Origin of the sequence: Eoetvoesiella caeni (genome assembly GCF_003315175.1) — a bacterium.
GTDB classification, from domain to species: domain Bacteria; phylum Pseudomonadota; class Gammaproteobacteria; order Burkholderiales; family Burkholderiaceae_B; genus Eoetvoesia; species Eoetvoesia caeni.
Genome location: NZ_QNRQ01000007.1, coordinates 1 through 55,474 on the forward strand (window position 1 = coordinate 1; position 55,474 = coordinate 55,474).

Here is a 55,474-nt window from a genome sequence, read left to right on the forward strand (position 1 = left end):
ATCCCTGAAAAGGATGGCATCAACTCAGTAAATTGCCCAGCGTCAACCGGCCAAGATAATTGACGCGCACCGGCCAAGATAGTTGACGCGCGACATCGATTACGAGAAATCCCAGCGAGACAGCGGTTGCTACGTGATTCATTAGTGCCACCATGGGCGCTATTTGATGCACAGATCTGGCTTGCCTAACGTAGTTCGTGCCGAGGGCCTTATCGATTTCTTCGAAAAATTGCACACATAAGCTTCGCAGGGTGGCATCGTGAGGAACGCGAAGAACAACGAAGACTACTTGGTGGCATACAAGGTTTGAGCCTTGATAACAGGTATGAGCAATAACTTGGGGATAGCGCATTAGAAAAGTCGTTGCAAAGGTCGTTTTGCCCATGCCGCTAATGCCCATGATGAGATGGCCCCTTGCGGATGAAGTCCAGTCTCTAGGAAAAGGCACGCCACTGCCCGTGGCGCCTTGATGGGACGCCATGGCATGGCGCCGTTGTCGATCGATAACAGTAAGCGGATTACGGCCAATATAGCTTTGGCGAATAATAGTGGCCAATGCTAACCCAGCCTTTTGGAACTCAGGGAAGGGATGGACTATGTCGTTCAAAATGGATAGTTCCATGATGCGGCTCACGTCACCGGCTTGCCTGTCTTTTATGGTCGGTCTGGGAGGGTAATGACTTAGCTCTGTTAAGAATTGTTCTTTTCGTTCTTCGAGCACAGGCAGCGCTTCGATGAAAGGATTGCCTTTAAAGGAACGAACGCCTGTCTCTTGGTAATGTGCCGCCATAATGTCGCTCACTGTCTACCCCTATTTTTGCGGATAATTTCCAAGTTTCGCAGCCGCTCTTGTTCTTCGAGCGCTTCCCACGTTGGTTCAAGTGTTGCTGGTACATGATCTCTTGCCGCTGATTTACCGAACAGAGCCTCTTTCATTTTGGTTGTTTCGTGTTGTCTCGCCAGGGAAAGATCAATTTGGCTGAGCTTATCGCGATTTACCGTCGGCATTGCGTTGAGGTTCTTTTTGGGAGCCTTTGCCACGTCGGCGACCTTTTTCCGGATACGCTTTATTTTGCTTTCGTGGTCAGCTCTTGCAAAGGCAAGCGCTGTTTGGTCGGCTAAGGCAGCTTCTTCATCTAGAGTGAGCGACATCAATTCTCCTGCCCCGCCAACGCCAAGAGAGAAATGAGCCCATTCTGGTTTCGATGTTTCGATGAACAGTTCAGAGGGGTCTGTTCGGTCGATTCGCACTTCTACGCGTTTTGGACGAGCGGCTGATCTAAACGCCAGCTCTTGGGCGGGCTCATTAACAGGATAATAGAGCCGACTACAATAGCGAATAACGCCTTTAGCGATGCTCGCATCATCTATTCCGAGCAGTAATCGCCGATAGTCACCCTCTGCTAAAGGCGGAGTGCGTAATCCCGTAATATTTTTGAGTCCCCATAGGTATGCTTCTTTGGGAGTTGGCGGCACGCCTGCCCGGGCTAGAGTGCGCCTTCTGCGTAGAGCCGAATGTGGGCGGTTATTGTGGTCGTCAATAATTTCGATAACAGCTCTATATGCATCAGCAAGGGAGTTGACAGCGGTAGCTTGTGCTTTTTTTGCTTCTCTTTTGGTAGGTGGGTCGAGCGGCCTATCGGCGTATGTGCCTTTTAGCTTCGACATAAACATACGGCGCTTTATTTCCCGAATCGTGCGTTCGACGATCGCTTTCCCATCTGGGCATAGCGGAGGCAGTGGCGTAAGCTCAATCCGTAAATCGTCGGTGACGACTTTTTCCATGGATCGACTCATGAAGTCCGATCCACGATCAGGGCAAAGTGTGGAAGGGAATCGCCCGATGGGCCAGCGCTCGTCGTCGATATCCACTCCCATTGAGGCAAAGCGCTTTGTGCGTGATGTAAACGCGATAAGTAAAGCGTACTGAACTTCGCTCCATGACGGTGGACGCAAGGATAAATACACGGACACAACGAAACGGCTCCAGCGATCAATGATCAGGTAAATAATCGGCTTACCGACAGTGACGGGATTTTCTTCATCGGTTACTAAGAATATCCGCCCGCCCGTTGCATCGATTTCATAAACCTCGCCTGGGCCGGCGGCCCTAACAGAACCTGTTCGTCCGGGATTACGTTCATACTTTCGAAGGTTTCGTGCCAGATCGTCAGTGAGTTGTAGATTTTCATTTACGTAGTATCGAAACTGACGCAGCGTTATGGGTTCCGGGTGCCTGTTATCAATATATTGACTAAAAGTGTCCGGATGCCTACGTCGAAAATAAGTAGAAAGATATTCTTGATGTACCTCCGTGAAAAACGCCGGTCCCTTGCGTAGGCTTCCTTTAAGGCAGGCCAGCATGTCAGATATGTCGTCGTCATCAATGATGAAATTGTTACGTCCTAGTTCTGATGCCAGTGCCGGTTGTCGCCCTCGACGCATACTTGGTTGGGTTGGCGTCGATTCGTTTTTCTCGCCTAGTGAGTATGCGCGTGCTGCAGGCTTAGCCCCAGGTGGCAATGGAATTAACGCAAGTCTTGTTCCGCCGAAATAGTAGTAGCGCAGCACAAGTCGATAAAGGGTTAGGAAATTGACTCCCAACGTTTCGGAGCGATTGCGTATAAGCGAAGTGAAATGAGCCGACGAAAGATTTTCTTCATTTTTAAACGCATAGACCAACGGTTCGATGAGATTCCAGGCCGCTTCGATCGCTTCGGTGTGGTCATTTTTACGAAATTTGCCAATTCCTATGAATTGGTACGGCAGGCGTAGTTTCCCCCATTGGCCACCGTTATTTTCAATAAGATGGGTAACTTCGTTTGAAGAGATTCGTTTTGGCCGACGAGCGCTCCGCGCTTGTTGGGGTGTAGTCACCCATATTCCATATATGCAGCTGGTAAACACATGCGTGACTCTTAAATATTTGGGTTGCTGATTCCCCACGCGCAGTACCAGGCCTTCTGTGGGCGTTATGTTTCCTACCTTTTCGAACTCAATGGGTATTTTGGACATTGCGAAGCACCAATGGCAAATTAAGAGCCAACCCATGGCTTAAGGAAATGGGTATGAGTCCGCTCCATGCACAGAAACGGAAAGTGTCGTGTCCCGAATTAATTGGTAGGTGTAATCGTTGGCATACATCGTGGACGATTTCATCTAGTAGGGTGTTCCGTCGGTAGATATCGAGGAAGCATGCCGCAAACCGTATCGCTTGAGGATAGTCGGGTATATGTCGATGTAGAAACCAGGCCCGCATGAACCTGAGGTTTTTAAGCAATGTATCGTCGAATGCGGATGTGTCTACGAGCGTCCAAGGAATATTGTGTTCGGCACACCAACGATGCTCGACGGCCAAGCGGTTCAGTACAGAAGGATTGGTTGCATCATTTGGGGTTTTGATGCTTGCGGCACGAAAATAAGGTTTTCCGTCTATAAGTTCGGTAACCATGAAATCGATGGTGAACGGCTCGGGATAAAAGCCCTTATGAGGATGGCGGACACCTAATTCTTCACATAACTCGAGCGTGCGCGTTATCTCGAGGATTGGGAATTGCTCGCGACAGTCCTGGGTAGTGCGTCTACGTTCTAGCAGAAAGAAGTAGGTGGTTTCGATCTTTGAAAGTAAATGGACAGATCGGGACGTTCGAATTCCTCTAACTATGCTGGAGGTCCCACGAGAGGGGACATCCCGGACTCTAAGCCATGGCTTGTACGCGGCATGTACTCCCAGCCCTTGACCACGGCGGAGCCTATTCCGAAAGTGCGGCATGTAAAGAGAGACGTCTGTATCCCATTCCATGGCACATAATGGCAAAACTCCATATTAATTGCAATAAATATCCGCAATATTAGGGAGTTAAAGGGAGTTTATGCAGCCAGGAACGAAACATAAACTTCCGGGACGTTAGCGCCGCCTCAATAATTGCTGAGGCGATACGCCATGCACTGCCTTAAAAGAGCGGCTGAAATGAGACAGGTTACGAAAGCCAAAGGCAAAAGCTACATCGGTTACACGCTCGAAACGATGGTGTTCCAGCGCTTGGTGGCTAGCGCGTAGGCGTTCTTGCATCAGCCAGCGCATGGGAGTCGTGCCCTCTTCGGCAAATAGACGAAGCAGCGTCCTGCTTGATAAGTTAACCGCTCTGGCGATCACATCATTGTCCAAATCGGGATCATCCAGGTTTGCACGCAAGAAGCTTTGTGCCTGTTGCAGTTTCTGACGGTATGGCCGGGCCTTCGTACTGTCGCCTGCCAAAGCCAAGTCCAGGATTTCTGCCCACATGTCGAGGGCCATTATCTCCATCCTGGCAGTTGAGATTCTATTTGGGGTCTGTGTGGCGGATACGACGCTATCCACTAACGACACAAAGAGCCGCGACCACGGCATGTCTGCGGGGATAGCCCTGGCTGCGGCCGCCTCGATCCATGGAACCCTACTCGTCAATTGGGGCCGATCCACTATGATTAACGTGGTAGCAGAAATTTCGCCAAAAACCAGCTTGAATGGCTTTGTTTGATCCATCAGCATGATTTGGCCCGGCAAAAGCGTAGCCACCCGGCCGTGCTGCTCAAGCATGGTCTTGCCTTCTCGGCCTACCCACAAAAAGAACTCCTCCCTGCCGTCCTTGCGGATGTGCGCGGGCTCTCGCCAAAGGCCTAGTTCATTCCCGCTACGAATGCGGGAACTGATGTTGCTGAGGATCAGTTTTCCGAAAGATTGGGTCGTGACCGTTGCCGAAAAACATTCGTCGGGAATCGCACGGCATTCGGTATGGGAATAATTGCGACATGTCACCTGATGCCAATGATCAAACCCGTCTTCTGGACCTACGCTAGCAAAGGGAATCATTGAACATCTCCTGGCCGTTAGAGAACAGCAATTGGCGTCGACAGGCAAGCAAGGCTTTGCTGCAGGCTTCACAATAACAAGTGATTACTCTAAAAAGGAGACTAACATGCCCTATCGCTGTGATGTAATTGACCCAAAAACGACCGCTGTCATTGTCGTCGACATGCAAAACGATTTTGTTGCACCTGGCGCCCCACTACTGGCGCAAATGGCGCAAGATCTGGTTCCCCGCCTTGCCAAGACCCTGGACGCATGCCGCGAGCGTGGCATGCGCGTGATTTTTACCGCCCATGCTCATCGTAGCGATGGGTCGGATATGGGGTTGTTCGATGACTTGTATCCTCCCATCGCTGAACGCAGTGCACTGATAGCTGGCACGGAAGGCGCTGAGATTTACCCGCCACTGGCCCCGAAAACAGGTGAGCATGTCATCAAGAAGCCACGTTACAGTGCCTTTTTTGGCACCACGCTGGATATGATGTTGCGGGAATGGGGGATAAAGACCGTTGTCATCTCCGGTACCACCACGGAAAACTGCTGCCATGCCACGGCACGGGACGCCATGTTCAACAACTATCGCGTTGTATTCTTGTCCGATGGCACTGGCACCTTCGATTACCCGGATGTTGGCTTTGGTGCCATGCCCGCCGAGGAAGTTCACCAAGCTACATTGCGTATTCTGGCGTTTTCAACCGCGCACGTGATGAGCTGCGACGAACTCTTGGAACGATCTGCATCAGGCAAATAAACCATAGCAGATGCGTCAAGCAGTGCCAAGAACGTCGGTGGGGAGGATTGGACATAGAGTCTTCTGTCCAGAAGCTCCGGCGGATCTTTTTCGACTCTCGATTCCAAGCCGACGCGCGCATCCGTCAAGTCTTGCCGATCCTGCCCGCGTACAGTACCGTACCTGTGGGCTGACCCGTCGGCGATCCACCGGCGGGTTCCAGGCTCACAGCGAGAGTGACTTCAGGCGCCAAACGGGTCCTATTCAGACTGATCATCGTGCTGGCTTGAGGCTTGAGTAACCCCAGCGACTCAGGCTTTTGGCCCTTCGCAATCAGCCACAACTCCAGGCTATGTCCTGTTTCGGGCGCCTCTAAGTCAAACGGCGTCACAATAAGCTTCTGATTGTTAGAATCAAAGCTTACGACCATTTGCTGGGGTTGGCCGGCTTGGGTGGCAGCCAATACCGCCACAGGAACATACATTGAACCAGTGTTGTCGGGAACGAAAAGGCGGGACGAAACTGTTATCGTTACCAGCGCCACAGCCAAAGCAAAACTGGCAAACTGCCATCGGTACTGAAAGGTGCGGGCTTTCCAGCTCGGCCGCGCGGACATAGTGGACTTCGTAAAAGAGTCGCGACTGGGCGACGGGCTATTCGAATCCCTCGTTGCCTCTTGCCGTTGCGGCAGACGTGACTGGATCGCGCGCCACACTCGAAGCGGAGGCTGGATCGGCGTGTCGGCCGCGTCCAATACGCTCAACGTTTCCTGCCACCGATGGACATGGGAAAGAAGTACGGAGTCCTGTTGCATTAGCGCCTCGAAGCGGCGCCGCGCCGGGCCGCGCAATGTTCCCAGAACATACTCAGCGGCCAGTATGTCATTATGCATATGCTCGCTCATAAGCCCAGGCATCCTTTCAATTGCTTCAAACCACGGCGTATCCAGCTTTTGGTGGTTCCCAGCGGATGCTTAAGTTGTTTCGAAATCTCGTCATGCGACAAGCCGTGGTAGTAGGCCAATACGATACTTTGTCGTTGTTCTGCCGACAGCAGCCCCAGGCAATCGTCCAGACGATGGTTGGAATCGCTCTGTTCCAGTTGTTCCAGTGGATTCGGGTCTGCGCTGGGAAGCTCGTTTAACATGATTTCGTCGAGTTCAACGCAGCGATTGTCCGCGACTCGCAGCCAGTCGATGGCCCTGTTACGTACGATATTGGTCAGCCAGGTCAAGGGCGAACTGCTGATGCCGTCATAACTTTCTGCTTTATTCCAGACCGTGATAAAGGCATCCTGCAATACCTCTTCAGCCCAGCCGGGACGTTTGAGCAAGCGTAGGGCAACCGCGTACAAGCGTGGCGATACGCTCGCATAAAGCGTCTCGAAGGCAGGGCGGTCGCCGCGGGATACCGCGCTTAATAAAGCCCGGTGCTCCTGGTCGGCGAGTTGAACCATGCGTTACGGTACCTTCGAGAGTAAATCGGCCCTGTCGGGTTATCGATTATTTGGGCATCAGCACTTTATCGATTACGTCGATAACGCCATTCTTTTGCATTACGTCGTACGTGCTGATATTGGCGACTGCGCCGGAAGCGTCCTTGATCTGGATGTTTTCCGGACCGTTCATCATGAAAGTGAGCATGCCGCCTGAAGCCGTCTTCAGCATGGCCTTTCCTCCATCTTTCTTAATCAGTTTTTCCAGATCGTGCTTGGTATATTTGCCTGGAACTACATGGTAAGTCAATATTCCCGTCAGTTGGCTTTTATTCTCCGGCTTTAACAAAGTATCGACTGTACCCGCCGGTAATCCGCTAAATGCGGCGTTAGTCGGGGCAAAGACCGTAAAGGGCCCTTTACCCTGCAATGTGTCGACAAGGCCCGCGGCTTTTACCGCCGCGACCAGCGTGGTATGGTCCTTGGAATTCATCGCGTTTTCGATAATGTCCTTTTGCGCAAGCATGGGCGAGCCGCCCACGTTGATACCGGCCGCTCCGGCAGTGCCCGTCGCAAGTATTGAAGTCAAAACGATCGAACGAATTGCTGTTTTCATGATTATTCCTTCCGTATGTGTAGGTGAAATTGCCTCACATAGACATATACGGACGAAACAGGGATATGGATGCACTCAATTGCAAATAAGCTCATAAGTGTCCTGAATCACCTCGCCTTGGTAGGAGTGCTTGGAACCCGACACGGCATCCTGCCAGCCTGGTAATTGGGGACGACGGAAGATACGCCGCTAGCCGAATCCGAAGCGCGTTACTATGTAACTTCAGCTAAACAGCCTCAGCGATTCCGTGTGATCCAGAACGGCAGTTGCTGAGCCTACGCAAAAGAGCTTGAAGGAGATTGCAATGAGTCTGAATAGGATGTTGGCCAGTCTGAGGCCTGCTATTTGGCTTGCTACGCTAAGCCTTTTAAGCGGATGCGCACCGATGATGACGGGAACGATGGCGGAAGGCGGCTTGAACGCGGCCAAATCAGCCTTTGGCGCTTTGAGCCCGACTGCTGCCGGTACCGACGAAAGACAAAAGCGTATTCAGGCAGCGCTTAACGAGGTAAACGTTGGCGGTGAGATCCAGCCGGTACTCGACAAAATAGCTGAGCCTCCGCGGGAAAAGTCGGGAAATGCACAGGGCTATACCTGCTATGAGTTTCCTAGCGTCTACTCCGCTACCGCGGCGGCTGTTCTGGTTGCACTTGACGGCAAAATCGTTTTCTACGGTAATTCCCGGTGTGCTGACGAGATGAATAAAATCAACGTTAAAGGCGGCGCCACAAACCCCAAGCCCGGCGAAATTAGCGGTAAATAGGGGGCCCCGCACGCTGCCCAAAAGGCCGAATGCCACTCGGCCCTTTTTGCGCCTACGACCGGTCAGGAAAGGAAGTCTTCTATGGCTGTGGCCAGAGCTTGGGGCTGATCAAGGTGGATCATATGGCCAGCTTGATTGATAACCCGGCGTTCGACAGACTGCACTTTGCTTAGTCGGTCTTCGAATTCGGAACGAGGATATTTGTCCCCGCTCCAGCGGTCATGGCCGGTGTTTTCCCCTTCAACCCAAAGTACACGTGCCTGAATGTTTGCCCACGTGGAAATGGCTTCATCACTGCGGTAGAGGATGGGATTTACGCGCTTGTGGGCGGCATCGGCCATTATGTGCCAACGCCCGTCCGGCTGAAGTTGCGCCCATTGGCGTGCGAGCCAGGCTCCATATTCTTTGTCGAGCTGCGGGCTTCTGATTCGCAAGTGCTCAACGATATCTTGTTCATTTGCGAAAGTTCGCAAGGATACTGGCGATTTTAGTTCTGAAAGCCATTGGGCAAGTCTGGCTGGGGCCTCGGATGGAGCGGTCTTGGCCAGCCCGAAACCCTCAACGTTGATCAAGCGGCGTATTCGTGCGGGGCAGGTGCCCGCGTACGTCATGACAATATTGCCGCCCATGCTATGGCCAAGCAAATCGATCGGAGAATTCGGCGATATATAGTCGACTATGGCGTCCAGGTCACCGTAGTAGTCATAGAAGCAGTAGCTGTCGACCGGCTGACCGCTTCTGCTTCCTCCGAATCCACGCCAGTCCAAGGCAATGACATCCCGGCCAGCGGAAAGATAATCGACACAGCGTTGAAAAGACGCGCCGACGTCCATCCAGCCATGAGCCAGGAGCAGCGGGGGCGCGTTCAGTGAAGAACCTTTTTCAGCAGCCCATCGGTGAACACGATAGGGCACAGCGCCTCGGATTGTGAGTTGTTCGACAGTGCTGGCTCTGCGAGGCAAATAAGGAGACGTTTGGATGCTCATAAGCCGATTATAAGCTCCATAGCTTCGGCTTTAGAGTGCCTGCGGCACCTGCTGGCAACCGCGTCAAACGTTGCGGCCGCTGGACGGCATGCGACTGTGCGTAAGCCACGGCACCAGCCTTCGGATCGGTGTTGTTTCACGCTTTAGCCCTGGGCAAATCCGCCTAATGTCTTTTCAGAGCAGTTTGTTTTAGATTGCTTGATTGAAAGATTCTGGGGGCAGCGGGCATGGATAACCATTGCACTGAGTGGTATAATTTTTCGCATAAGAGGATATATAAGACTCGGAGCTTTGCTCGGTGGGCGCGGAAGGTGGGCGTGTCAAATGATGCTTTATGCAAAGCTGTTTCCGAGATGAGTCAAGGCCTTATCGACGCTGATTTGGGTGGCTACGTTGTGAAGAAGCGGGTCACTTTGCCTGGTCAGGGCAAGCGCGGTGGGGGGCGAACCATCGTCGCTACAAAATTGTCAGACCGTTGGTTTTTTCTATACGGATTCAGCAAGAGTGAACGGAACAATATCGACAAGGACGAGTTGAAGATGCTCCAGGAAATAGCGCGGGAGCTTTTGAGCTTTGATGGCCGTCAGTTGGCGATTGCCTTGGCTGCCGGTGAGATCCAGGAGGTGGGCTATGACCATGACTAAGTATAAAAGCCGGATTCGGGATGAAATGCACGAGACGGCGCAAGGACTGCACAGTGCTGGCCTTATCAGTAAACGCCGCATGCTCGAGTTCGATGTATTGCGTAATCTTGACATGCATGAAATGCAGCCGCAGCAGATCAAGTCGCTGCGTGAGCAGGCTAATTTCAGTCAGGCGGTGTTTGCAGCCGTACTCAATATCAGCTTGTCCACAGTACAAAAATGGGAAGTAGGCGACAAGAAGCCAAATGGCTCCTCGCTAAAGTTGCTCAATCTGATCGAGCGTAAGGGAATAGAAGCGGTTTTATAAATAAAAGCCTGAGGCAGCGTGATCTGCGGGCATACCGTGAATCAGCGTTCAGGCAGCGGAGCTGATGTGCGAACCGAGCCGGCTTCATTTATCCCTTTCACGTGTATGAAGCTTAACGTGAAGCAGACGAATTTGCGGTGCCAGTTCCTCGTCTGGGCCGTCGACTACCGTATCCGTAATGACTTCGCCGATAGACAAAGGACGGACGCGCGATGGACGAGCGCCCAGTTCTGAAAGCCAGGCGCTTAGCTGTTTAGAAGAACTGGCATAAACAATCCTGCCAAGCCCGGCCCAACCATGGGCTGCCGCACACATTGGGCAATGTTCACCCGATGTATAGACCGTCGCTACAGATCGTTCTTCGGGGCTCATGTTTTGCGCGGCCCATCTTGCGATAGCGAACTCCGGATGCTGGGTGTGATCGCCGCCAGCAACGTGGTTGTGGTCTTCAAACAAAACCTTGCCGTTGGATGACACAAGCACCGATCCAAAAGGTTCATCGCCGGCGGCAAGGGCCGACTCCGCCAACTCCACGCATCGACGCAGGTATATACGATCTTGTTCGTTGATCATAAAGCCATCTCCTGTTTAGTGTGTTTTTCGACCTTGCGCAAGCTAGTAGATCCGCCACGAGAAAAGCTTTGCTGCCAATACGGCTCACACAATAGTAGCGTTGTTGAGCGCCTATATGCCTAACTGTTGCAAACTACTAGCTATGCTGCAAGATAAAAGTTGCATATACAATGGTTGTAGGTACAATGTATGGCATGAAGAACTCAATCAAGCCGCAAGGTTGCACCAACCTGAAGCTTCGCCAGCTTACGCGCATGGTGACGCGTCATTACGACGGCTATATCGCCCAGACGGGGCTCAAGAACACACAATACGCATTGCTGTCTTACGTAGTCCGGCTGGGCCCCATTCAACCGGTCGATTTGGCCAGGCTCATGCGGATGGATGCGTCGACCTTGACGCGCAACCTGCAGCCGCTGGCTGCGCATGGATGGTTGGAGATCGGCGCTGGCAAGGATGCACGCAGCCGCCTGGTCGAGGCAACCGAGGCAGGGCGTGTGAAACAAGCCGAAGGCCAGCGCGCATGGAAAAGGGCACAAACAGCCCTCAACGAGCAGTTGGGCGCGGAGCGGGTGGCCGCGCTGCATGATTTGCTTGATACCTGTATTGCATTCCTTGATGGCCATCCCGAAGGGCAATTGGGTGAATGATCGCCATCTATCTATGCAGCTTATTACGGATTACTGAATGACGCAGAAACTGTTTGTTCCTTTACGCCTCGGCTCCCTGGGTTTGAAGCATCGTGTGGTCATGGCTCCGTTGACCCGCATGCGGGCGACACAGCCGGGGAATGTCCCCCAGGCGTTGAACGTGGAATATTACCGTCAGCGCGCCTCACAGGGCGGGCTGATCATTACAGAGGGCTCGCAGATCTCGCTCACCGGCCAGGGGATGCCGGCGACGCCCGGCATCCACAGCCAGGCGCAGATCGATGGTTGGAAGTCGGTCACGGAAGCGGTCCACTCGCAAGGCGGCTTGATCTTTCTGCAACTCTGGCATGTCGGCCGCATCTCCCATTCGTCGCTCCTGGGTGATCAATTGCCGGTGGCTCCGTCCGCTATTGCCGCGCCCGGCAATGCATACACAGCGTCCTTTGAACGAGCCCCTTTCGAGACGCCGCGGGCATTGGAAACGGCGGAGATTGCCTCGGTAGTCGAGGACTATGCTCAGGCGGCACGTTATGCGCAGCAAGCCGGTTTCGATGGCGTGGAGATCCATGCGGCCAACGGCTACCTGCTGGAGCAGTTTCTGCAAAGCCGCAGCAACCAGCGAACCGACGCCTATGGCGGGTCGATTGAAAATCGCTGCCGCCTTGTGCTGGAGATTGCCGCTGCGGTCTCAACCGTTTTCGGTGCCGACCGTGTCGGCATCCGGCTGTCGCCGTTCGGCGTCGCTAACGGGAGTGGTGAGGACGACCCATTGCCTTTGTATTCCTACCTCATCAAGCAACTGGCGGCGCTTGATCTGGCGTATCTGCATCTGATCGAGCCCCGCGCTAGCGGGGCGGGCCAGGCCGACGTCGATCATCAGAATGTGCCCTTCGCATCGGAGCTGTTCCGCCCGCTTTGGCCGAACGTCCTGATCGCGGCCGGGAACTACAGGCCCGACACGGCGGCCGCAGCAATCGAAGCGGGCCGGGCGGACGCCATTGCATTCGGGCGGCTGTTCATCGCCAATCCGGATCTACCCGAGCGCGCGCGCCAGGGCGCCGACCTTAACGACTACACCCGAGCCACCTTCTATGGCGGCGGAGCCGAAGGCTATGTGGACTATCCAGCGCTTGAGGCGTCATGCCGATGAGCAAACTCACCACAACACCTGCATCGTCGCAAGCACACAGCACGCCTGCCGAGCAAGGGCTCACAGCAGGCGTGCTGTTCTTGCTGGCCGCGCTGGCAGCCCTGGGGGCATTGGCCACCAACATCATCCTTCCCGCGTTTCCCGCCATGGGCGAGGATCTTGGCGTCTCGGTCCGCGAGCTTAGCGCAACGTTGACCAGTTTCTTCCTGGCCTTCGCGCTGGGCCAGCTGTTCGTCGGCCCGCTGTCGGATCGCTTCGGGCGCCAGCGTCTGGTGCTTGCCGGACTGGCCATCTTCGTCGTCGGTAGCCTGGTCTGCGCGGTGGCCAGCACACTGCCGCAACTGATCGGCGGCCGGGTCATCCAGGCGCTGGGTGTTTGCGCTACGTCGGTTCTGTCCCGGGCCATCGCCCGCGACTTGTTCGACGGCCATGAGCTTGCGCGTGCGCTGTCGCTGACCATGATAGCCATGGCTGCGGCACCGGGCTTTTCACCGCTCTTGGGTGGCGCGTTCAATAGTTGGCTGGGCTGGAGAGCAACGTTCGTATTTGTGGGTGTGCTGGCAGTCTTGCTAGCTATTTACTACATTGCCAGGCTGGGAGAAACACATAGGGCTGACAAGCGTTCGGCCCTCTCTGTCCGGGCAACGCTGAAGATCTACCGACAACTTCTGATCGACCGGCGATTTATCGCTCCGACTCTTTCAGTGAGTCTTGTCATCGGTGCACTGTACGCATTCTTTGCTATGGCGCCGGCAATATTGATGACCGGGTTCCATTTCTCGCCGTTCGAGTTAGGACTGTTCTTTGCATCAACCGTTTTTGTCGTGTTTGGCGCCGGCTTCTTGGCACCCCGGTTCGCCCGAAGATGGGGGCAAGTGCAAGTGGCGCGCGCCGGAATCATTATTGCGCTGGCGGCCAGTGTTGCATTGCTGACCGCCAAAGAAGATGTTTTCTTCTTTTCTGCATCCCTGACTGTATTTCTGCTGGGAATGGGCCTTGTCAACCCACTCGGAACTGCCATTGCATTGCAGCCCTTCGGACGGCATGCGGGGGCCGCTTCCGCGCTGCTTGGCTTTTTCCAGATGGGTTTTTCGGCCGTTGCCATAAGCATTGCCGCAGCCCTTCCTGTTCCTGTTTATACATCGCTTGGCATTATCCTGACATTCAACCTTGCGCTGTCCTTTCTCATTTTTCTTGCCATACGCTGATGCCGGTATCCGCCTGCCGCTAGCTCGTTGCAGCCGGTGGACTCAGTGATGCAAGAATTTCAGCGCGGCAAACCTTCAGGATTTCACTTGCCAAAGGGGCGATTGATTTTCCAACAACTTGAGTATCAAACCATGACCAACAGCCATCTCACCGCACGGACTCGCTTCATCGAAGTCGATGGCGACCGATTCGCCTATCGCCGCTGGGGTAACCCCCAGTCCACTCAGCCTGCCCTGTTTTTCGTGCCGCACTTTCGCGCCGGACTGGATCACTGGGATCCGCTGCTGACCGATGGCCTGGCCCAAGGGCGCGAGGTCATTCTGTTCAATGGCCGCGGCATTGCCTCGTCCACCGGCACGCCCCGCAATCGGATGGAGGACATGGCCGATGACATCGCGCTGGTAATCCGGGCACTGGGACTATCGAAGGTTGACCTGCTCGGGTTCTCGATTGGCGGCATGGAGGTTCAGGATGTCGCGCTGCGACACCCTGAACTGGTTCGCAAGCTGCTGTTGCTCGGCACCGGCCCACGGGGCGGCGAGATGATGCGCGACTCCAAAGTAGTTCAAGTCGCGGTGAGTCCAGTACCTGTTGCGGACGATTTCCTTTTTCTTTTTTTCGGGCGTTCGGAGGCTGCGAAGAAAGCAGGGCTGGCATTCTGGGAGCGTCGCCACCAGCGTGTGGAACTCGATCCGCCCAGCTCGCCCGAGGTTGCCAAGGCACAAGGCGAGGCATTGGCGGCTTTCGCTAGGCCGTTGCCGGGCGGCAACCCTTTTGCACACTTGAATGCGATCCAACAGCCGACGTTGGTACTCAATGGGGTCAACGACATCATGGTTCCCTCGATCAACTCCTGGCATCTGGCGCAGAACATTCCGAACGCCCAGTTACTGATCTACCCCGATGCCGGTCACGGCGCGCAGTTCCAGTACCCCGAGCGCTTTCTCAAGCATGCCATCCAGTTCCTGGAGGAGTAGCGCCTGGCGCGCATCACTCGACCCGACCATCCCTTAGCCTGATCATTCCTCAACCCGGAAGATAAAGACATGACTGACAAGACCCTGTTCGAGCCTTACACCCTGGGCTCGTTGACTCTCTCCAATCGCATCATCATGGCCCCGCTGACGCGCAACCGCGCTGGCGCCGGCCTGGTTCCCAGCGAGTTTGCGGCCACCTACTACAGCCAGCGTGCGTCGGCTGGCCTGATCATCGCCGAAGCCACCCAGATCTCGCCACAGGCCCAGGGCTATCAGGACACCCCCGGCATTTACACCCAGGCGCAGATCGACGGCTGGCGCAAGGTCACCGACGCTGTCCACGCCAGAGGCGGCAAGATCTTCCTGCAGATGTGGCACGTAGGGCGCGTCGCCAACGTGGCTGTGCAGCCAGGCGGTGCCATGCCGGTGGCGCCCTCGGCGATTCGCGCCGCGACCAAGACCTTTGTGAACAATGGCTTTGCGGATGTCTCCGAACCGCGCGCCCTGGAACTCGACGAACTGCCGGGCATCGTCAACGATTTCCGGCAGGCTGCGGCCAATGCCATCGCCGCCGGCTTCGACGGTGTCGAGATCCATGGCGCCAACGGCTATCTGCTGGACCAGTTCCTCAAGGATGGTGCCAACATACGCACCGACGCCTACGGCGGCTCGGTCCAGAACCGTGCTCGGCTGACGCTGGAGGTGACGCAGGCCATCATCGAAGAAATCGGCGCCGAGCGCACCGGCATCCGCATCTCGCCGGTGTCGCCGGCCAACGGCGTCTCCAGTAGCGATCCGCAGTCGCAGTTCAACTACCTAGTCGAAAAGCTCGATGCCTTGGGCATCGTTTACCTGCATGTCGTCGAAGGCGCGACCGGCGGCCCGCGTGATGTGGCTCCGTTCGATTTCGACGCGCTGCGCCAACGCTTCAAGAACACCTACATCGCCAATAACGGCTACAACCTGGACCTGGCCACTTCGCGGTTGAACGAGGGCAAGGCCGATCTGTTCGCCTTCGGGCACATGTTCATCGCCAACCCCGACCTGGTGGAGCGACTGAAGAGCGGCGCGCCGTTGGCGACGCTCGACAAGGCTACGCTCTACGGCGGCGGGACGGCCGGGTACATCGACTATCCCGCCCTTGTGGAGCTCAACGCTGATTAAGGTCTTTCGGACTGGCGCGAGCTGCGGTGCGGATCTTCCGGCGTCAGTGCTGCCTTTCAGACTGGATTCGAGCCGTTCGCGGCTACTAAGCCGCAGTCGAGCGCTGGCTGCCAAATATTGGCGACTTATGGGTTATGTATAATTTCGCCCTGCAGCACCTGCAATGGATGCTGCGTCGCTGCGACAGCGGCTTACGTGGACCCGGCAGCGCCGGGTGGCTCGGCCGGGCGCCTATCCCCCGGAAAACTCCAAGCGGATAATGGCTCGCGCCGAGACCAACTTCCAATCAGACCCCTCGGTACGATGGCCACGCTTGCCAGCTTCAGGTCAGTCAAAATCAATGTCTTTTCTTTCCACATTTCGCCGCGCATGGTTGGCCAATCCTCGCGCTGATATTCTCGCGGGCATTCTCGTCGCCCTCGCCCTTATTCCGGAAGCCATCGGCTTCTCTATCATTGCCGGCGTCGATCCCCGCGTGGGCCTTTATGCCTCCTTTTCGATTGCGGTAATTATCTCGTTCGTCGGGGGCCGTCCCGGCATGATTTCCGCGGCAACCGCCGCCGTGGCGGTCATTGTCGTGCCTTTGGTCAAACAGCATGGGGTGGACTACCTCTTTGCGGCGACAATCCTGATGGGCGTTTTTCAGGTGTTGGCAGGCTTGCTGCGGCTGGATCTGCTTATGCAGTATGTCTCGCGGTCGGTGGTCACGGGATTCGTCAATGCGCTGGCGATTCTGATATTCATTGCCCAGCTGCCGCAGCTCATTAACGTCACATGGGTAACATACGCCATGGTCGCGGCGGGCCTGGCAATCATTTATCTCGTTCCCCGCCTGACAAAGGCCGTGCCGTCCGCGCTGATTGCGATCATCGCGCTGACCATGGTCTCGATCTACGGCGGCTTGCACGTCAACACAGTGGGAGACATGGGGCAGTTGCCCTCGTCATTGCCGCAATTCCTGATTCCCAATGTGCCCTTCAGCCTGGAGACGTTACGCATCATCTTGCCCTATTCGCTGACAATGGCCGCCGTGGGCCTGCTGGAATCGATGATGACGGCACAAATTGTCGACGACCTGACCGACACGCCAAGCGATAAGCGCCGTGAATGCAAGGGTCAGGGGATTGCCAACTTTGTAACGGGATTTTTTGGCGGAATGGGCGGTTGCGCCATGATCGGCCAATCGGTCATCAACGTGAAATCAGGCGGTTCCACGCGCTTGTCGACCTTCGTCGCCGGAGCCTTCCTGCTGTTCTTGATCGTGGTGCTGGGCCCGCTGGTGGCAAGGATTCCGATGCCCGCGCTGGTCGCCGTCATGATCATGGTGTCCATCGGCACGTTCAGTTGGGGCTCAATACGGAATCTGCGCTCTCATCCATGGCAATCTTCCGTCGTAATGGTCACGACGGTTGTCGTTGTAGTCTGGACGCACGACCTGGCCCAAGGCGTATTGGCCGGTGTCATCCTCAGCGGCTTGTTCTTTGCCGGCAAAGTAAGGCGACTGCTGACGGTTGAATCGGAACTTTCCGCCGACGCAAGCATACGCACGTACGTCTACTCGGGCCAGGTGTTTTTTGCTTCGTCAGAGCGCTTTGCCGAAACGGTTGACTTCAAGGAGAGGGTGGAGAAGGTAGTGCTGGATGTTTCGGCAGCGCATTTTTGGGACATTTCCGCCGTCGGCGCCCTGGATAAAGTGATAAGCAAGCTTAGGCGCGAAGGCACGGCAGTCGAAGTCGCCGGGCTGAACGAGGCCAGCGCGACGATGATCGGGCAATTTGCCACACATGACAAGCCCGATGCACCGCTTAAGCCCGCCAGCCATTAGGGAAGAGATGCGTGAGCGATCCCCAAGCTAGAACTTGCATTGAGCGCCATAATGGTCTTTGTAATCTTTCGCGACGGTTTCACGCGTGACGAATCCTAGCTTGCCACGTTTTGTTCCTTCAAATATCGGCCCAGCGCTTCGCTGGCTCCGTCGTTCTGTTGACCGACGCTGAAAAAGTTGGGGTTGCATTGTTCTCCGGCCTGCGGGCGAAGATTCTTTTGTCATGGGTCATCCGTACACTTAAGTCATCATCTTAGTGTAACGATAAGTAGTTCAGCAAGTTCTTACCATTCCGCAGCACTATGAACCGCCCCGGGTTTTGTAGAGGCTCCAGTCTCCGAGAATGGAGCTATGAATAAGCAGAACAGATTTACCGCTGAAGTTCGAGGGCGGCCGTGTGCATGGTGCGGGAACACCGTGGCGAGTATTCGTCGTTGTAGGCGCCCCCATTGAGACGATTGGTCCGAAGTTAGGCCGTGTACCGCAGACTTTGAGCGAGTGGGTGCAAGGCAATACCTTGTAGCATTTAGTAGGCTTATTGGATTTGATCGATGCTAAGGTGGTTACATCCAATGCATTGACGGCCCATCAGTTGCCGATAACTTTGGATTTCATCCTTTCTTGAGTAAGAGGGCCATTTTTTAAAGTCCTTTTCTAATAAATGGGGGAAATATTTATGAAAAAATCCGTGATTTTGTCCAGTATTCTAATGACAACTGCATTGAGCTTTGGCTTGCAGGCGAATGTCATGGCAAAAGACAATGGCACAAATGTGGATCATTCTGCCACGGCGGGCGAGGCAGTTAGTGATGCTTGGATCACCACTAAAATTAAGGCGGATCTCGCAAGCACTAAGGATTTGAAAAGTACAGACATTTCAGTCGAGACCAATAACGGCGTCGCGACGTTGACCGGAACGGTACCCAGTGACATTGAACGGAAAAAGGCCATTGCAGCCGCCGAAAGTGTCAAAGGCGTTAACAAGGTCGACTCTGCTGGACTGAAAGTCAAAGCAAATAAGTAATTTCCAGATTCGAAATCAGTCGAATTTTTCAGGCTAAGGAGGTTTGGTATGAACGAAGATATGATCAAAGGGAAATGGAAACAAATGACTGGAAAAATCCAGGCAAAATGGGGAAAGTTGACTAATGACGATCTCGATGTCGCCGAGGGTAATACAGAATATTTGATCGGTAAGGTTCAAGAGCGTTACGGCATCGCGCGTGATGAGGCCGAAAAGCAAGTGCGGGATTTCAGTGATGGCACTGGATACTAATATTTGACCAAAGCTTGTGATTGCCAGGGCGTTCGGTGATGACCGGACGCCTTTTTTTGGTGCGCCCAGCATGGGACCATTCCAGTGTTTCTCGGCCGCGGCTGCATTGGCCGCTCAGACGGACTGGCTATCGGTCCAAAAGGGGGCGCTAGATCTTCACGGTCTCGTAAGTGGCGGGATGAAAAATTTCGTCCATATCCATTAGCCGGGACGACAGGCCCTGTCCGTGATGATGGCGCACGAAAGCTTCGAGCGTGTTGCGGTTTGCCGCCACACCGTATGACCAGTAGTCCTCGCCCATCAAGGCTTTTGCAGCCTTGAGCTGCTCTTCAACAAAGGGTAGGGTGACTTTTGTCGCGGACGTGTCGGCCAGGCTGCTCCGTCGAGCAATGCACGCGTACGGTCGTAGTCTCCCATTGCGACGGACAATTGTAGTTTTGGCATTGTTGTTCCTGTTATACGTTCTGGGCTTGCGGCGTATGCGCCGGTTCGGGCTGGCTTTCGCCAACGGGACTGACTTTGAACGATTTCCAGTCGCTGCCCTTGGGGATCATGCTTTGAAAGGCGCAGACCTCGGCTGGAATGGCATCGGCTCCTGTGCCAATGGCGGCACCGGTTTCCTGGAATGCGCGGACAGCCTTCAGCATCTGCTTGCGGAACTCGGCAACGGCAAGGTCGCTTGCTCCCAAATGGTCGGCTGACCGGTCTGCAATGGCGCCCATAGTGGTCCACATGGCGATGTCCTGGTTGGGAAAGCCAGTAATGCCGGTGAAGTTGCCAGCTTGCATTGCTTCGCGATCCTGCCAGAAATGATTGTCGCGATTGCGCAAGGGCCGGTAATGCTTGTCAAGGTCTTCGCCCAGGGTTTGGCCCAGGAACTTGCGCCATGCGGCCGTGTCCGGTGTTTGCGATGGGTGGCCCCAGGCAATGAAGTAGAACACTGTGTTCGTATCGTCGGCGGGAACATTGATATTGGCCACGTTGTACAGGTTATTGGGCGGTATCAAAGCGGTAGCCGGCGCAACAAACACTGTAGAGCGGACATAATCATTGACGTCCGCGTTGTGTATAGGCTTGCGGATGGCAGCGTAGCGAAAGCCGTAAGCGGTACGCTCCAGCTGCAGACGGGGTGCCTTGTCGTTTGAAGGCCGGAGCCAGACGCTTCCGGTAGCTTGTGCGCCGTTTACTTCTGCGGGAACCATGTCGGAAGAATGCAGGCTGGAACTGTGCGCTGAATCGATCGCGCCTTCTATCACTTGAGCCCAGTTGCAGGGCAACACGGCTTTGGCGATAGTGACTTTCACGTCCGGCGATGGAGCCCAGGCCGGCGGCTGGAATTCAGGCATGGTTTCGGGGGGACCCATGTAGGCCCAGACCATGCCGCCCCATTCTTTGGTGGGGTAGGCGGGGTGCTTGATGCCAGCGGCCATCCGGTTGCCCGCCGGTTCTGACACCATTTCAAGAATATTTCCGCGGACGTCGAACTTCCAGCCATGGTAAAGGCAGCGCAAGCCGCCTTCTTCGTTGCGTCCGAGCACAAGCGAGGCTCCGCGATGCGGGCAGTGTTCTCCGATGACTCCAACCTGGCCGGCCGTGTCGCGAAACACGACCAGTTCCTCTCCGAAGACCTGTGCCCGAACTGGCGGGCCATCGGGATCTTGCACTTCCTCTATAAGGCAGACGGGTGTCCAGTGTCGCCGCATAAGCTGACCCATGGGCGCATCGCCCATTACGCGGCATAGAAGGTCGTTCTCTTCAGAGGTCATTTCTGTCTCCTTGCCAAGGCCAATGCCCGCCGCTCGGTAACCGAGCTTAGCGGCACAATGGCGCCGACTTTGAATTCAACGCGGCGGCGCTGCTGATGGACAGCGCATCGTCGCTAACGTAAAAACAGTTAGAGATCTAACTGTCATTGATGTAATATTATTAGAGATCTAAGTTTAATGCAATATCTTTGCGGGAGTGGCCCGATGGAAAAAGCAATCGGTTTGGGTGTGGTGGGGCTGGGGCGAGCGTTTACGCTGATGCTGCCGACTTTTTTGCAGGACGAAAGAGTGCGGCTGGTTGCGGCAGCGGATCCACGGTCGAACGCCCGGGAAATGTTCAGCCGCGATTTCAACGCCCCGGCGTACGAAGCACTGGAAGATTTATGCGGCAATCCTGATGTCGAAGCTGTTTATATCGCGTCGCCCCATCAGTTTCATGCCGAACATGTGCGTGTGGTTGCCGCAGCCGGCAAGGCAATGCTTATAGAAAAGCCGTTGGCAATTTCCTTGGCGGACTGCACTCGTATCGTGGAGCTTGCCGCTCAGACAAAGGTTCCCGTCATAGTGGGGCACTCACACAGTTTTGATGGGCCGGTGCTGCATGCCGCGGCCATGCTGAATTCCGGGATCTTTGGCGCCGTGCGCATGCTCAACGCGCTTAACTACACAGACTTCTTGTACAGGCCTCGGCGGCCTGAAGAGCTTGATACCCGCCAAGGGGGCGGAGTGGTGTTCAGTCAGGCTGCGCACCAGATCGATATCGTACGCTTGCTGCTGGGAGGGCTTATCGACAAAGTGCGTGCCTGCACCGGAAGCTGGGACAGTAGCCGCCCTACCGAAGGAGCGTACATGGCACTGCTGACGACACATGACGGAGCCTTCGCCTCGGCGACCTATAGCGGCTATGCGCACTTCGATAGCGATGAGCTGATGGGCGACGTAAGCGAAATGGGTTATCGAAAGGACAGCACTGCATATGGCGCGGCGCGGTCAAGAATTCTGCACATGGACGCGGCTCGCGAAGCGCAGTTGAAAATAGCAGGCAACTATGGCGGCAAAGATTATCGCTTCAAGGCTTCGCCCGCCACGCCGTATCACCAGCATTTTGGACCGGTCATCATTTCTGCGGAGCGTGCCGACATCAAGCTGACGCCTGAAGGCCTTGTGATATACAGTGATGCCGAGCGCAAATTCGTGTCCACCCCCAAGCGTCCCGTTCCCCGGGCGGAAGTCGTCGACGAGCTTTGGGACGCGGTTCGCCTTGGCCTTGATCCGCTGCACTGCGCCCGATGGGCGCGAGCGACCACCGAAGTGTGTATTGCAATACTAGAATCGGCACAAACGGGCAAGGATGTCGCGCTACAGTTCCAGGTAGCTCCATCCCGCCCTGTGCCAAACCCCGACGAGCGTGAACTGCGTGACGAATATGACCATTAAAAATAATACCGTGCCCAATAAAGAAGACTGGCGTAACTCCATCCCCGAAGACAGATTGGCCCACCTTATAAAGGATGCACGGCGCGCGATGGAACGTTCGCTGCAAATACGCCTGATCGACCACTCTGTGGCATTTGGCCATTGGTCGTTTCTGCGAATTCTATGGGAGCACGACGGGCTGACCCAGCGCGAACTCAGCGAGCTGGCGGGCATGTCGGCACCTACGACATTCGCTGCCATCAACGCGATGGAATCGCTTGGATATGTGCGTCGCAGTCAAAAAGAAGGGAACAAGAAGAACGTTTATATCCACCTGAGCGAGTCGGGCAAAGCGTTGCGCGAGCACTTGTTGCCTTTGGCCGAAGAGGTCAACGCGGTTGCAATCAGCGGGCTGGACCGGGAAGAAGTCAGAATCGCCCGCAAAGTGCTGACCACGATAATAGAGAACTTGTCGGTCGATGAAAAAGACCTGCACGAATCAAGCAACCGCCGAGTTCCCTCCACAAGAGCGCTGGGGCGATTGCTTCAGCCTGGCCGATAAAGGAGCGGCTTCTTCGATGCTGAGGAGAAGAAGGCTTTCACGAGCTGACGTGGTCCTGAATCGGCGAGATGATGTCTTGCGAATTCGAATTTAGCGGAATAAACTTTAAATAGAAGCAAGCGTCCCCACGTCGCGAAAGCTCTTAGTCGTTGAGTTCTTCCTTCTACATGCCATGTATTTCGGGGCGCCAAGCCCACCGAAGCCAATCGGCAGTTCGCAGTCATTTAGTCGCCCGACTTTCCAGAATCCAGCCCGGCTCGCAGCAACAACAATAATGCAAGATTGAGACTCAAAGGAGGATTGGTTTTGAAGCTAATTAACTATATAGGCGCTGTCGCATGCGCATTGCTGACCATCTCAGGTGCACAGACCGCACAAGCCGCCGACACATACGACATTGACGTTGTCCTGCCCTTGACGGGGGGCGCAGCTTTTCTTGGAAAGGGCGAGCAACGAGCGCTTGAGCTACTTCAAAAGATGGAGAACGAGAAAGGCGGCATTCATGGCCGCCAGATAAATTTTGTTTTCCATGACGACCAGACCCAGCCCCAGACCGCTGTTCCGCTGTTCAATCAGATCAAGGCGGCAAAGCCTGCCGTGGTATTGGGGTCGGCCATTTCTTCTGTGTGCAACGCGATGGCGCCATTGGTCAAGAGCCGCGGGCCGGTCAATTACTGTTTCTCGCCGTCCCTGTACCCGGAAAGCGGCAGCTATGTGTTCAGTTCAAGCATCTCGACCAAAGCGCTCGCCCAAGGCCTGTTGACGTATTTCGGCGATAAAGGCTGGACAAAAATCGGCTTGTTGACATCCACGGACGCCACAGGGCAAGATGCCTATCGAAACATCCAAGAGCTGATGAAGTCGGGCAAGTACGACAAGCTTTCCATTGTTTCAGAACAGCAATTCAACGCCAAGGACATGAGCGCGTCCGCGCAGATACAACGCATCAAGGGCGCCAATCCCGATGTGGTCATTGCCTGGTCTACCGGCGGTCCTATCGGCACGGTCTTCAAGGCAATCAGGGATGCGGGGCTGGATGTTCCGATTGCCACCACAGACGGCAACATGACTTACGAGCAGATGAAGCAGTATGCCGCGTTTCTGCCAAAAGAACTTTATATTCCCTCGCCTGAATGGCCCAAGTCCGACCTCTTGAAGGTCTCCGATGATGTCGCTGCCAGCAAGAAGGCATTCTTCGACGCCTATGACCAGGCAAACGCCAAGCCCGACGGCCCTTCCACCTTTGCGTGGGATCCTGCTTTGCTGATCATCGAGGCCTTGAAGAAACTGCCGGAAAACGCAACGGCTGAAGACCTTCGCAAGTATCTGGCCAGTTTGCAGGGCTTTGCGGGCATCAACGGAGTGTACGATTTCAAGAAGTTCCCGCAACGAGGCCTGGGGTCGGACAACGTCGTGGTTACGCGCTGGGATCCGAAGGCCGATCACTGGGCGGTCGTAAGCAAAGCAGGCGGTGGGGCGCTCTAGCACAGATCCAATTCACAAAACTTTGTGTGCGCACGGTTCTGAACAATGGCCGAATTTATTCAGATTAGCGTCGATGGGCTAGTAATTGGAACAATTTATGGGCTGATTGCACTGGGGTTCTCGATCGTTTATCGGGTCACCGGCGCAATCAATCTCGCCCAGGGCGGCTTTGTCGTCATAAGCGCGCTGATCGGGTTCTCTCTTACCCAAGTTTTCGGCATGCCGGCCTACGCCGGCTTGCCCTTGGCCGTTATCGTGACGACGGTTGTCGGAACAGCGCTCGGAAGTGTCACCTTCGTGCCCGCGCTGGGCCGGCTGTCCAACTCCAATGTCCTGATGATTACCGTTGGCATCCTGACCATGCTGGAGGGGCTGTCATTTGTCGTATGGGGCAGCCAGCCGTATGCGCCGCCTGTGTTCTCCGGCAAAGTACCGGTTTCAATCGGGAATGTGCACATTCCAACCCAGGACTTCTGGGTGCTTGCCACGGTGGCGGTGGTTTTGGTCGGGCTGTGGTATCTCATCGGCCATACCCGGCTAGGCCGCGCTTTAAGGGCCTGTTCCGAAAACCCCATGGCGGCAAGCTTGGTGGGGGTCAATGTTTCCCGTGTCACGGTGTTGAGCTTTATGCTGGCCACCGCGCTGGCCGCCATTGCCGGGGTGGTCGTCGCACCAACTACGACACTGCAGTTCGATACCGGCCGGCTGTTCACTATTTCGGGCTTTATCGCTGTGGTAATCGGCGGGCTTTCCTCGGCCGGGGGGGCGCTTGTCGGAGGCCTGTTGCTTGGGGTGGCCACGCAGTTGGCTACAGCCTATGTGTCTTCGCTCTTTAGCAGCGCCATTGCGGTGCTTATTCTGCTTGCCGTCCTGGTGTGGAGGCCCGGCGGCCTGATTCGCCCGCGGGTCGCCAGGCGCCAGGACGTGCGCGACGAAAAACGTGTGTCGGGACGCATCTTGCGATTTCCACCCAAGACGGCAATATGGATGTCGGTCATAGGCCTGGCCATTGCCGTGACCGTGCCTTTTTTCGTCGTCTCCAACGGAATAATGAGCAGCCTTACGATAGCCGCGATACAGTTCATTGCGCTGATCGGACTTGACCTTCTGATGGGCTATTGCGGCCAGATCAGTCTGGGACATGCGGGCTTCATGGCAATCGGGGGCTATACCGCGGGCTACCTCGTTGTTAACTTCAATACACCGCCGTTGCTGGCCGTTCTTGCCGGCATGGGGTTGTCGCTGGCATGCGCTTTGATCCTGGCTGTGGTGACGCTGCGTTTGCGCGGGCTGTATCTGGCGCTTGCGACGCTTGCCTTTTCTCTTTTGGTCGACTCATTTGCGGTGGGCTTCATCGACATCACCGGCGGGCCGTCGGGTCTTGTCGGCGTGCCGTCGTTCTCTGTGGCCGGCTTTGACTTTGACACGCCCGTTTCAATGTATTACCTGGCACTGGGCGTGAACGTCGTGGTGTTGCTGCTGCTATTCGGCGGGCTCAGGTCTCGCTTCGGCCGTGCGACCATCGCAATCCGTACCGATCAGTTGGCGGCAACCGCCTTGGGCGTCAATGTCGTCCGCCATAAGCTGGTTGTATTCTCCATCAGCGCCTTGCTGGCATCGCTCAGCGGCAGCCTGTACGCCTTCTCATTCAATTTTCTTTCTCCGGACATGGTCGGCGTGGACAAGTCGTTCGAGCTTGTCTCCATGATGGTCATCGGCGGTGAAGGCACGCTGGTCGGCTCGTTGTTCGGCTGCATTTTGCTGACCCTATTGCCCACGATCTTCCAGCCGCTGGCCTATTACAAAACGCTGGTCAGCGGCCTGTTGCTTATCCTGTGTTTCTTGTATTTGCCGCAAGGCATTTATGGCGCGTTTGCCGAGCGCCTGGTTCGTTGGACGTCTCGGTCCAAGCAGCCGGGCCAGTCCTTTGCGTCCTCGGGGGAGAAGAGCGTATGACAAGTACGGCCCGTTCCATTGCTAGCCAAGGTGCTGGCTGCGTTTTGTCGATGCAAGGGCTCTCCAAGTCGTTTGGCGGCGTCCGGGCTGTGTCTGACGTGACATTCGAGGTGCATGCCGGAAAAATCACTGCACTGATCGGACCGAACGGCGCGGGCAAAACCACGGTGTTCAACCTTATATCAAACATTTTTTCATATGAGGGCGAGGTCTATTTCGAAGGACACAGCATCAAAGGGCGGTCGCCCATTCAAATCGCCCAAATGGGGCTCATCCGCACCTTCCAGTCCGCGCGCGTTTTCCCAGGAATGACGGTGCTTGAAAACGTCCTGGCCGGACGGCACCGCCTGTTGACCGGTTCGCCGTTATCGCAGTTTTTTTGGGGGCCCTCTAGCCGACGGCAAGAGGCCGATTTGCGGCACAGGGCTGAAGGCCTGTTGGATCTCGTTGGCCTGCTCAACGAAAAGGACACCCACGCAATCGATCTGCCCATGGGGGCGCAGAAACTGCTTGAAGTCGTTCGCGCCTTGATGAGCCAGCCGCGCCTGCTTTGCCTGGACGAGCCGGCGGCAGGCCTCAACGATCGCGAAACAGAAGATCTTGCTGTGCTGCTGAGGGCCGTTTGCGAAAGCGGCATTCCGATCCTGCTGGTCGAACATAACATGGGGCTGGTCATGAGCGTCGCCGACCATGTGGTCGTGCTGGATGCCGGCGCCATCATCGGAAGCGGGCCGCCCTCTGAAATTCAGCGCAACGAGAAGGTCATCCAAGCCTATCTCGGACGAGAAAATCATGCCCCTGCTTGAACTGCGTAATGTATCTGCCGGCTATGCCCGCGAAAACGTGTTGCGCGATGTCGACCTGGTCCTTGCCAAAGGAGAGATCGTTACCTTGGTTGGCGCCAACGGTGCCGGCAAATCGACGCTGGTCAGAAGCGTCTCGGGCCTGCTGCACGCACGCCAAGGTGAAATTCTATTCGACGGCAAGCCCATTACAAAACTCTCGCCCGCGGACCGGCTTACGCTGGGCATTGCGCACGTACCGGAAGGCCGGCAAATCTTTCTAGGTATGACCGTGGCCGAAAACCTGCGCCTGGGCGGATACGGCGCGGCAAACAGAAGCAAAGAAAACGAAGCCGCCCGGCTCGACCGGGTGTGCGACCTATTCCCCATTCTGCGCGAGCGCTTCGATCACACCGCCGGAAATTTCTCCGGCGGCCAACAGCAACTGCTGGCCATCGCCCGCGGCCTTATGTCGGCGCCGCGCGTCCTTATACTGGACGAGCCATCATTGGGGGTGGCGCCATTGCTGGTGGCCGAGATTTTCCAGATGATTGAAAGGCTCCGGGACGAAGGGCTTACCATTCTGCTTGCTGAACAGAACGCCCGCCAGGCGTTGGCCATCGCAGACCGTGGATATGTTGTAGAGAACGGACGAGTGACGCTGTCCGGGCGGGCAAAAGATCTTCTGGAGTCCCCGGAGATCGTCGAGAAATACCTTGGCGCCGGGGCAGGCGGGATAAAGCAACTGCCCGAGCGGTCCAAGCCGATGGCCCTGAAGCTGAGTGCGTTGATTCGCGATTAGGGGAGTTGGTACTTTGCTAAAGCAGTCAGGGCTTTGCAATCGCCGTGACCTTCAATCCCTGGAAAACGGTTTTCCCGTGAAGTCGACAGTTACCAGATTGCCGTCAAGTTCGCCCATGCCTGGTGCATTCAATGGCATGCCGGGCGCCGAAACGCCCCTCACGGACGAGTCGGCGAGCAGCTTGTGCACTGCACTGGCCGGCACATGGCCCTCTATGACTTGACCGGTAGCCTCGACCACGCCTGTGTGGCATGAGCCAAGCTGCGCCGGCACCCCAAGCTTCTGCTTCACCGAAGCCATGTCGGCCGTTTTGATGGCGGTAACGTCAAAGCTGGACTCGCGCATATGCTGGACCCAGCCGGAGCAGCAGCCGCAATTGGGGTCCTGGTACACCGTAAGCGCTGTGCCTGCTGCATGTGCGAAGGACGATACAAGAGTAAAGGCAGCCGCGGCCGCCAGCCGTAGTTTCATGAAAGCTTGCTCCAGATAAATATGTAAGTGAATCTTGAAGAGTAGATTCTAATTTAGCAATTTAGTTCAGTCGCCGCCAAGATGGTTTATTTCTACGGTGACATGTACGAGTTCTTCAGCAGTGTCCTTCACCGACTGCTGCTCGGCCGCTTATGCCGCTTGCGCCATCCGTCCGCACTCTTGGGCACACTGGCGGCACACCTGGGCGCAATGCTGGCAGTGGTCCACTTGGTGCTTGGCGCATTCCTCGGCGCAGGCTTGGCACACGTCGGCGCACAGGCGACATAGAGCATGGGCGAACTCGCTGCCCCGAGCCATGTAACTGGCTGCCAGGTGGCAAATTTGTGCGCAGTCCATGTCCAGTTTTATGCAGCGCGCCATGCTTTTGACATCCTGCTCTTGCAGGCATGAAACGGCGCAGTGGTCGCACTGAGTGGCGCAAGCATAACAAGCGTCTATGCACGACTGGAATTTTTCATGAGGCATATTGGTCTCCAACGGTTAAGGACTGGTTGTCGATGGCTTGCGAAGCAAGGCCACTTCCGCAGCCAGCAATTCAAATGCCGAAGACCGTCGCTAAAACGCAAACAAATTGCCGAAAAATACGCTTACACCTTTTAGCATCGCAGAAACGTTTGCAATGTTATGGTCTTTAAGGAAAAGGACGGCGCGCTTGCGTCGTGTTCTCACTTTAATTGAAGACGCCTTTCAAAACTGCTCGGCTCCAGGCAATGTAGGAGCTGGCTACTCCATATAGCAATCCCAATAAGCCAAGTCACCTGGCCAGTTCAGGGGCTTTGTTCTGCGAGTGCGTGTGGTTATGGGCGCCTAGGACCAATGATTGCTAAAAAAACTTTACTAACTTGCATTGAGCCGTTTTATCGCAAAGTTCATAACCGAACCTTTTTAATTGCTGCCGCCAGTTGCGTCGCGGGCAGCTTGCTTGCCTCTTCTGGAGCGTGGGCTGACGAACTCGCCGGCGCAGTGGCGGTTGCGGCGCCAGAGCAGATTACCGCGCTCGATCCCGTTTATCGACAGCCGGAACAAACGCAGCCAGCAGCTACTCAACTGGATTCTGCGGCACCAGAGCCTGTCAAGCCAGGGCCTTCGCTTGGAATCGACCTGGAACAAGTACAGGATTTGGCCTCTATCGTTGATGACGCCCGCAAGCAGGCTCAGGCCGAATACCTTGCGGAGAAGTTGCGCCAATCGCCCCAGACAGTGCAGCGGTATGTAGAGCTTGCATGGAAGGAAGCCAGCCGCCGTGTTGGGCTTGACCCGGAACTGCTGATCGCCATCATTCAAAAAGAAAGCGTTTTTCGGCCTAAAGTGCAAAGCAGCTACGGTGCGCAGGGGCTGATGCAAGTGGTTCGACGCTGGCATCGAGAAAAGCTGCATGCATCCGAGTCGCTGTTTGACCCGGTCGTCAATATTCGCGTGGGCACCGACATACTGGAAGAATATCTGGAATCGGCCGACGGCGATTTGTCGCGGGCCCTGGCCAAGTACTCCGGCAATGCTCGCGGTTATGCAAAGACGGTCATTGACGAGTCCCGCAAGTTGGCGCAAGTTGCCGATACTGCCGCAGCCGAAGTGGCTATCAGTCCTGGGCTATTTGACCCGGCATCGGCGCAACACGCAGGGTAAGGCTTCGCTTGGCGGCGCGTTATAGCTTGCCTCGCCCATTTCCTCGCCAATTATCAAGCAACAAGAAACTGGTCCACGCACCAATCCCATACTGCGCGCGCCGCAGTTCTGGGGGACGGCGAACGCTTGCGGACCAGGAAGTACGCGGGTTCGATTATCTTGGTTGCCTCTGTCACCTGCACCAGTCGGCCAGCCGCCAGATCCGAGTCGACAAAAGCCCGGCACGTCAAAGCAATACCTTGGCCTGCCAAGGCAGCGTCAAGGGCCAGAGCCGTTTGATTGAACTGCGCACCCGCAAGATTGCCGGACGTTCCCAGGAACTGCGGCCAGTGGTTATGCGCGTCATGCAAAAGTGGAAACTTCCGGAGCTGTTCAAAGCTTACCGGGCAAGCCTGCTGATTGATCAGGTGCGGGCTCGCCACAGCGACGAGCTCTTGGCGAAATAGCAGCTTTGCTTCCAAGTTGGCGGGAAACGTTGAACGAGTCAGCCGCACGGCTAAGTCGACTTGATCCCGGTCGAAGTCGGATAGGGCTTCGGTGGCCATGGTACGCAGCTCGATGTCTGGAAGCGCGGCGGAGAACTCGGCCAGCCGCGGGATCAATAGCTTGGCGGCGACTGTGGGGGGCACGCTGATAGTTACCAGCTCGGGCCTGGCAAGTAGCTGGGTTGTTGCTTCCCCAAGCGTATCGAAAGCCCGGGTCACGTTTGCAAGGTAGCTTGCACCCGGCGTCGTCAGTGCAAGACCTCGCGAGAGGCGATGAAACAGCGAAATTCCCAGGTGTTCTTCGAGTGCGCGAACCTGTTGCGCCACTGCCCCTTGCGTCACGCCCAGCTCGTCGGCCGCAACGCGAAAATTCAGGCTGCGGCCGGACGCCTCGAAAGCGCGTAGGGCATTCAATGCGGGCAGTTTGCGGCGGGGAAAAAGCATGCTCAAAGCCTATAGTTTTTCTACATTCTCTCACGTTTATTTATAGCGCGAAATAAACGGCGCTGTTTGAGATAATTTATTTTAATCAAGCACTGGAGATTTATATGTCTGTAGAAAAAGTTGCTATTGTCACGGCCGGTGGATCGGGCATGGGAGCGGCCGCGGCAAGAAGGCTGGCGCACGAGGGTTATCGCATTGCAGTTCTATCCTCATCCGGAAAAGGGGAAGCTCTTGCCAGTGAGCTAGGCGGCATAGGTGTAACAGGCTCGAATCAGTCGAATGACGATGTGCGGCGGCTGGTCGACCTGGCGATGGAAAAATGGGGGCGAATAGATGCGTTGGTCAATTCCGCCGGCCACGGTGCCCGCGCACCGATTCTCGATATTACCGACGAGGATTGGCACAATAGTCTGGAGGTTTATTTCTTGAGCGCCGTGCGCTCCGTCCGATTGGTTACGCCCATCATGCAAGCGCAGGGCGGCGGAGCCATAGTCAACATCTCCACAGCGTGGGCTTTCGAGCCGTCCGAACTGTTCCCGACCTCGACGGTGTTCCGCGCCGGGCTGGCGAATTTCACCAAAATTTTCGCCGACTCCTACGCAGCAAAGAATATACGCATCAATAATGTCCTGCCAGGCTGGATCGACAGCCTGCCCGCCACCAACGAGCGCCGTGACAGCGTGCCAATGGGGCGGTACGGCAAGGCAGAAGAAGTGGCCGCCACGATTGCTTTTCTGCTCTCGGCCGACGCAGGCTACATTACTGGCCAGAATATTCGAGTCGACGGAGGCATTTCGCGCGGGCTGTGAGCTGCGGGGCGGCCTTGCCCCCAGAATTTTGTTACTCAATACAAAAATTTGAAGACAAAAGTTACAAGAAGGACTAAAAGGTGTAGAGCGCTCAGCGAACCTGCGCCGCCTTTCCGCGACATGAAGCGTGAGTAGTGAAATTTGTAGTTTTCGATTGTTGGCAACTCGATAGCTCTGCCTCAAGTCGTCAATGATGGTTCGCGCAAGTCCTACTTCATAAGGATGAATCAAGTGAATTTCTCTATTCAGCGGATTGCGGAACGCCCATTTTCCGTGTCGGTATTGCGCGCCGGCGGCGCCATTGTTCTGGCGCTTGGCTTGGTCGCCTGCAACGAGGACAGCCCTTCGGTTGCCGATGTGACTCCGGTGGCGCCGCCTTCTCAGGTCGTTACCTGCAAGGACTACGACGGCAATGCCGTGCAGGTCAAGCCAAAGACGGTCACCGTTTATAACAACTCCGCGGGCGATACGATTTATCCGGTGGTGGCAACTAGTAAAAATTTGGTGAATGAGTGGATTCAAGGATGCCTGCGTACGGCCGAGCCTTATCCGACCAAGCTCGTTTACAAGTTGTATGTAAACGAGGGCAAGGGCATACCGCCAAATTCTTCGGTGACGGTAACACTTCCGCTGTATAGCGAACTGGCGGCGGGCAGCTATATTACCTGGTGGAATGGCGGGCGTGTTGTGTTGGCCGACCGGAACGACCGGCTGCAGGACGACAAAGAGGACACCAAGCTGGCCACGCCGGACGGAGTCACCTGTCAAGGACAAAATACGGCCTGCACATTAAGCACTTATTCCAGCAATATCCAGTTCCCGGAAAATATATATGCACAATTGTCGGAATATACTTTCGGCGATTCCATCATCCCGGCCGGCCAGTCACTGCGGCTCTTGAAGCCGGAGAACGTCGGATACAATATTTCTTATGTAGACCACGTTTATATGCCCGTGGCTATAGGGCCGAAAAACAACCCATACATCGGCTACAGCGGTTCGGCGCAGCCGCTGGTTGAGTTCAGGAACCTGCTGAAAACATTCTTGAATGCTCCCGCCGTTGGCGAAGGATGGCCTGTCTACAACCTGTATCAGACGAAACTGCCGGGCGGCTACAATATTTTTGCCCAGCGTGACGGCGTCTTGCATGCTACCGACGACGTACCCATCAAGCCGACAGGTGCCAATCCGCCGGTATTGACCGTAATGCAATGCATCAATGGCGGGTGTTCCAACGAGCAAATGAAGACTCTGCGCTATGGCCAGGCGGTTCAGCGCATGCAGAACTTATGGGGATATTGCGCCGGGGGCTGGGACGCCGAAGACATTTCCACGTACGTCAACGAGGATGTAAGTGCAATTTGTCCCGCGGCTTTGACGACCAACCTGACGGCCGTCAAGGATTTCTTCAAGCAAAGCCACCAAAATTACCTGGCCATGTACGCCCGGGGCGAATGCGAAGGCACGACACCCAAAGTGCCGGTATTCAACTACTGGCAAGCCATTACCCACATCTATGGCTGGGTTCCATTTAACGAGGGCTGCGGCGCAGCGGCGAACCCCTTGGCCAAAACGACTATTCCAGGCTGGGATCACGCAGCAATCCAGTCCATGTACATCCACCAATTGCAATATAACCATCAACAAGCAGCGGTCAAGGCGAACCCCAAGCTCTTGTTCAATCCTTATGTTGGATTGATTCATGACGACCTGAAAATGAATGCTTACGGGTTTTCTGTTGACGATGCCGTTGGCTTCATGAGCGAGTTGGGCGATGGGCTGATTTTTGCGGTGGGAGGCACGCAAGGCCTTGAAAATTCAAAGCAATTTAGCTACGCGGACGGCTTTACCCTGATGGTCGGGGTGCCCGCGTCCCTGGATGGCCGTGCGAACAAGCCATTGATCAAAAAGTACGGGGTTTGCGTACTGGGTCAGGATGCCGGCGACATGAACTGCGAAAAGGACAAACAAGATGTCGTCTTGCCGGACAATAGCCAGATTGCAGGGTTCAGAGTCGGCACCGTGGCCAAGTATCCCATTAAAGTGCGCTTCACCGATGTGGACGACAACGTGTATTCCCTTCGTGTCAACGAGCAGTTCCAGACATGTCCCGACGGCATACCGCTGAAGGATTGCCCTCCCAATAAGGCAACGCTAGTCGACAAGACAACTTGCCGGGTCGTCAACAGCAAAGGAGACACGCATGCCAATTCGGAAAAATGGTGTGTCGGCGCCAACCCAAATCAACAAAAGGACGTCCTCGAGCAGCAGTTGACCAAGAATTTCCTGAGCTATCCGCAACCTGTCAATTTTATGTAGTGGTTTCAGGATCAAGCCGCCGCCTTTCTGCTGCGGTTTGACTCCTGGTGCTCGCGCTAGCCGGCGGGGCGATCCGTCCACATGGCAGGGTACTTTCCGCCACGCTGAGTTTCAGCGATAAAAGGCTTGGTACGGTTCCGGCGTCGCCTCCAACAAACAATATAAACTGCCGCGCGCGGTGCAAGCCAGCACATGTTGGTGTGGGTGGACATTTCTTTGCTCTTTGCTGTGTTGCGCCTTGCGTGCAGTGGCATTGATGGCTGATAATCTGGCATCTTGCCCGGAGGAGTATCGCTGGCCAGAAGCGACAAAGTTTGGTGTGGTCACTGAGAAACATCGAGAGGGTTCACATAGTGGCAAGTATGCAGAAGTTGGACGAATCACAGATTATTGCGCAGTTGAAGTACTGCAAGCGTCTGCCTACGCTGCCCGCCGTGGCATTGCAGCTTGTCGAGTTGGCCGAAGACAGCTCGGCCGCGCTGGACGAGTTTGCCAAAGTCATTGCATTCGACCCCGCCCTGGTCGGAAAGCTGATGCGAACGGCCAATTCCTCGTTCTATGGGCTTCGGCGCAAAGTATCGAGCTTGTCTGAGGCCATCGGCTTCATGGGTTTGAATGCCACCATCTCGCTGTCGCTTAGTTTTTCATTGCGCGGCCTGTCTTGCGGGCAGGGCGATGGCGATCTTGACGATACCAATTACTGGAGCCGTTCGCTGCTGACGGCCCTGGCTGCCAGAACCATTGCCATAGAGCTGCGCGAACTCCAGCCTGAAGACTTCTTGTTGGCCGGCTTGATGCAAGATATTGGCGTGCTTGCCATGGCCGCCATGCTCGGAAACCCTTACGTCACGCTTTACAAGAACAGCCCCGACCATGCCAGCCTGCTGGAGTACGAGGCCGCGCGCTACGGCTTTGACCACGTGCGGGCAGGCGAACAACTGCTCAAGCATTGGCGGCTTCCCGCGCATATTCATGAAAGTGTATGGCGCAGCCATGCACCCGCCGACTGTGCGCAAGACCGCCGCACAGAGGATTGCAGCGATGGTATCGGGCGCCTTTCCGCTTGCGTAGCTACCGCAGCCTGCATTGCAGATGCATGGATAGAGGGGGCGTCGGCCGACGCGCTCAACGCGGCCTTCAGAACGGCGCAGTCTTTTTTGGACATAAACGCCGAGCAGTACCAGAATATTATTGCCTCAATGAGAGACGAGATGCCCGCCATGGAGGCGTTGTTTGAGTCTGAACTCGTAGATCCCGCGGTTTTGCAGAGCATCGGCGACAGCGCGCTAGAGCTTCTTACCGTGCGCAATTTGCACCTGTTACAAGCTTCCGCGGTTGCGGACGGACACATCCAGGCTCTTGAGCAGCGTATAGCGACGCTAGAGATGCAGACGCAGCGCGATTCGCTTACCGGCCTTTATAACCGTGACTATCTCGAGCGCAAGCTGGCACAGGAGTTCGATCTCGCGTTGCACAGCCAATCGCCTTTTAGTGTGGTGTTCATTGATATCGACTTGTTCAAGTCTTTCAACGATAGCTTCGGTCACGCAGTGGGTGACCAGGTACTGGCTACTGTTGCGCATCGCATCCTGACCATATCGCGGCAAACCGATACCGTGGCGCGCTACGGCGGTGAAGAGTTCGTTGTTCTGCTTCCTCATACGGATGTGGACGCTGCGCGGGCGATTGTGGAACAGATGCTGAAGAGCGTACGCGAGACGCCCTATTTGATAAGAGGCGATGCGCGCGCCCATATTACGTTCTCGGCGGGCATTGCCGCGCTTTTGCCGGGACGTACCGCCTTTAGTACGCCGGCCGCCTTGATAGACGCGGCTGATAGCGCCCTGTACAAGACAAAAGGGGCCGGGCGCGGGCACATTACTGTGCACGACTCGGGCCTCGCATAGCGAACATTATCGGCCGTGCGTGGCCCCGCGACGCCGCTGTTCAGTAAACCGCGTACGAGCGTTCGCAAGCCTTGTTCAGGTTGTTTTGAATAATGGCTTCGTCGATATGGTTGGTAAATCCGTCACGGCCATCGCCCACCACAAAATCATAGACGCTGGATAAGCCCCAGTCATGGGCGATTTTGCGCCAGTTGTTCAAATCCTGCGCATTGACCACGCCATCCTTATTGCCGTCGCCCGGGCAATCGGGCTCGGAGGCCAGGATTTTGTCCAAAGTGGTCCGTAAACTGTCGCGAACTGCCAGTGTTTCCGCGGTGGGATTCTTGGCCAGCAAATTGCGCTCGCTCGTATCAAGCAAAGGCTCGGGTGCTGCCTGGTTGATTTCATACAGCTCTTCCACGGTATCCGTCTGGAAGCCGTTGGTCGCAGGATTGAAGTTGTAGGTGATATTTCGAACCAGTTTGTAGCGGTCGTTGCGAACAGCCATGGTGGGGTCAGGCAATATGTTGAGCAGATCTTTGCCTTGCCTGTGAAGTTCCTGGTTCACTTCGGCGCACATCTTGTAGCCTGCGCCGCCGTCGCCCCACCACGTGCCATGATTGTCTTCGCACACGCTTTTGGAAGGCGCACTTTGGGTGCAACTGGTGCTGATCACGCATGGTCCGTTCCTAGCGCCGTGAGCCTGTATGTTGCTGCCGCCGATCGTGAAGTTGACCATGCGCAGGCTGGTCTGTTCCGGATTGGTCAGGTAGGGCAGAATGCCTACGGAATCGAGGGTGCGCGGCACCTTTTCATGGACGTCCAGGCCGGCGATTTCGCCAAATAACTGGAAGAGGTCCACGGCATTTACCATGTGTTCGACTTCACGCCCGGGTTGAACGACCTGCGGCCCGGCAATGATCAGCGGGTCCCACACTCCGGTTTGATAGGCGGTTCCTTTGGCCTGGCCGGCTACAAACGGCAATTTGACCGCCGTGCCCAGCGAGCCATTGTCGCCAATGATGGCGATGATGGTGTTCGAAGCCTTGGGGTTATAGACCAGGCTGCCATTGCTGTCGCGTGTGGCCAAGCCTGTTTCGACCATCAAGCGTCCGAACTCGGTGTCCATGGCCTCGGTCATTTTGTTTTGTATCAGCCTGGCGGCTTCCGGCGCACTGCAACTCCAGTCGTCCGATGCGGGGCCGTCATGGGCCAGCAGTGCGCCAGGCGGCTGCTGCCACGGCGTGTGGGCGGAGGTGTAGCTGACCGTTGCCATCCACGGTTTGTTGGCGGAGCGCGATTTAATCCAGTCGATGGCCGAATCGGTCTCGATTTGCGTGCGGTAGATTCTGGCTCTAGGGTCGCTTAACGGGACCTCTTCCGTTTTTTTGCCGTCGAAGATGACGAGGGGCGAGACGTAGTAACCGTTAAGACGTGTGAAGTTCAGTGTGGTTGGCCGTTGGCCGCAAGTCATCTCCGGGACAAAGATGCCGCCCGAGGCCAGGCATTGCAAGCCGGCGGCATCCTGAGTCGGTTCGGTGCGTTCAATGACTTTGCAAGCGCCTTCGGCCTGATAGCAGGCCCCAGTGTCGGCGCCGCCCGCTTGTTTGCTGGGTACGAAGCCGCAGGAATACGTGCCGTCGACTGCAATTCCGCCGGCCGAAGTATCGACCGAACCGGGAAGACCGCCGACCCAGCCATAGAAATAGTCCCAGCCGAGGACGTTGGGCCCTTCGATTCCCGCTTCATTGTTCTCGGGGCCGCCCAGATGATACTTGCCGAACAGACCGCTTTCATAGCCTGCCTGCTTGAGCAGTTTGGGCGTGGTCACGTCATACGGGGTAAGGTGCGAATTGGCAAGATCGCTGGGTCCGAGCGCCTGGTAGATGTTCGTGCGAATGGGGTAGCGGCCCACAAAGAAAGCGGCTCGGCTGGGCGAACATTCGGGCATGGTCCAGGTGTTGCGGAATCGTACCCCCGCGTTGGCAACAGCGTTGATGTTCGGCATGCTTGGCGGTGTCTTCCCACCGTAGCCGAAAACTTTCATTTGGTCGATTCCGACGTCGTCCATGATGACAAACAGGATGTTGGGCGGTCCGGAAGGGTCAAGGCTTGATGCGACGTCGCTATCGCTGCAGGACGTCAGGAAAAACGCTGCCGCACTTGCAGCCAGCAATGTTGGAAGCGTATTGTTCACGGCAGTCTCCCCTGGAGGGCGCGGCGCTGGGGCCGCCCCATGCCAGGCATTAGACGCCAAGAGTTGCAATACGCCGTTTAGCCTAGGCTGATGTTATTAGTATTGAAGCTTCTTAATTTAGCCTAATGGATTATTGGCGGGTTGGCAATGCAGAATGCCAAAATTCGCCAACGTCGCCGAAGTCGCCGCGTTCTTGGCGCTTTGCCGCTTTGGTAGGTATTTTCGGCGTCCTGTACAAACGCTTATCCGCGGTCGTACAGATCTTTGATAGCCACCAGCAGGGTAAGGAACACCACAAGAATGACTACGCCAAAGCCGACCATAACGGCGATTGCCCAAGACGATGAGGCGTCCAGCGATGCAAAGGTGGCGGCGGTGATGACCGCGATGCCTATCGAAGTACCGATGCGCTGGCCGGTCTGCATGATGGCGCCCGAGCTGCCTGCATAATTGAGGGGGACATCGGCCAGGGTCAGCGCCTGGTTCGGACTGATGACAGAACCTTGTGCCAGCCCCACGAACGACAAGGTCAATAGCAGCCACCATATGCTGACAAGACCTTTTTCGTGCAAGAATGCGACCAGTATGCTCAATGCCAGGCCCAGCAGCGCCAACAGCAGGCCGTAGATGACTATTCGCCGGCCATAGCGCATGACCCGCTTGCCGGCCCAGGCGGCGGCATAGGCCGAAAGCAGCGCCGCCGGCACGCCGAACAGCCCCGCTTCGAATGCTGTCTTGCCTGTTCCCATTTGCACATAAAGCGCCACCAGCACCCATACGCTGGTCATGCCCAGGAAATACAGCGTCATGATCAGCGTGCCGTTGGTAAAGCTGGAGACCCGGAAAATATCCAGGTCAACCATGGGGCTGCCGCCCAAACGCGCGTAGCGGCGTTCCCAATAGATCCAGATGTAAGTCAGCGCCAGGCCTGCCGGCAGCAATAGCCAAGTCCAGGCCGAGCTGCGGAATTCCATGAAAGGAAAAAGAAAGGCAAGCACCGTCAGGCCCAGCAGCGTGGAGCCAACCGGGTCCAACGCGCGCACGAGACTGCCGGCTTGGCTCGACGATTGCGTCGCGTTTCCGGCAGCAGTAAAAAGAGGGCGTGGAAACCAGAACAAGCCCAGAAAAATCGTTGCGATTCCGATCGGCACATTGACCAGGAAAGTCAGCCGCCACCCGATCTCGGGCCCGCCGAGATGGATCAGCACCCCTCCGAGCACCGGCCCGATCGCGACCGAAAAACCCACGACCGTACCCAGATAGCCGAATGCCCGCCCGCGCTCCGCGCCACGGAAGTACTGCTGGATCATGCCAATGCCCTGCGGGCTTAACAGTCCTGAACCCAGGCCTTGCAGGAAGCGCGCAACGTTAAGCCACGTCGCGTCGGGGGCGAGCCCGGCAGCGATCGAGGACAGTGTGAAAATGCCGGTTCCGATAAGGAAGAGGCCGCCGCGCCCCATGATGTCGCCCGCGCGTCCGGCGCTGACCAGCACCACGCCAAACATCAACGCGTAGCCCGAAAGCACCCACTGGATGTCCGATTGGGTGGCATGCAACGCATTCTGCATGGAAGGAAGAACGACATTGACGATGCTTACGCCAATAAGCGACATGAATAGCGAGGTCAAGAGAACGATAAGAATCCGCCAGCGCGCCGGATCCGGCGTGAAGCGTTCGTTCTTTCTTGGTTTGGCGGCAACAGGGTCTGCACGTCGATTCATCGCTGCGATTCTAACGTAGGATCCATCCCGGCGGGGACTTTACGAGCCTTCATCTGTTTCGGATGTATCCCGCTGGTTGCGACAACGCGAGCCATGGTCGCGCGGACTGCGAAAGAGTCACTATTTGCCTACATAGCGGGACGCATGCCGCAGGTCGTCCAGCCATTTGGCAAATGCCGCCTCCCGCTCTTGCGGAGGGCCTCGTAGCAGGGCGGAGGGATGCAGCGTTATCAATACCCTCAAGCCGTCGGTCCGCTTGATCCAGTTGCCGCGTTCGCGCATTACGCCGACGGGCCTGTCCACCAGTGCCCGCGCGGCTATCGCCCCCAGCGCTACGATTGCCGCGGGTCGCACTACATCGAGTTCTCGATCCAGCCACTGTAAACAGGCTTCGATCTCTTGCTGGGCCGGACTTTTATGCATGCGTCGCTTGCCTCGGAGTTCGAACTTGAAATGTTTCACCGCGTTGGTCACGTAAATGGAATCGCGAGGCCATCCCAGCTCTTGCATTGCCTTGTCCAGCAAGTGGCCGGAAGGGCCGACGAAGGGATGGCCGGCCAGATCCTCGCGGTCGCCCGGCTGCTCGCCCACCAACATAAGCCTGGCCGCGGCCGGGCCTTCCCCGAAGACCGCCTGAGTTGCGTTCTCGCCGATGGGGCAATCGCGGCACAGCTGCGCACCCTCGCGCAGTTGCGCGATGCCGGCGTCGGGCGGAATACGGTCGGATGCACGTTCGGAACTAGCGATGTCAGCCATGAGCTTTCCCTCGAAGAGGAGGGAAGGCAGCAATTTGCGTACCGAGCCAGCGCAGGGTGAATAAAGCGGCTTCAACTCTTGATCGGGTTAAACGACTGGTGTAGTTTCGTGTTCCGTGACTGGCTGTCGGCCCGCAAACCTGTGCCAGCTCGTGGCTGTGGACGCCGCACCGGGCCGAATGGTAATTTGGCCGATGTGTCAGGAAATATAAAGGAGACTAGGCATGAGAATTGGGTTCGTAGGCTTGGGCAGGATGGGCATGGCGATGACAGCCCGATTGCGTGCGGCGGGTTTTGCCTTGACGGCCTGGAATCGCACGGCCCGAGAGGTTCCAGAGGATCTGGCAGTCGTCGATTCGCTGCGGGAGCTGGTAAATGAAAGCGATGTGGTGTTCAGCATGCTGATTGACGATGCGGCCACGATGGAAGTGCACGAGACGATGTTTGGGGGCGAGGTCTCCGGCAAATTATTCGTTGAGATGGGGACCATGCGTCTGGATACTGTGGCGCGCCTGGCGGAAATGGCGAATGCTCGCGCTGCGCGCTTTATCGACGCGCCAGTCGTCGGAACGGTGGCGCCAGCGCTTCAGGGCAAGTTGATGACGCTGGTGGGGGGCGATGCAGACATCGTCGACATGCTGACCCCTATGTTGAGCGCATTTTCGCGTCGTATTGTGCATTGCGGACCGGTCGGCGCCGGCATGGCCATGAAGCACTGCGTCAATACTGTGATGAGTGTTTATTTCGCAGGGCTGGCCGAAGCGGTTGGCGCAGGTGCGGCGGCCGGCCTGTCATTGGATCAAATGCTGGATGTCGTCCTGGATACGCCTGCGGCGCTGCCGGCGTTGGCGCCCAAGGTGGATGTCATCAAAGGGGCGGAGCTGCCGGTCGCGTTCAGCGTTGCGGGGGCATGCAAGGATATGCGCGTCATTGCCGCCAGCGGCCGCACCAATGGCGTTCCCATGCCGGTAACCGAGAGCGCATTGGCCTCGTTCACCGAAGTGGCAAACAACGGCATGGCTGATAGGGACCTGGCCGTAGTGGTGCAACGTTACTTACGTTAGACAAGGCCAGAGCGTTTGCAATGCAAATGCATTGCATTGGTAATTCAATTGCATTATTATGCAAGATGACCTACCTTTTTCCAGAATTCCATGTCCTCCACTTTTGAAATCGAGTCCACCCTAACCGATCGCTATCAGACCACGGTGCCAGAGTCGGTACGCCGCGCCTTGCGGCTGGAAAAGCGTGACAAGATCCACTACACAATCCGCCCTGACGGCGAAGTGGTGCTCACTCGGGCCGAAGCCGTTGATGGCGACGATCTAGTGTTGGGTCAATTCTTGAACTTCCTGGCTCGCGATATTGCCAGCCACCCTGAGCGCTTGCGGGCTATGGATGCCAACTTTGTCCAGCGCCTTCAGTCATTGGCCGGGAGCATAGACGTGGATCTAGATGCTGCGCTGTCGGCTGACGATGAATGAATGCCAAGAAATCGGCTCCTTTAGTCATTCATGGCTGGACGATTTTTGTTCATCCCTTGTTCTTTGCCCAGATTGAAGCGCTGGCCCGGCAGGTCGAGTTTTTCAAGCAAAAGGATCCACACGGATATGTAAAGAAGAACGCAAGTAAGCGATTGGCGGCCATTATGAAATTGGCGTTCGAGGTCATACCGCAAGATCCGGCACGGCCCGAGTACCGCCAAGGAGGCACGCTAGGCGCAGGGCACAAACACTGGTTTCGGGCAAAATTTTTCCAGCAATATCGACTGTTCTTTCGTTATCACGCGGCAAGCCAAGTGATTGTCTTCGCGTGGGTCAATGATGAGGACACCAGGCGCGCATTCGAAAATGGCGATGACGCTTATCGGGTGTTCAGCAAGATGTTGGAAAGCGGCCACCCGCCAGACGACTGGAAGCAATTGCTGGATGAGGCCCGGGCTGAGGGACAACGTCTGCAGCAGTTCATCGCTGGGATCGCGCCATAGCCGCCTGCTGCGCCCGGCTACAACGACGCAGTCGCGGGCGATTGGGGTCAGAGTGTGCGATGCCGTTAGCGACGCAGGCTTTCAAATATCAAGCACAATTTTCCCGAAGTGCTTTCCGCTGGCTTGATACTGAAAGGCAGCAACGATTTCTTCCAACGGAAAATGCCGATCGATCACCGGCCGCAGACCTGTTGTTTCGATGGCGCGAACAAAGTCCTGCTGTTGGCGGCGGCTGCCGACCAGCATGGCTTGCAGGCGCACTTGCCTGGACAGCGCCTGGCCCAGCGGCAACTGGCTGGTCCTGCCGCTAAGCACGCCTATCACGGCAATCTGTCCGCCCACACGAGTGGCGACAATGGATTGCGCCAGCGTTGCGGGACCACCGACTTCGATGACATGGTCGACGCCGCGGTTATCGGTCAAGCGGCGGACCGTCTTTTCCCATTCAGGATCGTCGCGGTAGTTGATGACTGCATCGGCGCCCAGCGTCTTCAGCTTGTCCAGTTTTGCTGTGCTGGATGAGGTGGCAATGACCCGCGCGCCCGCAAGCTTGGCCAGTTGCAGCGCAAAAATGGAGACGCCGCCCGTGCCTTGAACCAGGACGGTTTCGCCGGATTTCAGGCGGCCATATTCGAACAGGGCGCGCCAGGCAGTGAGTCCGGCGGTAGTAAGCGTTGCGGCCTCGGCGTGGCTATAGCCGCGCGGGGTGTGCGTGAACGCTGTGGCGGGCAAGGTCACTTGTTCGCGCGCAAAGCCGTCTATGCCATCCCCTGGTGTGCGGCCAAAGCCGGCCTGCAGCGGCTCGCCGTCCAGCCAGTCGGGGAAGAAGGTGCTGACGACATGGTCGCCGACATTGAATTCTTCGACACCCGCGCCCACGGCGGTTACTTCGCCCGCGCCGTCGGACATGGGAATGCGCTGCTCATTGGGCGGCATGGCCCCGCTTACCACGCCCAGGTCGTGGTAGTTCAGTGAACTGGCACGAATGCGCACGGTGATTTCGCCAGCGCCGGGCGCTTTGGGTTGGCTGGTGCCCACCGTTACGTTATCGAAGCCGCCACCGGCCTGAACGTAAATTGTCTTGATGCTCATTGAAAACTCCATAAAACCCTGACGTGGGCGGGGAGGCAAGTGGCCCAAGCGGCAGAGTGCAAAGGGTTCGGAGTCCCGTCATTTGTGGCCCGGGATAGTGTCAAATATCCGTTAAAGGGAGACAGGATGTCCAAAGGGGGACAGGATATTCTACAGCGCGATCATTGACGATACGCGCATCGAGCGCGCCAAGGCGCCAGGATATCGGCCCGAGCCATTAACCACGCGACGTTTATGGCTTCGATAGTTTAAATCAATCAACTTTTCCGCTAGATAGCTTATATTGTTGTGAGGGCGAAGCCAATGAATTACTGGTCTTCGAAATCTTTACCCAACACGAGGAACACCCATGAGCGATTCAAGCAAAAAGCCGACGACAGGTTCAACCACAGGCGCTGGTGCGCCCGCGGTCAGCGACCGTAATTCCCTTACCGCCGGTGCGAATGGGCCTGTGCTGCTGCACGATGTCCATTTTCTTGAGCAGATGGCTCACTTCAACCGCGAAAAAGTGCCCGAGCGCCAGCCGCACGCCAAGGGCGCGGGCGCTTTCGGCGAATTCGAGACTACCGAGGATGTGTCGGCCTATACCAAGGCAGCACTGTTCCAGAAAGGCTCCAAAACGGAAATGCTGGCGCGGTTTTCCACAGTTGCGGGCGAGTCGGGCAGCCCCGATACCTGGCGCGACGTGCGTGGCTTTTCGTTGAAGTTCTATACCGACGAAGGCAACTACGACTTGGTCGGCAACAACACGCCGGTCTTTTTTGTGCGCGACCCGATGAAGTTTCCGCATTTCATACGCAGCCAGAAGCGCCTGCCCGATTCCGGCCTGCGCGACAACCATATGCAATGGGATTTTTGGACCAATAATCCCGAATCCGCCCACCAAGTTACGTACGTGATGGGCGAGCGCGGCCTGCCGCGCACATGGCGTCATATGAACGGCTACGGTTCCCATACCTATATGTGGATCAACGCGGCCGGTGAAAAATTTTGGGTGAAGTACCACTTTCATACAGCGCAGGGCATGAAGTTCTTCAGTAATGCGGACGCTGCCGAAATGGCGGGGCTGGATGCGGACTTCCACCGCCGGGACCTGTTCGAGGCCATTCAGCGCGGCGAGCATCCCAAGTGGACATTGTCGGTTCAAGTCATGCCTTACGCCCAGGCAAAGAACTATCGCTTCAACCCGTTTGATCTTACCAAGACCTGGTCGCACAAGGATTATCCGCTGATCAAGGTGGGTACCATGACGCTTAACCGCAATCCCGAAAATTTTTTCGCACAGATCGAACAGGCGGCGTTTTCGCCGGGCAACACCGTGCCGGGTATCGGCTTGTCGCCCGACAAGATGCTGCTTGGCCGCGCCTTTGCCTACAACGATGCGCAACGCAATCGCATTGGCACCAATTTCCATCAACTACCGGTGAACCGGCCGAAGGTGCCCGTCAATACCTATATGTTCGACGGCCAAATGGCTTACGAACACAGCGGCAACGCGCCTGTTTATGCCACCAACAGCGGCGGCCGCAGCTGGGCCGACGGTACCGGCAAGGCGGAAGATGGCTGGGAAATGGACGGCGACATGGTGCGCGACGCCTACACGCTGCATCCGGACGATGATGACTTCGGTCAGCCCGGCACACTGGTGCGGGAGGTCTTCAACGACGACCAGCGCGCCAAGCTTGTCGAGCAGGTTGCGGGCAGCTTGCTTGGCGGCGTGCGCAGTCCGGTGCTGGAACGGGCTTTCGACTATTGGAAGAGCATCGACGCCGACGTGGGCCGCCGCATCGAGGAAAAGGTTCGTGCCGGCAAAGGTATGGAGCCGGCCGCGGGCATGGGCGAAGCTTAAGCCTGGTCCAGGGTCGATTTCCGCGAAAATCCTTGCGGGAATCGGCTTGCGGGCCACCTCAGGCGACGACGTCAGCCTGCTCGTTCAAGGACCACACGTTCAGGGCGCGGTCCTTCAGCCTTTCCGGTAATGGGCGGTTGCGGAAGGCTGGCCTGGCCGGGTTCTATCGTGAACCGGCATTCCAGCGAATACCATGGCCCCTGTATATCGGCAGTGGGCGCCGGCTGGCTTTCGTGGCGGACATATTCGCCGACAAGCGCACGGGTGACGCCAAACTGGACATCGGTGTCCAGGTTGGGATCGTCGCTGGAGTAGACCTGGGAAAACTGCGTCTTGTAGCCTTCTTTGTAGATCATGAAATGAATATGGGCGGGCCGCATATTGTGGCGGCCTTGCGCGCGCAACAGCTCGCCTACCGGACCTGAAACTGGAATAGGGTAGCCGGCGGGCTTGACGCTGCGAAAAGCAATATGTCCATTTTGATCCGTGGTGAATTTGCCGCGCAGATTCATATTCTCCTGCCCAGGATCCTGGTTCTCGTAGAAGCCTTCGGCCGAGGTGTGCCATACGTCGACTGCCGCGCCCGCAACTGGATGGCCTTGATGGTCTTGAATCCAGGCGTCAACAAAAATGGGCTCGCCTGTGGTTGGACCGCGCACAATGGATCCGTCGTTCTCGGTTGGGGGCGAACCCATGCGCCAGAAGGGCCCCATGAGATTGGCCGTGGTGTCGGTTTGGCCGTCATCACCGTTGTTCAGCAGGCAGACCAATGAAGACAAGCCTAGCGAACCGGCGGCCAGCACAACTTCGTTATGGGATTCGGTGGTCATCTGGCCAAGCTTGGCGATTTGCCGACAGGCCTGGTGAAACTCGGCCTCGGTCAGCTTCACTTCGCGTGCGAAATTGTGCAGATGGCGTACCGCCGCCGACATTATTTCTCGAAAGCGTTCGTCGGGGGCACGCGCCAGCTCGTCGAGCACAGCGTCGGTTACGTCTTGTTGTCGGGTAATGATCATTTGCGTCTCCGTTCTGCTTATGAATGCCTTGGTTTGTAGCTGACCCGGAATTGAGGCCGGGTGGCCCGTTACTGCGGGCGCCGCGGAACAATCAGCTTGGCCGTCAGGATCTGAAGCACTTCATCATTTTGATTCCTGGTCTCGCAGCGCATGACGGCTATTCCTTGTTGAGGCTTGGAGCGCGACGGGATGATCTCCATCACTTCGCTGACCACGCGCAGCACATCGCCCGGCCTTGTAGGTCTTGGCCATTCTACCTGTCCACCCGCCCCGATAATGCCCCCGGCAAGCGGCGCCCCGCCGGCGTTGAGCAGCTTCATGGTGATGGCGGCGGTATGCCAGCCGCTGGCCGCAAGCCCCTTGAACAATGTCGCCTCAGCCGCGGCCTTGTCCAGATGGAAGGGCTGGGGATCGTACTCCGAGGCAAAGGCGATCAGCTTATCTTCGGTAAGTTCATACGTTGCGCTGTTAAAGCGCTGCCCTACCGCCAGGTCATCCAGGAAATATAAAGTCGGTAATGAATCGTGCATAGTTAATACCTTAGGCTGGCTGATTGCTCTGAGTGTGAAAGTTAATGTTATAGCCTACGCGTTCTATGTGGGTAACGTAAGAACGCGGCCGCTTGTCACATGCGGTTTCGGGATCATTAATTCGTCACAACAATTGACATGATCGGCGGTCCCGATATGTTATTTTTGTACCAAATGGCAATGCGCCTGGCGCTTCGTTGTATTTTTTTGCCTTGGCCGCTTGCCAGTCCCAGAAGAAGAATTTTTGGCGCAAAACTATATGTATCTAAACCGAGCGCTCGCGCACGCTGCAAGAACATTGGTTTGCAGCGTTGCGGCTACTGCCTTTTTTTGGCCTTTGCCGGGGGCGGCCCAGCCTGTGGGCACGCCTGTCGCTGGCGATTCCTCGCGCGGGGCAACGCAAGCGGCCGCGTCCACACAAGGCCTGGGCCTGCGCCTGGGATACCAGTCCGATTACAGCAAGGCCAGCCTGGTGTACGAAACGCCCAGGCTATGGGGTCACCAATTCCAGAACTGGGGCCGCCTGGACCTGGATGTCGAGCTTGGCGTTTCGTACTGGCGGACCAACGAGGGCAAGTCGCAGTCCATGGGTCAGCTCAGTGCGATACCGATGCTGCGCTGGTGGCCGAATGAAAGCTTCTATCTGGAGTTGGGCTCGGGACCTACGGTCTTGAGTCGGTCCGAGTTCGCGGGCCTTGAGTTCAGTACGCGCTTTCAGTTCGGTTCGCATGTGGGCATGGGGCTTCTAATAGACAAGGCGCACCGGGTAGGTATCCGCTATTCGCATTATTCCAACGCAGATATCAAAAAGCCGAATCCTGGGCTGGATGTGGTCGAGCTGGCCTATACCTATCGGTTTTAATGGCGGGCTTGCCTCATTGCCCCCCCGCCATGACGCCTTGGCTAACACCATTTACTCAGTCCTGAGCAGTTTGAGGGGCGTGCAGTTTACGTAGCTCCTGGTACTTTGCATAGCGCTGTTGGTAATCAGCGCCGAACACGTCGTACGACAGTGCGTCATAGCTTTGTGCGTCAAAACCTGCTTTTCTCCAGTCGATCAGGTCGCTTTTTACTTGCTCGCTGACGGTGGTGGATTGTGTGCGTTGTTGAGATGCTGGCGTCGCTTCTTGCGCGTGTGCCACCGCGAAGATTCCCGAGGTCAGGCTTATTGCAATGGTAAGTGCCGAGATGGAGGTTTTCATGATCTTTCCTTTGTTTGAACGTGAAGTGAAATTGATGTGCAACGGATAAGGTGAAGTGGCTATTGGGCAGGTCGAGCCTGCTCTAACGGACGATTCATTTGGGTAGGCTTTCATTGGGCATTCGCAAGAGCGGGGTAATCGATATAGCCTTGCGGGCCGGCGGAATAAAACGTGTCCCGCTCGGGTTTGTTGAGCGGTGCGTCGCTTGAAAACCGTTGCACCAGATCTGGATTGGCGAGATACAGGCTACCGAATACAGCGGCATCTGCCCCTGCGCTCGTGATCAGAGTCTGGGCGCTCTCTTTGTCCAGGCCGCCGCCGTGAAGCAAGGCGCCGTCGAACAGCGGACGCAGAAGAGCGCGGTAGTCCAATGTGCTTTGGGTCTTCATCAGGTGCAGGTAAGCAGGCTTGAGCTCTCCGAGCCGCTGGAGCAAGTATTGGTAGGTTTCCCGGGGGGCCGCGTCGCTTACGCTGTTGAAGTTCATTTCCGGTGCGATCTTGATGCCAACGCGGTCGCGTCCTGCTTCGCCAATCATGGCCGTCAGCACTTCCACGATGAAGCGCGCGCGGTTCTCGAGCGAGCCGCCGTAGCGGTCTGTGCGTCGATTGGTGCCCGAAGACAGGAACTGTTCTGGCAGATATCCTGAAGCAGCATGTAACTCGACGCCGTCAAAGCCGGCTTCCAGCGCGTTACACGTAGCCAGTCGATACTCTTCAACAATGCCGGCGATTTCTTCGGTTTCCAACGCACGAGGTACGACAAAATCCTGCGGCCCCGTAGCGGTGAATACCTTGCCTTCGGCCGCGATCGCCGAAGGCGCGACGGGAGTTGCATGATCCGGTAGCAGACTTGGATGTGAAATACGCCCGCAATGCATTAGCTGCAGGAATATAAGGCCGCCTTTGGCGTGAACGGCTTCCGTTATGTGTTTCCATGCCTCGACCTGAGTTGCCGAATGGATACCCGGTGTACGCACGTATCCTTTGCCCATGGGCGAGGGATATGTGCCTTCGGTAATGATCAGACCGGCGTTTGCGCGTTGGGCATAGTACTGAGCGGCAAAAGGAGAAGGTATGCCGGAAACATCGTCTGCTCGCGATCGCGTCATGGGCGCCATGACGAATCGGTTGCGCAAGATGTAGTTTCCCAGGCGGGTGTTCTTGTAGAGTGGGTTCATGTCGCTTCCTTTGTTGAGGGTGTACGGACAGAATGAACTGATCCATTGGATAGATAAAGACCTATAATTGAATTCAGTGATCCACTGGTGGAGCAATAAAAAATGGAAGTGTTGAGCTATATGCGCCTTTTCGTCGAAGTGGCGCGGATGAAAAATTTCCGCCGCGCGGCGGAAGCGCTGGAGATGCCCAGCTCGACGCTTTCACGCCAGATCGCTCAATTGGAGAAGACTATCGGCTTGCGCTTGCTGCATCGTTCAACGCGCAAAGTAGAGCTGACCGAAGCCGGCGAGGTTTATTTCAAGCGCTGCCAAAGCATCGTGGAAGAAGCGCAAATCGCGCATGAGTCGCTGCTGGATGTGGCAGAGCGCCCGACGGGTACCCTGCGTGTGTCGATGCCGGTTGACCTCGCCACCGATTATCTGGCGCCGATCCTGGCCGACTTTTCCGTGGCTTATCCGCTGATCGCATTCGAGTTCGATTTGACGCCGCGGCGTATTGATTTGCAGAGCGAGCCGTTCGATCTTGCCATTCGCATGGGCCCGCCGCCCACGGCACCATCAACGCTGGTCGCACGCCGGATTGCCGTACTGCAGCGCTATTTGTATGCGGCGCCGGCCTATCTGAAGAAGGCTCCGCCGTTGACGCACGCGAGCGATCTAAGTCAGCATGTTTTATGCATTGGGAAGGGGGCGACGAAGCCGGGAGGCGTCTTCAGGTTTTTTGATCGCGGCGGCAAGATGGTTGAAGTGGCATCGGCGACCCGCTTTGTAATGAACAGCGTCGGTCTAAGCCGGGCGCTGGCAAAGCAAGGAGTCGGCATTGCGGCGCTTGACACCGAGCTGGCGCGGGACGATGTTGCTGCGGGCCGTCTAATACATGTGCTGCCGGAGTGGGGCCTCAAGCCGATTGAGGTGCATGCGATCACCGATACCCGTTTTTTGCCCGCAAGAACGCGGCTGTTTATCGACTTTGTGAAGGCTAGGCTGAGCTAGCTGCCGACATTTTCACGAAATCGATAAACGCCCGCAAAGGCGCGGGAACGAGATGCCGTCCGGAGTAGTAAAGAAACGGTCCTGAAAAGCGCAGCCACCAAGGCTCGAGCACAGGTTCAAGGCCGCCGCTGTCAAGATGCGGGCGCAGCCAGTCTTCGAAGAGGTAGATAATGCCGGTTCCGGCGAGCGCCGCCTCGACCGCGAGGTCGGTTCCTCCGCCCGCCCGGACCAGCAGAGGCCCTGCGGGATCGACCCGAAGCACGTTGCCGTCCCGCTCGAACTCCCACGGCGTCATCACGCCGCTGGAAAAGCGGCTGCGCAGACAGGCATGGCCGAGCAACTCGCGGGGGTGTTGGGGCCGGCCTTGGCGATCAAGGTAGGCCGGCGAGGCGGCGGTCGCAAAGCGCTGGATGCGGGGGCCGATCGGTATCGCAATCATGTCCTGCTCCAGCCGGTCGTCGTAGCGGATGCCAGCGTCGCATCCGGCCGCGACTACGTCGACAAAACTGTCATCGGTAATCACTTCCAGGCGGATGTCGGGGTAGGCGGCAAGGAATGACGGGATAATGCGGGGCAGCACCAGGCGTGCAGCGCTGACAGGAACATTCAGGCGCAGCGAACCCGTCGGCTTATCGCGAAAGCCGTTTACCACATCAAGCGCCGCTTCCACTTCGGACAAGGCCGGGCCAAGCCGCTTGAGCAGTCCTTCGCCTGCTTCGGTTGGAACGACGCTACGGGTCGTTCGATTGAGCAGCCTGACGCCGAGCTGCGCCTCCAGGCGGCGTACCGCTTCGCTCAGTGCGGAGGCGCTGCTGCCGCTTGCGCGCGCGCCCTCGCGAAAACCGCCGGCACGCGCCACGGCCAAGAAGGCGTTCAGATTTCCAAGATCTACTTTCATTGCTTTGCCATGATTGTTCGTAAATCAGCACAGCGCGTATTGATTGTAGCCAGTTATCAAGTAAGTGGAAAATGTCTACGATGTCTTATCGTTCATTCATAGGAGATCGGTCATGTCCAATATTCAGCAACCCGGCACGTTTACGCTTGGCGATCGCAGTGTGAAGCGGCTGGGCTACGGCGCCATGCAGCTTGCGGGTCCCGGTGTGTTCGGCCCTCCCAAGGATCGTGCAGCGGCAGTGGCCGTGCTGCGCGAGGCCATTGAGCGTGGAGTCGATCATATCGACACCAGCGATTTTTACGGCCCTCATATCACCAACCAACTCATCCGCGAGGCACTGCATCCTTATCAGGACGATCTCGTCATCGTCACCAAGATCGGCGCCCGCCGCGGCGAGGACGGATCGTGGATTCCGGCGTTTTCGCGGGAAGAGCTCACGCAGGCGGTGCACGATAATCTGCGCAACCTGGGGGTTAATGTGCTGGATGTCGTCAATCTTCGCAGTATGTTCGGCATACATGGGCCGGCAGAAGGGTCGATCGAAGAGCCGCTTGCCGCCCTAGCCGAGCTGCAGCGGCAAGGGCTGGTGCGCCACATTGGGCTAAGTAACGTCACCCCGGCGCAGATTGCGGAAGGACGCCGTCTTTGCGAGATAGTCTGCGTACAGAACCAGTACAACCTGGCGCATCGGTCCGATGATGCCATGATCGACGATCTTGGCCGCGACGGCATCGCCTATGTGCCGTTTTTCCCATTAGGCGGATTCAGCCCACTGCAGTCGTCCACCTTGTCCAGCGTTGCTGCCCGGCTCGAAGCCACGCCCATGCAAGTCGCGCTTGCCTGGCTGCTTCGTCGCGCGCCCAACATTCTTCTGATTCCGGGGACTTCTTCGGTCCAGCACTTGCAGGAAAACCTGGCTGCGGCCGAGTGCATGCTGCCCGACGATGCAATCAAGGAGCTGGATCTTGTGGTGAGTGCCGAAGCTGCTTGAGGTTTGAAAAGGATCGGGTAGACTGCGTTGATAATGAAAGACAACAGGGGCAATCAACTATGTCAATTGTGAATACCACTCTTGATGGAGACGAACGAGGACCCGTGGTTTACCTGGATTATGACCAGGCCTCGCTTGATGCAGCTTACGATCAAAGTGTATGGGCCAGCAATGCAGCTCGGTTAAGGCATTTTGCAATTTGCGTCAACGACCTTGAAGCGTCTGCGGACTTTTACCAGAAGACCTTTGGACTAAAGCGTGTGGGCGAAGAAACGCTCGAGGCGGGTTCGGGTGTTTATCTGAGCGACGGAGTGGTTAATCTTGCTCTGCTTAAAGGCTCTCCTGGCAGTCAGATGGAAGGCTTCGTCGGTCCGCATCATTTCGGCTTCATTGTTCAGGACTCTGAACTCACCGCCAAGGAAATCGAAGCGAACGGCGGCAAGTTTTTTTTCACGCTGGGCGATCCCGAAAAACAGAATTTCGAGCAAAAGTTCAAAGATCCGGATGGAATCGTTTTTGATATTTCGCGAAAGGGATGGTTGGGTACCTCCGACGTATGAACATACTACCGAACACGGTCTTTCATAGATCCTAAGCAGGCTAGCCAATGCAGACAGCCCCCACCGCTACTTCACCAGAAACTCACTTCCACCTGATCCGGGCAGCAGACCTTGCGCCTGTTCCATGGAAGAATGGTGGCGGTATAACTCGCCAGATCGCCATTTGCCCCGAAGGCGCAACGCTGGATACCTTTAGCTGGCGTATCAGCGCGGCAGTCGTCGAACAGGCGGGTCCGTTCTCGATCTTTAATGGTATCGATCGCTTTATCGTTGTTACCCATGGCGCGTCCATGACCCTTGTTAATGCCGTCGACCAGAGCCGGCGCAGTTTGCAACAGGGGCAAACGTTTGCATTTGCGGGTGAAGCTGCGCTGGCCGCTGAGTTACCCGACGGCCCGATACAAGACTTCAATCTTATGGTGCGGCGCGGCCAAGGGCTGGGGGAACTGACGGTAAGGCAATCCGCGCAACGGCTGGTTTTATATGAAGGCAGCACCGTTTTGCATTGTGTTAGTGGTGTGTTTACGATTTCGCAAGCATCCATTAATGGGCGCGAGTACCAGCTTGCCGCAGGCGACAGCCTGCAAGCGACACTACCGGCTGGTTGTCAGACTCTCGTTGAAATCGTCCCGGAGCAGGCTGGGTCAAGTTTGATTGATGCCCGCATACGCCATACCGCTGTTGTTATCGATGGAGATTGAGAGCAGGGGGCGGATAAAGGACGTTCAGGAGTTTGATTAAGAGGGTGAGGGCGCGGTAGCGGGCAATGGGTGTGCTGCCTTGCTCAGGCAATTCCGGTAACAACTAACAAGGCCCGCTCGACTGCCCGCATTTTATCGGCGTCCAGGCGCCCGAAAGCCGCTCCAACCTTTGAACGGGGCAATGTGGCCACTTTATCAACCATGACCTGTGAAAGCGCCTGTAAACCGTTGAGCGTATCGGGCTCTACAACGACACGAAACATGGCATCCCTTGTTTCGCTTGTCACAGGGCAAATCATTACGCTGTCGAGTTCGGCTAAAAGATCGGACTGGATGACTAAAGCAGGCCGGGGCTTGCCATAGTTGCCTTGCAACGACACCACAACGAAATCGCCCCGATGAATCATTTCCAGCCTTCGGTCTCGTTGGCCGCGGCCTCAGTGAATGCCAATACATCAAGCTCGGCCGAGTCGTTGTGTAATGCAAGACATTGGCGCTTAATGCGATTGATGTAATCGGATGTACGGGTATCAGGAACCCATAGTTGAATTGGCCTCATCCCGCTGGCACGCAACCGGGCACGATGCCGCGTTACCTTCTCTGTTGACACGTCGTTCATAGGATGACCTCGAAATTATTGATGTCTGGTTTCATGTTACCTCGCATGACATCCATAAAGCAACCGCGTTAGACAACAAAGCCGATTGTCGGGATGAGCACGGGCCTAAGCGCAAGCCTAGTCCTTTGGGGTGAGGTCAAGCGAGGAAAACCGGTAGCGTTGCGTACTTTGCACTATTCCCAGCGCTGATGATAGGAAAAAGTTGGCAGCTTCCAGCCGAGCTGGATGGCAAGCAGGCGCAATGCCAACCCGCCAGTAAAGCAGATGATGGTGTTCAGATTCATATCGATGCCCAGTGCCCTTAGCGACAGGAACAGCACGCATACTGCAAGTGAAACGCTGGCATAGAGTTCGCGCCGGAACACGACCGGCACCTGGTTGCAAAGCACATCGCGCAGGATGCCGCCGCTGATGCCGGTGAGCATTCCAGACATGATCACGACAATGGTTGGGTAGTTCAATTCCAGCGCAATAGTGCACCCGATCAGCGAAAACGCGATCAGGCCCATCGCGTCGAGCACGAGAAAGATTCGATGCAGATGGTGCATGTACCGCGCCAGTAGAGTAGTAAGCAGACCGGCGCAAATCACCAAGTACACATACCCGGGGTGTTGAGTCCATCCAATTGGATAGTGGCCAAGAATCACGTCGCGAATGGTGCCCCCGCCCAGCGCGGTGACGAAGGCAATGACTGCGACCCCGAAGATATCCATATTGCGGCGCCCGGCGGCAAGCGCCCCTGACATGGCCTCGGCCGCGATGGCGACCAGATAGATGACAAGCATCAGGTCGACGTTCAGTTCATGAATTGGCTGCAGAAGCTGTGCAAGGGTGGGCATAGGAAGGCTTTGATTGTTGGTAGGAGCCGCTATCTGGACGAGACCGCTGCGTTGTCCTGCTGGCTTGTCATTTGCCCGGACATATAGTCCAGGAAGGCCTTTGTTTTTGGTGAAGGGTAGCCTCCCCGGTAGGCATAGACGGCATACAGAGGCAGAGATACGTGCCTGAACTCCGGCAGGCATATTTCCAGGCGTCCGGCAGTCAGGTCTTTTTCGACGTCCCATTCCAGTTGCAGGCCGATACCGTAGCCGTCCCGTATCCAACTGTAGACGGCTTCGCTGCTGTTGCAGACGAGCGTTGGCTTTACGTGGATATCTCTGGATACGCCATCTTCCTGGACTGTCCATTGCCTTATGACATGG

The 55,474-nt window shown here is 56.3% G+C and carries 57 protein-coding genes, 1 pseudogene and 1 other annotated feature (1 of these 59 cut by a window edge); of the genes and pseudogenes, 31 read left to right on the top strand and 27 right to left on the bottom strand.

Annotation, left to right across the window (positions count from 1 at the left end):
• Positions 1-19: 19 nt before the first annotated feature.
• The 4 genes from DFR37_RS13290 to DFR37_RS13305 all read right to left on the bottom strand — a co-directional run bounded on the left by DFR37_RS13290 (position 20) and on the right by DFR37_RS13305 (position 4,852).
• Complete coding sequence (locus DFR37_RS13290) at positions 20-802, bottom strand: ATP-binding protein (protein ID WP_242341856.1); 783 nt, start codon at positions 800-802, stop codon at positions 20-22.
• Entirely contained in the window at positions 799-3,015 is a 2,217-nt protein-coding gene (locus DFR37_RS13295; protein WP_170139915.1) for a DDE-type integrase/transposase/recombinase, read from the bottom strand. The genes DFR37_RS13290 and DFR37_RS13295 overlap by 4 nt, the downstream gene beginning before the upstream one ends.
• The gene (locus DFR37_RS23560) at positions 2,996-3,802 is read right to left on the bottom strand and encodes a TnsA endonuclease N-terminal domain-containing protein (protein ID WP_073101673.1); all 807 of its coding nucleotides are present in this window, start codon (positions 3,800-3,802) and stop codon (positions 2,996-2,998) included. Before DFR37_RS23560 ends, DFR37_RS13295 begins: the two co-directional genes overlap by 20 nt.
• Before the next feature lie 105 nt (positions 3,803-3,907).
• On the bottom strand, positions 3,908-4,852 hold the full coding sequence (locus DFR37_RS13305; RefSeq protein WP_113933814.1) for a helix-turn-helix domain-containing protein: 945 nt from the start codon (positions 4,850-4,852) through the stop codon (positions 3,908-3,910).
• Between the two features lie 106 nt (positions 4,853-4,958).
• On the opposite strand from DFR37_RS13305, the gene DFR37_RS13310 reads away from it, so the two are divergent.
• Positions 4,959-5,600: a cysteine hydrolase family protein gene (locus DFR37_RS13310; RefSeq protein ID WP_113933815.1), complete on the top strand. Its 642-nt coding sequence runs from the start codon at positions 4,959-4,961 to the stop codon at positions 5,598-5,600.
• A gap of 124 nt (positions 5,601-5,724) precedes the next feature.
• Here the strand turns inward: DFR37_RS13310 and DFR37_RS13315 are convergent, their stop codons facing one another.
• The 3 genes from DFR37_RS13315 to DFR37_RS13325 are packed head-to-tail and all read right to left on the bottom strand — an operon-like array spanning position 5,725 to position 7,629.
• Positions 5,725-6,483 carry an anti-sigma factor gene (locus tag DFR37_RS13315; RefSeq protein WP_170139916.1) on the bottom strand — a complete coding sequence of 253 codons (759 nt, stop codon included), beginning with the start codon at positions 6,481-6,483 and terminating at the stop codon, positions 5,725-5,727.
• Complete coding sequence (locus DFR37_RS13320; protein ID WP_113933817.1) at positions 6,480-7,034, bottom strand: sigma-70 family RNA polymerase sigma factor; 555 nt, start codon at positions 7,032-7,034, stop codon at positions 6,480-6,482. The genes DFR37_RS13315 and DFR37_RS13320 overlap by 4 nt, the downstream gene beginning before the upstream one ends.
• Before the next feature lie 46 nt (positions 7,035-7,080).
• Positions 7,081-7,629, bottom strand: coding sequence for a fasciclin domain-containing protein (locus DFR37_RS13325; protein ID WP_113933818.1), 549 nt, complete (start codon positions 7,627-7,629; stop codon positions 7,081-7,083).
• A 304-nt stretch (positions 7,630-7,933) separates the two neighbouring features.
• Here DFR37_RS13325 and DFR37_RS13330 point away from each other — a divergent pair, with 304 nt between their 5' ends.
• Entirely contained in the window at positions 7,934-8,392 is a 459-nt protein-coding gene (locus tag DFR37_RS13330) for a hypothetical protein (RefSeq protein WP_113933819.1), read from the top strand.
• 62 nt (positions 8,393-8,454) lie between these two features.
• On the opposite strand, the gene DFR37_RS13335 is transcribed toward DFR37_RS13330, so the two are convergent.
• Positions 8,455-9,306 (bottom strand): alpha/beta fold hydrolase, encoded by an 852-nt coding sequence (locus DFR37_RS13335; protein WP_346724945.1) that lies wholly within the window; start codon positions 9,304-9,306, stop codon positions 8,455-8,457.
• A gap of 389 nt (positions 9,307-9,695) precedes the next feature.
• Here DFR37_RS13335 and DFR37_RS13340 point away from each other — a divergent pair, with 389 nt between their 5' ends.
• On the top strand, positions 9,696-10,022 hold the full coding sequence (locus DFR37_RS13340; RefSeq protein ID WP_242341855.1) for a type II toxin-antitoxin system RelE/ParE family toxin: 327 nt from the start codon (positions 9,696-9,698) through the stop codon (positions 10,020-10,022).
• Positions 10,009-10,329, top strand: coding sequence for a helix-turn-helix domain-containing protein (locus tag DFR37_RS13345; protein ID WP_113933822.1), 321 nt, complete (start codon positions 10,009-10,011; stop codon positions 10,327-10,329). Before DFR37_RS13340 ends, DFR37_RS13345 begins: the two co-directional genes overlap by 14 nt.
• Positions 10,330-10,413: 84 nt before the next feature.
• On the opposite strand, the gene DFR37_RS13350 is transcribed toward DFR37_RS13345, so the two are convergent.
• Positions 10,414-10,902, bottom strand: coding sequence for a nucleoside deaminase (locus DFR37_RS13350; protein WP_113933823.1), 489 nt, complete (start codon positions 10,900-10,902; stop codon positions 10,414-10,416).
• 194 nt (positions 10,903-11,096) lie between these two features.
• Between DFR37_RS13350 and DFR37_RS13355 the strand changes: the two genes are divergently transcribed.
• The 8 genes from DFR37_RS13355 (at position 11,097) to DFR37_RS13390 (ending at position 19,153) form a co-directional block, all read left to right on the top strand.
• The gene (locus DFR37_RS13355) at positions 11,097-11,552 is read left to right on the top strand and encodes a MarR family winged helix-turn-helix transcriptional regulator (RefSeq protein WP_113934007.1); all 456 of its coding nucleotides are present in this window, start codon (positions 11,097-11,099) and stop codon (positions 11,550-11,552) included.
• A gap of 37 nt (positions 11,553-11,589) precedes the next feature.
• Positions 11,590-12,702: an alkene reductase gene (locus DFR37_RS13360; RefSeq protein WP_113933824.1), complete on the top strand. Its 1,113-nt coding sequence runs from the start codon at positions 11,590-11,592 to the stop codon at positions 12,700-12,702.
• Positions 12,699-13,910 carry a multidrug effflux MFS transporter gene (locus DFR37_RS13365; RefSeq protein ID WP_113934008.1) on the top strand — a complete coding sequence of 404 codons (1,212 nt, stop codon included), beginning with the start codon at positions 12,699-12,701 and terminating at the stop codon, positions 13,908-13,910. The genes DFR37_RS13360 and DFR37_RS13365 overlap by 4 nt, the downstream gene beginning before the upstream one ends.
• A gap of 132 nt (positions 13,911-14,042) precedes the next feature.
• Entirely contained in the window at positions 14,043-14,888 is an 846-nt protein-coding gene (locus DFR37_RS13370; RefSeq protein ID WP_113934009.1) for an alpha/beta fold hydrolase, read from the top strand.
• A 69-nt stretch (positions 14,889-14,957) separates the two neighbouring features.
• Complete coding sequence (locus tag DFR37_RS13375; RefSeq protein WP_113933825.1) at positions 14,958-16,052, top strand: alkene reductase; 1,095 nt, start codon at positions 14,958-14,960, stop codon at positions 16,050-16,052.
• 194 nt (positions 16,053-16,246) lie between these two features.
• Positions 16,247-16,300, top strand: a sequence feature (sul1 is cis-regulatory element that is thought to sense ions involved in sulfur or methionine metabolism; They are found in Alphaproteobacteria).
• A gap of 92 nt (positions 16,301-16,392) precedes the next feature.
• Positions 16,393-17,877 carry a SulP family inorganic anion transporter gene (locus DFR37_RS13380; RefSeq protein WP_113933826.1) on the top strand — a complete coding sequence of 495 codons (1,485 nt, stop codon included), beginning with the start codon at positions 16,393-16,395 and terminating at the stop codon, positions 17,875-17,877.
• 676 nt (positions 17,878-18,553) lie between these two features.
• The gene (locus tag DFR37_RS13385; protein ID WP_113934010.1) at positions 18,554-18,901 is read left to right on the top strand and encodes a BON domain-containing protein; all 348 of its coding nucleotides are present in this window, start codon (positions 18,554-18,556) and stop codon (positions 18,899-18,901) included.
• A gap of 48 nt (positions 18,902-18,949) precedes the next feature.
• Entirely contained in the window at positions 18,950-19,153 is a 204-nt protein-coding gene (locus tag DFR37_RS13390; protein WP_113933827.1) for a CsbD family protein, read from the top strand.
• A gap of 148 nt (positions 19,154-19,301) precedes the next feature.
• Here DFR37_RS13390 and DFR37_RS13395 read toward each other — a convergent pair.
• Positions 19,302-19,526 (bottom strand): annotated as a pseudogene (locus DFR37_RS13395) (ABC transporter substrate-binding protein); the annotation flags it as partial.
• A gap of 82 nt (positions 19,527-19,608) precedes the next feature.
• Positions 19,609-20,919 (bottom strand): Rieske 2Fe-2S domain-containing protein, encoded by a 1,311-nt coding sequence (locus DFR37_RS13400; protein ID WP_113933828.1) that lies wholly within the window; start codon positions 20,917-20,919, stop codon positions 19,609-19,611.
• A gap of 204 nt (positions 20,920-21,123) precedes the next feature.
• Between DFR37_RS13400 and DFR37_RS13405 the strand changes: the two genes are divergently transcribed.
• The 6 genes from DFR37_RS13405 (at position 21,124) to DFR37_RS13430 (ending at position 27,922) form a co-directional block, all read left to right on the top strand.
• Entirely contained in the window at positions 21,124-22,356 is a 1,233-nt protein-coding gene (locus DFR37_RS13405) for a Gfo/Idh/MocA family protein (RefSeq protein WP_113933829.1), read from the top strand.
• Positions 22,346-22,897, top strand: a complete 552-nt coding sequence (locus tag DFR37_RS13410) for a MarR family winged helix-turn-helix transcriptional regulator (protein WP_242341854.1) — start codon at positions 22,346-22,348, stop codon at positions 22,895-22,897. The genes DFR37_RS13405 and DFR37_RS13410 overlap by 11 nt, the downstream gene beginning before the upstream one ends.
• 306 nt (positions 22,898-23,203) lie before the next feature.
• Positions 23,204-24,382 carry an ABC transporter substrate-binding protein gene (locus tag DFR37_RS13415; protein WP_170139917.1) on the top strand — a complete coding sequence of 393 codons (1,179 nt, stop codon included), beginning with the start codon at positions 23,204-23,206 and terminating at the stop codon, positions 24,380-24,382.
• Between the two features lie 45 nt (positions 24,383-24,427).
• Positions 24,428-26,338, top strand: coding sequence for an ABC transporter permease (locus tag DFR37_RS13420; protein ID WP_113933831.1), 1,911 nt, complete (start codon positions 24,428-24,430; stop codon positions 26,336-26,338).
• The gene (locus tag DFR37_RS13425) at positions 26,335-27,144 is read left to right on the top strand and encodes an ABC transporter ATP-binding protein (RefSeq protein ID WP_113933832.1); all 810 of its coding nucleotides are present in this window, start codon (positions 26,335-26,337) and stop codon (positions 27,142-27,144) included. Before DFR37_RS13420 ends, DFR37_RS13425 begins: the two co-directional genes overlap by 4 nt.
• A complete protein-coding gene (locus DFR37_RS13430) occupies positions 27,128-27,922 on the top strand; it encodes an ABC transporter ATP-binding protein (RefSeq protein ID WP_379881447.1) in 795 nt (264 codons plus the stop codon). Before DFR37_RS13425 ends, DFR37_RS13430 begins: the two co-directional genes overlap by 17 nt.
• Before the next feature lie 51 nt (positions 27,923-27,973).
• Here the strand turns inward: DFR37_RS13430 and DFR37_RS13435 are convergent, their stop codons facing one another.
• Both DFR37_RS13435 and DFR37_RS13440 read right to left on the bottom strand, forming a co-directional pair.
• On the bottom strand, positions 27,974-28,393 hold the full coding sequence (locus tag DFR37_RS13435) for a DUF411 domain-containing protein (RefSeq protein ID WP_113933834.1): 420 nt from the start codon (positions 28,391-28,393) through the stop codon (positions 27,974-27,976).
• Positions 28,394-28,543: 150 nt separating this feature from the next.
• Positions 28,544-28,879: a four-helix bundle copper-binding protein gene (locus tag DFR37_RS13440; protein WP_113933835.1), complete on the bottom strand. Its 336-nt coding sequence runs from the start codon at positions 28,877-28,879 to the stop codon at positions 28,544-28,546.
• A gap of 453 nt (positions 28,880-29,332) precedes the next feature.
• Here DFR37_RS13440 and DFR37_RS13445 point away from each other — a divergent pair, with 453 nt between their 5' ends.
• Positions 29,333-30,040, top strand: a complete 708-nt coding sequence (locus tag DFR37_RS13445; RefSeq protein ID WP_242341853.1) for a lytic transglycosylase domain-containing protein — start codon at positions 29,333-29,335, stop codon at positions 30,038-30,040.
• A gap of 53 nt (positions 30,041-30,093) precedes the next feature.
• On the opposite strand, the gene DFR37_RS13450 is transcribed toward DFR37_RS13445, so the two are convergent.
• The gene (locus DFR37_RS13450) at positions 30,094-30,969 is read right to left on the bottom strand and encodes a LysR substrate-binding domain-containing protein (protein ID WP_113933837.1); all 876 of its coding nucleotides are present in this window, start codon (positions 30,967-30,969) and stop codon (positions 30,094-30,096) included.
• 104 nt (positions 30,970-31,073) lie between these two features.
• On the opposite strand from DFR37_RS13450, the gene DFR37_RS13455 reads away from it, so the two are divergent.
• The 3 genes from DFR37_RS13455 (at position 31,074) to DFR37_RS13465 (ending at position 36,004) form a co-directional block, all read left to right on the top strand.
• Positions 31,074-31,778 carry an SDR family oxidoreductase gene (locus DFR37_RS13455; RefSeq protein WP_113933838.1) on the top strand — a complete coding sequence of 235 codons (705 nt, stop codon included), beginning with the start codon at positions 31,074-31,076 and terminating at the stop codon, positions 31,776-31,778.
• Between the two features lie 231 nt (positions 31,779-32,009).
• Positions 32,010-34,097 (top strand): hypothetical protein, encoded by a 2,088-nt coding sequence (locus tag DFR37_RS13460; RefSeq protein ID WP_180148077.1) that lies wholly within the window; start codon positions 32,010-32,012, stop codon positions 34,095-34,097.
• A 362-nt stretch (positions 34,098-34,459) separates the two neighbouring features.
• Complete coding sequence (locus DFR37_RS13465) at positions 34,460-36,004, top strand: sensor domain-containing diguanylate cyclase (RefSeq protein ID WP_113933839.1); 1,545 nt, start codon at positions 34,460-34,462, stop codon at positions 36,002-36,004.
• A 40-nt stretch (positions 36,005-36,044) separates the two neighbouring features.
• Here the strand turns inward: DFR37_RS13465 and DFR37_RS13470 are convergent, their stop codons facing one another.
• From DFR37_RS13470 to DFR37_RS13480, 3 genes are all read right to left on the bottom strand, one after another.
• A complete protein-coding gene (locus tag DFR37_RS13470; protein WP_113933840.1) occupies positions 36,045-38,180 on the bottom strand; it encodes a sulfatase-like hydrolase/transferase in 2,136 nt (711 codons plus the stop codon).
• A gap of 242 nt (positions 38,181-38,422) precedes the next feature.
• Positions 38,423-39,901, bottom strand: a complete 1,479-nt coding sequence (locus DFR37_RS13475) for an MFS transporter (protein ID WP_113933841.1) — start codon at positions 39,899-39,901, stop codon at positions 38,423-38,425.
• Positions 39,902-40,021: 120 nt separating this feature from the next.
• Positions 40,022-40,657 (bottom strand): UdgX family uracil-DNA binding protein, encoded by a 636-nt coding sequence (locus DFR37_RS13480; RefSeq protein ID WP_113933842.1) that lies wholly within the window; start codon positions 40,655-40,657, stop codon positions 40,022-40,024.
• A gap of 223 nt (positions 40,658-40,880) precedes the next feature.
• Between DFR37_RS13480 and DFR37_RS13485 the strand changes: the two genes are divergently transcribed.
• The 3 genes from DFR37_RS13485 (at position 40,881) to DFR37_RS13495 (ending at position 42,643) form a co-directional block, all read left to right on the top strand.
• A complete protein-coding gene (locus DFR37_RS13485; protein ID WP_113933843.1) occupies positions 40,881-41,720 on the top strand; it encodes an NAD(P)-dependent oxidoreductase in 840 nt (279 codons plus the stop codon).
• Positions 41,721-41,810: 90 nt separating this feature from the next.
• A complete protein-coding gene (locus DFR37_RS13490; RefSeq protein ID WP_113933844.1) occupies positions 41,811-42,140 on the top strand; it encodes a type II toxin-antitoxin system PrlF family antitoxin in 330 nt (109 codons plus the stop codon).
• Positions 42,137-42,643, top strand: coding sequence for a type II toxin-antitoxin system YhaV family toxin (locus DFR37_RS13495; RefSeq protein WP_113933845.1), 507 nt, complete (start codon positions 42,137-42,139; stop codon positions 42,641-42,643). Before DFR37_RS13490 ends, DFR37_RS13495 begins: the two co-directional genes overlap by 4 nt.
• Positions 42,644-42,724: 81 nt before the next feature.
• Here DFR37_RS13495 and DFR37_RS13500 read toward each other — a convergent pair whose 3' ends face one another.
• On the bottom strand, positions 42,725-43,735 hold the full coding sequence (locus DFR37_RS13500) for a zinc-dependent alcohol dehydrogenase family protein (RefSeq protein WP_113933846.1): 1,011 nt from the start codon (positions 43,733-43,735) through the stop codon (positions 42,725-42,727).
• 349 nt (positions 43,736-44,084) lie between these two features.
• Between DFR37_RS13500 and DFR37_RS13505 the strand changes: the two genes are divergently transcribed.
• Entirely contained in the window at positions 44,085-45,584 is a 1,500-nt protein-coding gene (locus DFR37_RS13505) for a catalase (RefSeq protein ID WP_113933847.1), read from the top strand.
• 71 nt (positions 45,585-45,655) lie between these two features.
• Here the strand turns inward: DFR37_RS13505 and DFR37_RS13510 are convergent, their stop codons facing one another.
• Together DFR37_RS13510 and DFR37_RS13515 are read right to left on the bottom strand one after the other, a co-directional pair.
• Positions 45,656-46,600, bottom strand: a complete 945-nt coding sequence (locus tag DFR37_RS13510) for a dioxygenase family protein (RefSeq protein ID WP_113933848.1) — start codon at positions 46,598-46,600, stop codon at positions 45,656-45,658.
• A gap of 68 nt (positions 46,601-46,668) precedes the next feature.
• On the bottom strand, positions 46,669-47,130 hold the full coding sequence (locus tag DFR37_RS13515) for a MaoC family dehydratase (RefSeq protein WP_113933849.1): 462 nt from the start codon (positions 47,128-47,130) through the stop codon (positions 46,669-46,671).
• A gap of 259 nt (positions 47,131-47,389) precedes the next feature.
• On the opposite strand from DFR37_RS13515, the gene DFR37_RS13520 reads away from it, so the two are divergent.
• Positions 47,390-47,992: an acyloxyacyl hydrolase gene (locus tag DFR37_RS13520; RefSeq protein ID WP_113934012.1), complete on the top strand. Its 603-nt coding sequence runs from the start codon at positions 47,390-47,392 to the stop codon at positions 47,990-47,992.
• Positions 47,993-48,047: 55 nt separating this feature from the next.
• Here DFR37_RS13520 and DFR37_RS13525 read toward each other — a convergent pair whose 3' ends face one another.
• Together DFR37_RS13525 and DFR37_RS13530 are read right to left on the bottom strand one after the other, a co-directional pair.
• A complete protein-coding gene (locus DFR37_RS13525; RefSeq protein ID WP_113933850.1) occupies positions 48,048-48,332 on the bottom strand; it encodes a DUF4148 domain-containing protein in 285 nt (94 codons plus the stop codon).
• A 110-nt stretch (positions 48,333-48,442) separates the two neighbouring features.
• Positions 48,443-49,510 (bottom strand): alkene reductase, encoded by a 1,068-nt coding sequence (locus tag DFR37_RS13530; RefSeq protein ID WP_113933851.1) that lies wholly within the window; start codon positions 49,508-49,510, stop codon positions 48,443-48,445.
• Positions 49,511-49,612: 102 nt separating this feature from the next.
• On the opposite strand from DFR37_RS13530, the gene DFR37_RS13535 reads away from it, so the two are divergent.
• Positions 49,613-50,503 (top strand): LysR family transcriptional regulator, encoded by an 891-nt coding sequence (locus DFR37_RS13535; protein WP_113933852.1) that lies wholly within the window; start codon positions 49,613-49,615, stop codon positions 50,501-50,503.
• Here DFR37_RS13535 and DFR37_RS13540 read toward each other — a convergent pair.
• Positions 50,490-51,401, bottom strand: a complete 912-nt coding sequence (locus tag DFR37_RS13540) for a LysR family transcriptional regulator (RefSeq protein WP_113933853.1) — start codon at positions 51,399-51,401, stop codon at positions 50,490-50,492. The two genes, DFR37_RS13535 and DFR37_RS13540, sit on opposite strands and share 14 nt — an antisense overlap.
• Positions 51,402-51,513: 112 nt before the next feature.
• On the opposite strand from DFR37_RS13540, the gene DFR37_RS13545 reads away from it, so the two are divergent.
• The 3 genes from DFR37_RS13545 to DFR37_RS13555 are packed head-to-tail and all read left to right on the top strand — an operon-like array spanning position 51,514 to position 53,653.
• A complete protein-coding gene (locus DFR37_RS13545; protein ID WP_113933854.1) occupies positions 51,514-52,392 on the top strand; it encodes an aldo/keto reductase family oxidoreductase in 879 nt (292 codons plus the stop codon).
• Positions 52,393-52,451: 59 nt separating this feature from the next.
• Positions 52,452-52,952 carry a VOC family protein gene (locus DFR37_RS13550; protein ID WP_113933855.1) on the top strand — a complete coding sequence of 167 codons (501 nt, stop codon included), beginning with the start codon at positions 52,452-52,454 and terminating at the stop codon, positions 52,950-52,952.
• A 47-nt stretch (positions 52,953-52,999) separates the two neighbouring features.
• Positions 53,000-53,653, top strand: coding sequence for a HutD/Ves family protein (locus DFR37_RS13555; protein WP_113933856.1), 654 nt, complete (start codon positions 53,000-53,002; stop codon positions 53,651-53,653).
• 83 nt (positions 53,654-53,736) lie between these two features.
• Here the strand turns inward: DFR37_RS13555 and DFR37_RS13560 are convergent, their stop codons facing one another.
• From DFR37_RS13560 to DFR37_RS13575, 4 genes are all read right to left on the bottom strand, one after another.
• Complete coding sequence (locus DFR37_RS13560) at positions 53,737-54,060, bottom strand: type II toxin-antitoxin system PemK/MazF family toxin (RefSeq protein ID WP_180148078.1); 324 nt, start codon at positions 54,058-54,060, stop codon at positions 53,737-53,739.
• A complete protein-coding gene (locus DFR37_RS13565; protein WP_113933857.1) occupies positions 54,057-54,272 on the bottom strand; it encodes an antitoxin MazE family protein in 216 nt (71 codons plus the stop codon). The genes DFR37_RS13560 and DFR37_RS13565 overlap by 4 nt, the downstream gene beginning before the upstream one ends.
• A gap of 173 nt (positions 54,273-54,445) precedes the next feature.
• The gene (locus DFR37_RS13570) at positions 54,446-55,111 is read right to left on the bottom strand and encodes a trimeric intracellular cation channel family protein (protein ID WP_113933858.1); all 666 of its coding nucleotides are present in this window, start codon (positions 55,109-55,111) and stop codon (positions 54,446-54,448) included.
• Positions 55,112-55,140: 29 nt separating this feature from the next.
• A protein-coding gene (locus tag DFR37_RS13575; RefSeq protein WP_170139918.1) for a LysR substrate-binding domain-containing protein crosses the window boundary here: on the bottom strand, positions 55,141-55,474 show its 3' portion. The gene runs 38 nt beyond the window's last position; only the last 334 of its 372 coding nucleotides appear in the window; the start codon falls outside the window, past its right edge; its stop codon occupies positions 55,141-55,143.

Bases quoted from the DNA above. Each gene is read 5' to 3' on its own strand.
- DFR37_RS13535 (WP_113933852.1), top strand. From the start codon at position 49,613: ATGGAAGTGTTGAGCTATATGCGCCTTTTCGTCGAAGTGGCGCGGATG.
- DFR37_RS13330 (WP_113933819.1), top strand. From the start codon at position 7,934: ATGAGTCTGAATAGGATGTTGGCCAGTCTGAGGCCTGCTATTTGGCTT.
- DFR37_RS13345 (WP_113933822.1), top strand. From the start codon at position 10,009: ATGACCATGACTAAGTATAAAAGCCGGATTCGGGATGAAATGCACGAG.
- DFR37_RS13410 (WP_242341854.1), top strand. From the start codon at position 22,346: ATGACCATTAAAAATAATACCGTGCCCAATAAAGAAGACTGGCGTAAC.
- DFR37_RS13500 (WP_113933846.1), bottom strand. From the start codon at position 43,735: ATGAGCATCAAGACAATTTACGTTCAGGCCGGTGGCGGCTTCGATAAC.
- DFR37_RS13525 (WP_113933850.1), bottom strand. From the start codon at position 48,332: ATGAAAACCTCCATCTCGGCACTTACCATTGCAATAAGCCTGACCTCG.
- DFR37_RS13315 (WP_170139916.1), bottom strand. From the start codon at position 6,483: ATGAGCGAGCATATGCATAATGACATACTGGCCGCTGAGTATGTTCTG.
- DFR37_RS13310 (WP_113933815.1), top strand. From the start codon at position 4,959: ATGCCCTATCGCTGTGATGTAATTGACCCAAAAACGACCGCTGTCATT.
- DFR37_RS13370 (WP_113934009.1), top strand. From the start codon at position 14,043: ATGACCAACAGCCATCTCACCGCACGGACTCGCTTCATCGAAGTCGAT.
- DFR37_RS13555 (WP_113933856.1), top strand. From the start codon at position 53,000: ATGCAGACAGCCCCCACCGCTACTTCACCAGAAACTCACTTCCACCTG.
- DFR37_RS13420 (WP_113933831.1), top strand. From the start codon at position 24,428: ATGGCCGAATTTATTCAGATTAGCGTCGATGGGCTAGTAATTGGAACA.
- DFR37_RS13480 (WP_113933842.1), bottom strand. From the start codon at position 40,657: ATGGCTGACATCGCTAGTTCCGAACGTGCATCCGACCGTATTCCGCCC.
- DFR37_RS13375 (WP_113933825.1), top strand. From the start codon at position 14,958: ATGACTGACAAGACCCTGTTCGAGCCTTACACCCTGGGCTCGTTGACT.
- DFR37_RS13455 (WP_113933838.1), top strand. From the start codon at position 31,074: ATGTCTGTAGAAAAAGTTGCTATTGTCACGGCCGGTGGATCGGGCATG.
- DFR37_RS13515 (WP_113933849.1), bottom strand. From the start codon at position 47,130: ATGCACGATTCATTACCGACTTTATATTTCCTGGATGACCTGGCGGTA.
- DFR37_RS13545 (WP_113933854.1), top strand. From the start codon at position 51,514: ATGTCCAATATTCAGCAACCCGGCACGTTTACGCTTGGCGATCGCAGT.
- DFR37_RS13400 (WP_113933828.1), bottom strand. From the start codon at position 20,919: ATGACCTCTGAAGAGAACGACCTTCTATGCCGCGTAATGGGCGATGCG.
- DFR37_RS13485 (WP_113933843.1), top strand. From the start codon at position 40,881: ATGAGAATTGGGTTCGTAGGCTTGGGCAGGATGGGCATGGCGATGACA.
- DFR37_RS23560 (WP_073101673.1), bottom strand. From the start codon at position 3,802: ATGGAATGGGATACAGACGTCTCTCTTTACATGCCGCACTTTCGGAAT.
- DFR37_RS13565 (WP_113933857.1), bottom strand. From the start codon at position 54,272: ATGAACGACGTGTCAACAGAGAAGGTAACGCGGCATCGTGCCCGGTTG.
- DFR37_RS13530 (WP_113933851.1), bottom strand. From the start codon at position 49,510: ATGAACCCACTCTACAAGAACACCCGCCTGGGAAACTACATCTTGCGC.
- DFR37_RS13475 (WP_113933841.1), bottom strand. From the start codon at position 39,901: ATGAATCGACGTGCAGACCCTGTTGCCGCCAAACCAAGAAAGAACGAA.
- DFR37_RS13385 (WP_113934010.1), top strand. From the start codon at position 18,554: ATGAAAAAATCCGTGATTTTGTCCAGTATTCTAATGACAACTGCATTG.
- DFR37_RS13465 (WP_113933839.1), top strand. From the start codon at position 34,460: ATGCAGAAGTTGGACGAATCACAGATTATTGCGCAGTTGAAGTACTGC.
- DFR37_RS13355 (WP_113934007.1), top strand. From the start codon at position 11,097: ATGAAGAACTCAATCAAGCCGCAAGGTTGCACCAACCTGAAGCTTCGC.
- DFR37_RS13570 (WP_113933858.1), bottom strand. From the start codon at position 55,111: ATGCCCACCCTTGCACAGCTTCTGCAGCCAATTCATGAACTGAACGTC.
- DFR37_RS13490 (WP_113933844.1), top strand. From the start codon at position 41,811: ATGTCCTCCACTTTTGAAATCGAGTCCACCCTAACCGATCGCTATCAG.
- DFR37_RS13510 (WP_113933848.1), bottom strand. From the start codon at position 46,600: ATGATCATTACCCGACAACAAGACGTAACCGACGCTGTGCTCGACGAG.
- DFR37_RS13405 (WP_113933829.1), top strand. From the start codon at position 21,124: ATGGAAAAAGCAATCGGTTTGGGTGTGGTGGGGCTGGGGCGAGCGTTT.
- DFR37_RS13520 (WP_113934012.1), top strand. From the start codon at position 47,390: ATGTATCTAAACCGAGCGCTCGCGCACGCTGCAAGAACATTGGTTTGC.
- DFR37_RS13450 (WP_113933837.1), bottom strand. From the start codon at position 30,969: ATGCTTTTTCCCCGCCGCAAACTGCCCGCATTGAATGCCCTACGCGCT.
- DFR37_RS13505 (WP_113933847.1), top strand. From the start codon at position 44,085: ATGAGCGATTCAAGCAAAAAGCCGACGACAGGTTCAACCACAGGCGCT.
- DFR37_RS13425 (WP_113933832.1), top strand. From the start codon at position 26,335: ATGACAAGTACGGCCCGTTCCATTGCTAGCCAAGGTGCTGGCTGCGTT.
- DFR37_RS13350 (WP_113933823.1), bottom strand. From the start codon at position 10,902: ATGATCAACGAACAAGATCGTATATACCTGCGTCGATGCGTGGAGTTG.
- DFR37_RS13560 (WP_180148078.1), bottom strand. From the start codon at position 54,060: ATGATTCATCGGGGCGATTTCGTTGTGGTGTCGTTGCAAGGCAACTAT.
- DFR37_RS13360 (WP_113933824.1), top strand. From the start codon at position 11,590: ATGACGCAGAAACTGTTTGTTCCTTTACGCCTCGGCTCCCTGGGTTTG.
- DFR37_RS13295 (WP_170139915.1), bottom strand. From the start codon at position 3,015: ATGTCCAAAATACCCATTGAGTTCGAAAAGGTAGGAAACATAACGCCC.
- DFR37_RS13365 (WP_113934008.1), top strand. From the start codon at position 12,699: ATGAGCAAACTCACCACAACACCTGCATCGTCGCAAGCACACAGCACG.
- DFR37_RS13435 (WP_113933834.1), bottom strand. From the start codon at position 28,393: ATGAAACTACGGCTGGCGGCCGCGGCTGCCTTTACTCTTGTATCGTCC.
- DFR37_RS13305 (WP_113933814.1), bottom strand. From the start codon at position 4,852: ATGATTCCCTTTGCTAGCGTAGGTCCAGAAGACGGGTTTGATCATTGG.
- DFR37_RS13380 (WP_113933826.1), top strand. From the start codon at position 16,393: ATGTCTTTTCTTTCCACATTTCGCCGCGCATGGTTGGCCAATCCTCGC.
- DFR37_RS13320 (WP_113933817.1), bottom strand. From the start codon at position 7,034: ATGGTTCAACTCGCCGACCAGGAGCACCGGGCTTTATTAAGCGCGGTA.
- DFR37_RS13495 (WP_113933845.1), top strand. From the start codon at position 42,137: ATGAATGCCAAGAAATCGGCTCCTTTAGTCATTCATGGCTGGACGATT.
- DFR37_RS13550 (WP_113933855.1), top strand. From the start codon at position 52,452: ATGTCAATTGTGAATACCACTCTTGATGGAGACGAACGAGGACCCGTG.
- DFR37_RS13440 (WP_113933835.1), bottom strand. From the start codon at position 28,879: ATGCCTCATGAAAAATTCCAGTCGTGCATAGACGCTTGTTATGCTTGC.
- DFR37_RS13540 (WP_113933853.1), bottom strand. From the start codon at position 51,401: ATGAAAGTAGATCTTGGAAATCTGAACGCCTTCTTGGCCGTGGCGCGT.
- DFR37_RS13390 (WP_113933827.1), top strand. From the start codon at position 18,950: ATGAACGAAGATATGATCAAAGGGAAATGGAAACAAATGACTGGAAAA.
- DFR37_RS13325 (WP_113933818.1), bottom strand. From the start codon at position 7,629: ATGAAAACAGCAATTCGTTCGATCGTTTTGACTTCAATACTTGCGACG.